The following is a 47,271-nucleotide window of genomic DNA, read 5'->3' as shown; positions in this document are numbered from 1 at the left end:
GCTATGTGAAAGTAGGTCATCGCCAGGCTCCAAATAAGAGAAAGCCCGATTCGAAAGAGTCGGGCTTTTTTGCGTTTTAGCTGTCAGCTGTCAGCTGTCAGCTATCAGCCATCAGCCATCAGCGGTCAGCCGTCAGCCGTCAGCTGAACTGTGGGGTTTTTTAGTACAGAGACTCCCTCAGCAACAACCCCCGTAGGAGGCACTTCAGTGCCGAATTCAGGCCATAAAAACACATTCACGGCTAAAGCCATTCCTACAAGTACACTTTGCCTAGAGCCTAGAGCCTAGAGCTTAGAACCTCCACCTATCGGCTAATCGCTGACGGCTGAAAGCTGATAGCTCTGTGATGTGTTTGTTTTCGCTCCGCTATACCCAACTACGCCATACCTTAAAACTTTCCCCTCGCTAACTTTCCCCTCGCTAACTCCCAACTTGTAACTCACGAACTTGCTCAGCTACTGTTCATTAAATTAACTTTGCTTTGTTTATGGCTTTGATTTAGGATCAAATCAGTTTAAAAGCAAGAACTAATGGCCTGTGTCTAGATTACTTATTTGTTTATTATTATTATTTTCGAGTGCTTCAACTTTCGCTGTTGAGGTGACTAATTTATATCAAGATACTCTTAAAGTTGCAGACAAATCACGTGATGCTCGTTTGGCAGCAAGCCGTGAAGCACTGCTAAATGTGCTGGTGAAAGTGAGTGGTGATACAAGCGCAGATCAAAACCCTGTTGCTAAACAGCGCACGCGTGACATTTCAGATTACATGCTCAAATTCGAATATGACGAAAAAGCTGATGGCAGTTTAAATCTGGTTGTTAAGTTTGAAGCCAATAAGATTAATGCATTAATCAAAGATCTTGGCTTGCCATTGTGGGGGACACGTCGTCCTTTAGTGGCTATCTGGTTAGGCATTGAAGATAACTGGCGCCGTGAACTGGTGACTCAAGAGTCTTATCCGCAGCTTGAACAGCTTATATACGACAAAGCAGGTCGTCGTGGTTTACCTGTGGTTGTGCCATTACTTGATTTACAAGACCGCGCTATTGTTGGCATACCAGAAGTATGGGGTAATTTCTCTGAACCCGTAGAGCGGGCATCGAGTCGTTATAGTGCAGAGCGCAGTATTACTGCAAGAATGTATCAACAAGCTGATTCAGAAACCTGGATCCTTGATTGGCGATTCACTAATGCAGAATTATTCGATACTAATCGCTTGATGGGTGATAAGCAGCAAATTGTTGCAGATATGATTGACAGTTTGGCGGGTGGTTTAGCAGCAGAATATGCCATTGATCCAACAATGATTGGCCAACTTGCAACAGCAACTTTCTATCTTAAAGGTATTAATAACTTTGTTGATATTGAATTTGCTAAACGCCGTTTAGAGAGCTTAAGTGTTGTTACTCGCGCTGTGATATCTGTACGTACGCCTGATACCGTACAATTTATAGTTAATCATACTGGCAGCATGAACGACTTTAGAAAAGCGTTAGAACTTGATAGTGCCTTTAAAGCCTATCAAGACCCGCGAGATTTTTATCAAGTGGTGAATAGCGACGAACTTGAATATCAGTGGCAGGGGCTTTAATCGCAGTGCAAGAACCAATGCAAATGGCATTGCCAGTTACTTTGCCTGATGATGAAACATTTACTTCTTATTTTGGTGGCGAAAACTCTCTTGAAGTGAGTCATCTTAAAGATGCGTTCACAAAGCTCAGTAATAAATTTCAATATACCTACTTATGCGGTTTAGGTGATTCTGGTAAATCCCACCTATTGTACGCGACCTGTATTCATGCCCAAGAGCGTGGTTTATCAACCATGTTACTTTCAATGCGTGAAGTGATTGATTATGGTCCTGTTGTGCTTGAAGGTCTGGAAAATCTTGATGTGTTATGTATCGATGACGTGCACTTAGTGGCAGGCAACGATGCATGGGAGAAAGGATTATTTAACTTTTTTAATCGCTTTAATGAGCCGGGTAAATACCTTGTGGTCACAGCTGATTTATTACCTGACATGCTGCATATCAATCTTCCTGATTTAGTATCGCGTTTGAAGTGGGGCACAACATTACAAATTCGCTCAATGAGCGATGATGATAAAGCGGAAGCCCTCGTACGCCGTGCTCATATGCGCGGCCTTGAACTAACTGATGAATGTGCGCGCTTTTTATTAACGCGATTAAGCCGCGATATGCGTGCATTATTAGACGTTTTAGACAAACTTGACCATGCCTCAATGGCTGCACAAAGAAAATTAACAATTCCTTTTATAAAATCAACGTTAAAGCTTTAGTAGGGCTAGAATCTAGTCCTTGCTTTCAGTTATCATTAGCTATTACAAAAATCCTTCTGTGAAAGACCAGGTACTCAATGAACTTAGAAAATATTTTAGCGCAAGCACTTGAGGCAGTTGCCAGTGCGAATGAAATCGCGCAACTAGAAGATATCAGGGTTAATTACCTTGGTAAAAAAGGTGAAATCACCAGCTTACTTAAAACGCTAGGCAAAATTGCCCCTGAAGAGCGTAAAGAAGCGGGTCAAGTGATTAACCAAGCAAAACAAGAAGTACAAACAGCCATTAACGAAAAGCGTGAGTTACTAGCAAGTAAGGCTCTTGAAGAGAAACTAGCTGCAGAAACGATCGACGTAACTTTACCGGGTCGTGTTATGCCAACAGGTGGCTTACACCCAGTAACTCGTACTATTGAACGTATTGAAAGCTTTTTTGGTGAGTTAGGTTTTGCGGTTAAATCAGGTCCTGAAGTTGAAGATGATTTTCATAACTTCGATGCGCTAAATATTCCTGAGCACCACCCAGCGCGAGCTGATCACGATACTTTCTATTTCAACCCTAAGCTTGTGTTACGTACACAAACTAGTGGCGTACAAATCCGTACTATGGAAACTGAGCAGCCACCACTACGTATCATTTCACCAGGTCGTGTTTATCGTAACGATTATGACCAAACACACACGCCAATGTTCCACCAAGTGGAAGGCTTAATGGTTGATACAGATGTAAGCTTCACTGAGTTAAAAGGTATTCTGCACGACTTCTTACGTAACTTCTTTGAAGAAGATATGGAAATTCGTTTCCGTCCTTCTTACTTCCCATTTACTGAACCATCAGCTGAGGTTGATGTTATGGGTAAAAACGGCAAGTGGTTAGAGGTATTAGGCTGTGGCATGGTTCACCCTAACGTTCTTAAATCAGTGGGTATTGATCCAGAAAAATACACAGGCTTCGCATTCGGTATGGGTGTAGAGCGCTTGACTATGTTGCGTTACGGCGTAAACGACTTACGTGCATTTTTCGAAAACGATTTAAAATTCCTAAACCAGTTCCGTTAAGAGTGAAGATATAAAATGAAATTTAGTGAAAAGTGGTTAAGAGAGTGGGTTAACCCAGCAATCGACACACAGGCTCTTTCGGAACAGTTATCAATGGCTGGTCTTGAAGTTGACGGTGTTGAGCCTGCAGCAGCAGAGTTCACCGGCGTTGTTGTTGGTGAAGTTGTTGAGTGTGGTCAACACCCAGATGCTGATAAATTACGTGTAACTAAAGTAAACGTAGGTGGTGATGAGCTACTTGATATCGTGTGTGGAGCACCTAACTGTCGTCAAGGTTTAAAAGTAGCTGTTGCGACAGTTGGCGCTGTATTACCTGGCGACTTCAAAATTAAAAAAGCCAAACTTCGTGGTCAACCTTCACACGGTATGCTGTGCGCATTCGTTGAGTTAGGTATCAGCGAAGAAGGTGATGGCATCATGGAATTACCAAGTGATGCACCAATCGGTACAGATTTACGTGAGTACTTAAGCCTAGACGACAACATTATTGATGTTGACTTAACACCTAACCGTGGTGATTGCCTAGGTATTAAAGGCCTAGCGCGTGAAGTAGGCGTACTTAACAGTGTTGATGTAAACACACTTGAAATCGCACCAGTTGCTGCAACGATTGATGACAAAGTATCGATTGAGCTTGTGAATGATGAAGCGTGTCCTCGTTATTTAGGCCGTGTAATTAAAGGTATTAACCTTGATGCAGAAACACCACTTTGGATGGTAGAGAAGCTTCGTCGCAGTGGTATTCGCTCAATCGACCCTGTTGTTGATGTAACAAACTATGTGTTATTAGAGCTAGGTCACCCAATGCACGCATTTGATTTAAATGCGATTGAAGGTGGTATTAAAGTACGTAGCGCAAATGCGGGTGAAGAGTTAGTTCTGTTAGATGGCAACACAGCTAAACTAAACGAGTCTACGCTTGTTATTGCTGATCACAACAAAGCGCTTGCTATTGCAGGTATTTTTGGTGGTGAAAAATCAGGTGTAACTGAAGCAACATCAGATATTTTATTAGAAAGTGCGTTCTTTAACCCTGTCGCTATTGCTGGTCAAGCACGTAGCTACGGTTTACACACTGATGCGTCACACCGTTACGAGCGTGGTGTCGATTTTGCACTGCAAAAAGATGCAATGGAACGTGCGACAGCATTACTTCTTGAGATTGTTGGCGGTGAAGCAGGCCCAGTTGTTGAAGCAGTCGCAACTGACAAATTACCAAAAGTAACAGAAGTACGTTTACGTCGAGAGCGTTTAGACCGTGTTATTGGCCACCACATTGATGATGCAAAAGTAACTGACATCCTAACGCGTTTAGGTTTAGACGTGAAAATTGTTGATGGTGTATGGAGTGCTGACGTACCTAGCTATCGCTTTGATATTCGTATCGAAGAAGATTTAATTGAAGAAGTTGCGCGTGTTTACGGCTATAACAGTATTCCTAACGTTGCACCAACTGCTAAATTAAAAATGACTAACCATGACGAGTCACATGTTGCGGTTACTAAATTCCGCAATACGCTTGTTACTCGTGGTTACCAAGAAGCAATTACTTACAGCTTCGTTGATCCAAAAGCACAAGCAATTTTACACCCGCAAAGTGATGCGCTTGTATTGCCACACCCAATTTCGGTTGAAATGTCGGCAATGCGCGTGAGCTTGATGCCGGGTCTATTAGCGTCTCTAGTTTATAATCAAAACCGTCAGCAACCACGTGTACGCTTATTTGAGCACGGCTTAAAATTCTTACGTGACGAAAATGCTGAAAACGGTGTAAACCAAGTTGCTGTCATTGGTGGTGTAATCTCAGGTCTTGCACACGGTGAACATTGGGTTCAAGAGAAGCGTAGCGTTGATTTCTATGATTTAAAAGGTGATGTTGAAGCACTTTTAGCGATTAGCAATGATTCATCACGTTTTGAGATAAAAGCAGAGCAGTCTGATGGCTTACACCCAGGCCAATCAGCCGTTATTTATGTTGATGGTAAAAAAGTAGGTTTCTTTGGTGCAGTGCACCCACAGGTGCAAAAGTCACTAGATATCAACAACACAGCATTTGTGTTTGAAATCGAAATGTCTGCACTAGAAAAAAGAAAATTACCAGAAGCAGTGGCAGTGTCGAAATTCCCGTCAAACCGCCGTGATATCGCGATTTTAGTGGAAGATCACGTAAAATCTGGCGATATTTTAAATGTCATAGAAAAAGTTGGCGGAAATCAATTGGTTGACCTAAACTTATTCGATGTGTATAAGGGCAAAGGTATTGAGCCAAATTATAAGAGTTTGGCGATTGCTCTAACACTGCAAGCGGTTGATAGAACGCTCGAAGAGAAAGATATCAATCAAGTAGTTGATAATGTGGTGGCCGCACTGGCCGAACAATTTAACGCATCGTTGAGGGACTAGATATGGCGCTTACTAAAGCCGACATAGCTGAACACCTATTTGAAAAACTCGGGATCAATAAAAAAGATGCCAAAGATTTAGTTGAAGCGTTTTTTGAAGAAATCCGCTCAGCGCTAGAAAAAGGCGAGCAGGTTAAGCTCTCTGGATTTGGTAACTTTGATCTTCGAGACAAGAAAGAACGTCCAGGCCGCAATCCGAAAACAGGTGAAGATATTCCTATTTCGGCGCGCAGAGTTGTGACTTTTAGACCAGGTCAAAAGCTAAAAACTCGTGTAGAAGTTGGCACAAGCAAAGCAAAATAAGAAAAGGCAGCGTTAGCTGCCTTTTTTATTTGTCTGAGCACTGCACATTAGCGAGTTGGAATTATCAAAACCCGCGTGGTGATACGAAGCTTCCTTCTTGGATACTGTCGTAGGTTTTTTGTGCTAAATCATCTAAGCTGTCTAGGCTTTTGCCTGCGGCAGCGAGTTGATGCTCAATAGGTAAAATATCGACATCTTCATACCCTGATAATTGTGCTACACGTGCAAAGGTGTAGGCATGTTTATACTTTTCGTGTTTGTAGAATAAGCTCACAAGAGTAGGGTAGATCTCAGGATTGGGTGCTTCACCTGCTTTATTTAACTCTAGCGTTTTGTAGAGCAAATCAATGGTTTTTTCATCATCAAACTTCACGTAGTAGCTTGCCAAGAAAAACTGCATTTCGGCATCTTCAGTCACCCGTTTATCTTGCTTTTCTTCCAGGGCGAGCAATTTAGTTAACGCAGATTGGTCGTTATTACGCGACCAATGGTAATACAATAAACCTGGGTGGTCAGTATTTTTGGTATCTTGAAAAATTCGAGTCATTTCTTTGATGCTTGTTAAATGACCTTCAACACGAGACGTGGTTTTTTCTTTTAGTTTTATGTGCTCAATCTTGGCGGCAAGCGACACACATTGATCGTATTTCTCAAAATCCTTTAATAATTGGTATTTGTTTTCGTCTGTTGGTGACTTATATTCAACATAACGTTGAATGATGACCTCGGCACGTTGCTCTTTGCAGTGACTGTCTTTATTTAAATCACTGCAGAAGCCAGGTGTTTCGTCGCACACTTTCGCTAGTGTAAGCGGATCTTCACAGCCTGCTAATGCCAATAAACCAAGCAACACGCTTGCTCTTAATAACATTCCTTAACCTCTACTTAATTTGTACTACTTTATTCTAGCGCAATGATTTGTTCTGTAACAGTGGAGAATCGTTCGAGTTTAAATTAGAATACCCCTGCCTGAGATGTGTTGCTCTCAAATCACAACACATTTTTTAAGGCTATCCGTTCAAAATTGTTTAATTAGGTAAAAAAAATGACCTCATCTCACGAGTTAGAATACACAAGCAGCTGGCAAGAACGTCAAGATTACGCAGAAAGTATGCAACCTATTATTGGTAGACTTTACCGTAATCGTGGTATCGAAATCGCTGTATATGGCCGTCCTCTCGTTAATGCCAGTACAATCGATATCATCAAAGCACACAAAACAGTTGCTCAGTTTGAAGGTACAAAACTACGTTTACGTGAAAGCTTCCCTTTCTTAGAAGCAATTAGCAAAATGGACTTAAACTCAGCACGTATCGATATTGGTAAACTAGCGTATGGTTATTTGTTTAACGATGCTGCGAAAGGTCGCTCAGTTGAAGAATACTTAACTGACGAACTAGCAGAAATCGCAAACTCAGAGCGCAAAGAGCCACGTGATGTTGTGTTATACGGTTTCGGTCGTATCGGTCGTTTATTAGCGCGTCTATTAATCGAAAAGTCAGGTCCTTATGCAGACCTACGTTTACGTGCAATCGTTGTACGTGGCGGTAAAGACGGCGACTTAGAAAAGCGTGCAAGCTTACTTCGCCGTGACTCTATCCACGGTCCATTCAATGGCTCAATCACAATTGATAAAGAGCGCAATGCAATTAAAGCTAACGGTAGCTACATTCAAGTTATCTATGCTAACTCTCCTAGCGAAGTTGATTACACAGCTTACGGCATCGAGAATGCACTTGTTGTTGATAACACAGGTATCTGGAAAGACGAAGCAGGCCTTGGCCAGCACTTAGAAGCAAAAGGCGCAGCAAAAGTATTATTAACTGCACCAGCTAAAGGTAACATCAAAAACATCGTATACGGTGTAAACAACCAAGATATCAAATCTGAAGATAAGATTGTCTGTGCAGCAAGCTGTACAACCAATGCTATTACCCCTACATTAAAAGCACTTAACGATAAGTTTGGTATCAAAAACGGTCACGTTGAAACAGTTCACTCTTACACAAATGACCAAAACTTAATTGATAACTACCACAAAGCTGAGCGTCGTGGCCGTGCTGCTGCACTTAACATGGTTATCACTTCAACAGGTGCTGCAAAAGCGGTTTCTAAAGCTTTACCTGAGCTTGAAGGTAAACTAACTGGTAACGCTATCCGTGTTCCTACGCCAAACGTATCAATGGCTATCTTGAACTTAAATCTTGAAAAAGGTACAACTGTTGAAGAACTAAATGCGTTCTTACGTGAAACAGCACTTCATTCAGACCTTCGTGATCAAATCGATTACACAGCGTCTACTGAAATCGTATCGACTGACTTAGTAGGTAGCCGTTACGCAGGTGTTGTTGATTCACAAGCGACAATCGTAGATGACAACCGCGTTGTACTTTACGTTTGGTACGATAATGAGTTTGGTTATAGCTGTCAGGTAGTACGCTGTATGCGTGATATGGCTGAAGTAACTTTCCCAAGCTTACCTCGCTAATACCTAAGTTATAAAGAATCTAGAAGCCAGCATTATGCTGGCTTTTTTAGTCGTGAAAGTTTTTGCAAATTTTCAGCATGTGATAGGCTGTTAAGGGTCTACACCATATTACTAACAAAACGTTCTAACTACAGAGCGTTGACTTAATTCTTAACTAACAAGCGAATAGCTAAGAATTATTTTTAACCAATAGGTTTATAGAATGAGAATCACCAGCAATTTTGACAGTGGTAATATCAAGGTTATTGAAGCCGTTGATCCACTGAATATTCAATTAGAAATCAATAAAGACAATCAGTCTGATTTTTTCCAGTGGTTTCACTTTCGTCTTGAAACAACTGCGTTTCAAAACCATAAATTACACATTAATAACCTAGAGAACTCAGCATACCCTGATGGCTGGGAAGGTTATCATGCGGTTGCATCATACGACCGTCAAACTTGGTTCCGTGTACCATCAGAGTACGCAAACGGCACACTATCATTTGAAGTAGAGCCTGAGTGTAGCAGCATGTACTTTGCTTACTTTGCGCCATACAGCTATGACCGTCACTTAGATTTACTTGCATGGGCACAAAGCCAGCATGCTTGTGAATTAGAAACATTAGGCGAAACCCTTGATGGTCGTGACATGAGTGTTTTACGAGTGGGTATTCCTAGCAGTGAGAAGAAAAAAATCTGGATCACGGCGCGCCAGCACCCAGGCGAAACTATGGCTGAGTGGTACGTTGAAGGTTTACTTCATAAATTACTTGATGATGAAGACCCACATGCAGCGGCACTATTATCTAGAGCGGTATTCTACATCGTGCCAAATATGAACCCAGATGGCAGTGTGCGTGGTCACCTACGTACTAACGCTAAAGGCGTTAACTTGAACCGTGAATGGCAAACACCGAGCATGGAAAATAGCCCTGAAGTTTTCTTAGTGCTTAACAAAATGCGTGAAACGGGCCTTGATATGCACTTAGATATTCATGGTGACGAGGCAATTCCTTATAACTTTGTTGCGGGTAGTGAAGGTATTCCAGGCTACGATGATCGCTTAAAAGAGTTAGAAGATAGCTTTAAAGCTGCGCTTTTAACTGTGACGCCTGAGTTCCAAGACGAACATGGTTATCCAAAAGATGAGCCGGGCCAGGCTAACTTAACTGTCGGTTCTTCTGCTGTCGCGCATGAATTTAATGCATTAGCTTACACGGTAGAGATGCCATTTAAAGATAACGATGATTTACCAGATCCAGATTACGGCTGGTCAGACCGTCGCTCGTATCAATTTGGTCAAGATACGTTAGCGGCTATTGTTAACGTGGTTGATAAATTAAGATAACGAACCTTACGGGCATCAGCAAAACTGATGCCCGTAATTGTATCTGTTGACTGAAAAATGACGGTGTAGAGCAGGATGCATCAAATGTTAACGAGGTAGGTACATTTAGCATATTGAAAATTAACTGTTAACAAACTTGGTGGGTTTAAGTTAATATTCAATATGTTCAGCTGTGAAGTAACAAAATCTCATTTTTATTTCTCACAGTCATCGTGTCGCGCATTCTCACAAGCTCACGCTGAGTATCGTAACTAACAATAAAAAATATAATCATAGAGGATATCCATGGAAGCTTTAGTAAGCGCCGTTAATGACATAATTTGGAGTAGTGCACTCATTTATTTATGTCTAGGTGCAGGTCTGTTTTATTCCGTTTTAACCCGATTCGCACAAGTTAGACATTTTAAAGAAATGTGTAAATTATTGCTTAGCTCTAATAATTCAGATACGGGTATTTCTTCGTTCCAAGCACTTGCTGTATCGTTATCAGGCCGTGTAGGTGTCGGTAATATTGCCGGGGTTGCTGCAGCAATCGGCTTTGGTGGTCCAGGGGCGATTTTTTGGATGTGGATAGTTGCGTTCCTTGGCGCAAGTACTGCGTATGCCGAGTCAACTCTTGGTCAGATTTATAAATCAGAAGAAGATGGTCAATATCGCGGTGGTCCAGCATTTTACTTCGACCGCTGCTTACAGCAAAAGTGGTTAGCCGTATTATTTGCAGTATCGGCGATTATTGCTTGTGGTGTGTTCCTTCCGGGCGTTCAAGCGAATGCGGTAGGTAATGCATTCACACAAGTTTTTGGTGAAGGCACATTGGTTAGCACCAGCTTTGGTGAAGTAGGTAGCTTTAAGCTTGTTGCTCTTGCAATCATCTTAATTGTGCTTGCATTTATCATCTTTGGTGGCATTAAACGTATCGCAAACTTCACACAAATCGTGGTGCCATTTATGGCACTAGGTTACATCGTGTTAGCTTTAATCGTGGTTTTCTTAAACCTAGATAAAGTGCCAGGTATCTTCTCAATGATCTTATCTGATGCATTCACCGCGCAAGCAGGCTTTGGTGCTGCTATTGGTTGGGGTGTTAAACGTGGTATTTACTCAAACGAAGCAGGTCAAGGTACGGGTCCACATGCAGCATCAGCTGCTGAAGTTGATCACCCAGCTCAACAAGGTTTAGTGCAAGCATTTTCTGTTTATGTTGATACCATTTTTGTTTGTACAGCAACGGCGTTAATGATTCTAATCACTAAACAATACAACATTGTGGGTGAGTTACCTGCAGGTCAATTCATTGTGCAAAACGTTGATGCTGCAACAGAAGTAGGCTCTGCTGCTTTCACACAAATGGCATTATTTAGCGTATTTGGTGGCTTTGGTGAAGCATTCGTTGGTATTGCTTTATTCTTCTTCGCATTTACCACAATTCTTGCTTATTACTATATTGCTGAAACGAACGTTGCTTACTTAAACCGTTATTTCAAAGGCAATATTCCACTGGTTATTGTTAAGCTAGTCATCATGTTTATGGTTGCTTACGGCATGGTAAACAGCTCTGGTTATATCTGGAATATTGGTGATATTGGCGTAGGCTTAATGGCCTGGATCAACATTGTCGGTATTTTGGCTATTTTCTTTGTCGCAAAACCTGCCCTTAACTGCTTACGTGATTACGAAGATCAAAAGAAAGCCGGTGGCGAAATCACTTTTGATCCAGTTAAATTAGGCATTAAAAATGCGACTTTCTGGGAAAAGCGTCTAGCTGAAAAGGCGAAACAGAAACAATAAATCAGGTTTTTGAGTTTTTGTAGTGAATTTAGTTGTGCAGGTTTTCGAATCTTCACAAATGAATGAAATTCAAATAAGACATCGACTCATAAAACAAGTACAATAAAGGGCGCCTAAAGGCGCCTTTTTTATGCGTAGTATGGAGAAAGATATGGCGATTATTAGTTGCCCGCAGTGTGCAAAATCAATATCTGACAAACATAAGCAATGCCCGCATTGTGAATGCCAAGTCACCGATCTAAGCAATGAGCAATTGCAGCAAATGCAAAAAGAAACGCGCATTCGTAGACAACAAAAGTTTATGAATCAGTCTTTCCTCGCACTGATTTTATTTTTAGGGGGCTTTTTCTGTTATTACTTTATGCACCCCGAAGCAAAGTCTCTTGAGTGGTATGCCTATACATCGGCAATGGCAGTAGGTTTTGTGTGGTATCTTGTAAGCCGCATCTATTTAGTTGTTTTAAAAAAGAAAAAGTAACATGAATATTGATCACATCGTTAAAAATATCACCCCAGAAGTATTTGAACGTCTTCAGTATGGTGCCTCAACGGGTAAGTGGCCTGACGGCACTCCTTTGTCTGAAGAACAAAAACAACAAACCGTTCAACTCGTGATGCTTTATCAAGCTAAAGTTTCGCAAAGCAATGAGCAGTTTACCATTGGCGCAAATGGTGAAATGGTGCAAAAGAGCAAAGCTCAATTGCAAAAAGAATTCGCATCAGAAAATGAAATAGCTAGGTTTAGTGAAAATGATCTTTAAACACCTGTTTACTCCAAAGTGGAAGCATCCTAAAAACCAAGTGCGTTTAGCTGCGGTAGAACGTCTTGATACAGAGCGTGACCTTAGCATCTTAAATAGCATTGCCCTTGAAGACAGCTCAGCTGAGATCCGCAAAAAAGCATTAAACAAAGTGAACGATATTGTTTTATGGTGGCAAGCATACAAGCAAGACCAAGCACTTAAAGACGTTGCAGAACAGCATATTAACCAAGCGGTTTTAAATACCGATAGCCAGCTAGATGCAAATATCAAAAATGAATTTATTGAGCGTTATGCACCAGTCAAAACTCTTGAGAAACTCGCCTTTGCAGAAAAAGAACTTCAAGTTCGCGTTAAGTTATTAAAGCGTTTAGCAAACCCAAGCTTAATTGATAAAGCTTTTAAAGAAGGCCGTGAAGAGCTGCAATTGCAACTTGTTGAGCTTGTGATTAATCATCAACTTGCTAAATCACTATTAAAGCATGCAAAAGGTGAGGCACACACACAACTGGCGACTCATCTTGACAATGAACGCTTAGCGATAGAAATGCCTGCCAAAGTAGAAGCTGATACACGTGTAGTATTAGCAAAGCTTAATGCGCTTCGTGATAAAAATGACTTTCAGTTAGTGTCGATGCAACATGCTGAGTTATTACAGCAGTGGCAAGCTATCGAACTAAAATGGCTGAGCGATGAGCAAGTAAGCACGTTAGATAAGAAATATTCAGCGATTACGCAAAAGCTTGAATCTCATATTGCAGTTTTAAGTAAAGAGCATGAAGCAACGCAGCAAGCGTTAGCTGAACAACAACGTCAGGTATTAGCACTGGCGAGTCTTGAAGCAATTGGCGAAGAAATTGAAAATGCATTGCAATTAGGCTTAGAAACGCCAGAGCAAATTCAGCAAGATTGGCTCGAGGCAAAAGTTGCAGAGGCAAAAGATGCGTTAGCAGAGGCGAACTTATCTGAGAACAAACATGTTAGTGATGTAAAACTGCACTTAACAAATTTATTTAACCAAGTCGAACAGTTACCGCAACTGGTTAGTGCTATTGCTGAGTTTAAAGGGGCATTTGATCAATTAAATATCGTTGCGACAACCGAAGACGAAAGCGAGTTTGACGGGCTAAAACAGCAGTTTGAGCAACAGCAAAAATTAGCACGCAAAAAGCTGGCAAGTATTCCTAGTCGTTTACAGGGTCGCTTTAAAGCCAATTTAGCTGAAGTAGTAAACAGCTGGCAGCAAGCGATGGCACCGCTGACGAATAAGTTTGAGAAAAATCAACAAACAGCGAAGCGTAAAGCTCGTGATGTAAAACGCTTAATTGACCAAGGTCGCTTTAATGTTGCCTTTGGTGTGTTTAAAGGTTTTGAAGAGCTATACGCAACACTTACAGACTATTACAAGCAGCCATTAAATAGCTTGAAAGCTGATTTAGAAACACAGTTAGCCGAAGCAAAAGATTGGCAAAAATACGCATCAGCGCCAAAGCGTGAGGCATTACTTGTTGAAGTAAATGAACTTGTTGCAACCGAGTGCACTGACCCTAAACAACGCGCAGAGCAAGTTAAACAGTTACGTCGTCGTTGGAATGAGTTAGGGCGTTTAGATACTGATGCAGAAAAGCAACAAGGTGAGTTATTCGATCAACAAATTGAATTACTGTTTGCGCCGTGTCGTGAGTATTTCGCAGAGCAAGAGCAACAACGTGAGCAAGCTAAAGCACAGCGCGTTGAAATAATCTCTCAAATGCAGCAGTTAACAGAGCTTGATACCTCTTCTGATGAGTTTGATTGGAAGCAGTTTGAAAGCAAGTTTAACCGTACCGCTAAAGCGTGGCGCTCTGCAGGTAACGTCGATCCTAAAACATATCGTGAACTACAAGCGCAATTTAAAGCTGTGCAATCACAAGTTCAAGGTCAACTTGCTGCATTTCATAAAGCAAATGCTGAGCAAAAAGCTGTACTTGTTGAGCAAGCAACACAGTTATCGCAAAGCGATGATTTAGCTGCTGCGTGCCAAGAGCTAAAAGCACTGCAACAAACATGGCAGACTATTGGCTTTGCTGGAATGAAAGCTGAAAACACTTTATGGCAGCAATTCAGACGAGTTAATGACGACACCTTTGCTAAGCGCAGTGCCGAGTTTGAACAGCAAAAGCAAGTTCAGCAACAAAATGACGAAGTTGCTGCAGAGCAATTAAGTGAGCTTGAGTCTGCACTTGAGACCGTGGTGCACCTTGCACAGCTTAAAGATTTAACAGTGAAGCTTGCAGAGCTTGAGTACTCAAAAGCATTATCGGCACGCGTGACTCAGTTAGAGACAGCGATTAGCGCAAAAACAGCGCAGATCAGTAAGCAAGCAGAGCAGTCTAAGTTAACGGCTTTATTTGCTGCTCTTGAGAGCGGCAGTGAACTGCCTTCACAGTTTCAAGCTTCATTAACAACTAAGCTAAACGCTGCGCAGCTGTTAACTCGTATCGAAATTCTGGCAGGCGTAGAATCGGCCGATAGTCAGTTACGTATGACAGAGCAAGTTGCGATGTTAGATGATAAACACCGTGGTGAGCACGCAGATGTTTATTATTACTTAAAGCAATTACTTGCAGTCAGTGAGGGTTCAGTTTCAGCTGACACACTAGCAAGACTTAAAGCAATATTTGCAATTTAACGAATAAAACCGCTTTTTAAAGCGGTTTTTTTCCGTGTGTTTTTGAGGAAAACAATGAGAATTTTATTACTACTTACCTGTTTATTTTTAGGGGCATGTAAAAGTACAGACCAAGGGATGTCTGTTTACTCGTTTACCAATTCTGAGATTGAAGCAGCACTTGCTAATCAATTACCAAAACTAAGTGAACAGATTAAGCTGATGGGCTTACCAGTTGATTTTGCAGTAAACGACCTGAGTGTCAATGTTGGCCCAGATAAGCGTGATGTGGTGGTTTTAGGAGCTGATTCTAGTGCTGTTATCAAAGCGTTTGCGCTTAAGTATCCAGTACGCTTAAAACTACAAATTGAAGGCAGCCCATTTTATGACAGCGAGAAAAAAGCGGTCTTTTTACGTAATGTAAAACTGGTTGATACAACAATCGACACCGCGGGTTTTAAGGGCAGCTTAAACTTATTAGATGACCAAGCAATGCAAGTGATTAACGGCTTTTTAGCGGTTAACCCTGTCTATAAGCTAAATATGAACGACCCTAAAGTCGCACTGTTGAGCAAACTACCATTAGATATGAAAGTATCTCAGGGTGAAATTATTTTAGTGCCCACACTGTAAAACTATTTGATATTTTAAAGCGGCTTCTAGCCGCTTTTTTTGTAATTGCTTGTTAAGCATGTTCAACCTTGTCATAATTGCTCGTGATATTTCGCGAATTGAGTGATAGCTATGATCAAGGAATTTTTAAACGACCCCACATTACTGCTAAATGCCGTAGGTGAAGGTATTTATGGCTTCGATTTATCGGGTAATGCAGTTTTTGTAAACCCTGCTGCGGAGCGCATGACAGGCTGGAAAGCAGACGAACTCCTTGGCAAAAAAATACATCAATATCATCATCACACTCGTAAAGATGGCTCACCATACCCGGCGGATGAATGCCAAATATATTGCACTATGTTCGATGGCAAACACCGTCATGTAAACGATGAAGTATTCTGGCGTAAAGATGGAAGCTATTTTGCTGTTGAGTATACTTCAACGCCAGTTTATAAAAATGGTGCCTTGATTGGGGCAGTCGCGATTTTTCGCGATGTATCCAAACAACAGCAAACAGAAGTGGCGTTGCGTGATGCCTTAGCACAAGTTCAGCACTTATCTGAGCAGCTACAAGCTGAAAATGCTTACCTGATTTCAGAGTTAAATGAAGATTGGCAAGACTCTGGCTTAGTTGGGCAAAGTCATTCATTTCAAAGTATGCTCGAGCAAATTACCTTGGTAAGCCAAACCAATAGTACGGTTTTGATTTTAGGTGAAAACGGCACGGGTAAAGAGCTGGTGGCACGAAACCTTCACCGCTTGAGCAATCGTGCTGAGCAACCTTTCATAAAAGTAAACTGCGCGGCGTTTTCCGCCAACTTAATTGAGTCTGAGTTATTTGGTCATGAGAAAGGGGCGTTTACTGGCGCTAATGAACGCAGAAAAGGGCGTTTTGAACTGGCTGATAAAGGCACTTTATTTTTAGATGAAGTGGCAGAGCTGCCATTAGAGGCGCAAAGTAAATTACTGCGGGTCCTACAAGAGCAAGAGTTTGAGCGTGTCGGTGGTAGTCAGACTTTAAAAGTCGATATCCGAGTGTTAGCTGCAACAAATCGTAACTTGTGGCAAATGGTTGAGCAGGGTAGCTTTCGAATGGACTTGTATTATCGCCTAAATGTGTTTCCTATTCGTGTGCCTGCGCTTCGTGAACGCAAGGAAGATATTCCACTACTTGCAGCAAATATTATTACGCAGTTAAACAAGCGCTTAGGTAAACAGTTAAAAGGGCTAAGCAAAGCAACACTCACTAAATTGGCTAATTATGATTGGCCAGGTAATATTCGTGAGCTACAAAATATCCTTGAGCGTGAAGCTATTTTGTCTAAGCAAGCTGTATTACAGCTGTCTGCACCTTTGAGTAACGAGCAATCAAATGAGCAGGTGGTTTCTCTTGATGCTGTACAAAAGCAGCATATTTGTGAGGTGCTAAAACGCTGTAACGGGCAAATATCAGGTGAAAATGGTGCTGCAACCTTGCTGGGCCTGCCAGAAAGTACCCTTAGATCAAAGATGAAAAAGCTAGCGATAAAGCGTTGATTCGTGATATACCGCGAGCATTCGCGATATATCGTGCTTTTGAATGTTCAAATATAAATTTAACCATTTAATATCAATGACTTACTTTTAATTTGTGTTGGCCTGATTGTTGCTCTGTCAGGTTATTACCGACACAAAAGTAAGTAGCAAAATGAAATTTGATATTAAAGAGCAAGACTTAATCATCAAGCCCTACAACCAAGAAGGGCCAATTTATATTCGTGAGCAAAAGGGGTATTTCCAACGTATCCGCCGTTACTTAGGCTGGGTGCTAATGCTGACGTTCATCGCCATTCCGTGGATCCCCTATGATGGCCGTCAAGCTGTTTTACTCGACGTAGCCAGCCAAAAATTTACTTTATTTGGCTTAACGCTATTACCACAAGATTTTATGATCTTAGCCATGTTATTTATGACAGGGGCGTTTGCTTTGTTTTTCGTCACTAACTGGTTAGGTCGTGTCTGGTGTGGTTACACTTGCCCACAAACAATTTGGATGCTGATGTTTACTTGGGTCGAACATAAAGTGGAAGGTAACCGTAATCAGCGTATTAAACTTGATAAAGTTGATTGGTCAGTGAGTAAATGGCAAAAGAAAATCACTAAGCATGCAGCTTGGCTGTTGATCTCTTTGCTTACATCTATGTCATTTATGGCTTATTTCATCCCTGCTAAGTCTCTATACATGAGCTTATTTACCTTAGAAATGTCTGGGATCGTCAGCTTTTGGGTATTCCTGTTTGCTTTTTGTACCTATGGCAATGCGGGATTCTTACGTGAAAAAATGTGTACTGTCGCATGCCCTTATTCACGTTTTCAATCAGTAATGTTTGATAAAGACACGTTAGTTGTTACCTACGATCAAGCGCGAGGGGAGTCTCGTGGTGCGCGTAAGCGTAAAGCCGATCCTAAAGAGTTAGGCTTAGGTGACTGCGTAGACTGTAACCTATGTGTTGAAGTATGCCCAGCCGGTATCGATATTCGTAATGGCTTGCAGTATGAATGCATAAACTGTGGCTTATGTATTGATGCGTGCGATAGCACGATGGAAAAATTCAACTATCAAAAAGGCCTGATCAGGTACGCCTCTGAAAAACAAATGGAAGGCAAAACGACCAATCCATTTAGGTTAAAACTGCTTGGCTATGGTGGTTTAACAGCGCTGTTTGTCGTTGGCATGGTTGTGTGGATGGCAATGCGTACACCTATTGAGGCTTCTGTCATTCGTGACCGTAATGCCCTGTACCGTGTAAATTTTGAAGGCTTAGTAGAAAACCCATATACCTTATCAATTATCAACAAAACACAGCATAGCTTGAGCTATTCAATTGGCATCAGTGGTATTGAAGAAGCAAGCTTACAAGTGCCTGAAACGATAACTGTTGAGGCAGGTCAGATGAAGCGTGTGCCTGTCACTGTGGTTGCAGATGGCTACGAGCTGAAATCAAAAGTAACGCCTATCAGTTTTCACATTCAAGCATTAGAAGATGCTGATATCGCAATAACTAAAGAAACTAAGTTTTACCGAGATTAACCTCAATCACGGCTCCAGAAACGAAAATGGCTTGTTTTTAACAAGCCATTTCTGCAAATTCGAGCTGCTTAAGCACATAAGCCTTAGCGCTGTCTAAATCATCAAATAAACAGTCCATTATTTGAATCGGTGATTGCGCTTGTGCAATGATGCGTTTCATCTGATTAAGCACAATAGACGAGCTAAACATATAAGCGGTGGCTATACAGTTAGTGCCTTGCAGAGCACGAAATAAATGCGTGAAACCACGTTCAGCATCAGGGGTGGTAGCAAGTAATTGGGTAGAATGACTAATATATGCCCACGGCTTTCCAGCTAAAGCAGAAATATGCTTTTTTAAATCGACTGCAAAGTCATTGACCAAACGTGCGTTAATATTACCAGAAAATTGCCCAATAATAATTGGGCCATCAGTGATGATACTGACACTGCCATAGTGATTCTTAAATTCCAATTTGCTTCCCTTTTGAATTAAAAAGAGCGCGAATTTTATACAATTCTATGTATGTGTCTAGTTATTTAGTATACAAATTTCAAAAAACATAACTTTTTCATTAAATTTATATATGTGTAAATTTTATCTAGTCGTTTAAGGTTGGGGTGGATAAATCATTCACCCCAGATTTAAAATATAACTAACTATTTGTTAACAATATAGTTCAAAGCACCGGTAATTGAGGCTACTTGTGCATCAATACAAATGTCGTCATTTGCCTGTGGGCTATCAGGGTAAACCTCTGTTGTTGTGACATATTCTGCATCGGTTAAGCCCATACATAACCCCAGTTTTTTCGCTTGGTAATTAATCACACCAAATTGAGTTTGTGGCACACCAATCAACTGGTTATTCTCATCACTTGGTGCGATGTGGGTTACTTTCTCAACTGATTTTATAATCGCTGTTTGAAATGCATCATGCGGACGCTCACTATCAGCGACAAGATAAAAGCCATCAGGAATGTTCCAGTTATCGTGGGTCGTTGCATCACGTGCTGCTAGAGCAGGGCGAAACTCACTATTATCAGTGTCTGTCGTTTCATGTAGGTCAATATGCACATAAGGTGCAATAGCGTTGTCGGCTAAATACTGCATAATTGCTGCAGACTCTTCAGCTGGGCTATCTGCATAGAATGAGCGATTTGGATCCGTGGCATTTGGATTCCAGCGGTTAATCGTTTCATAACCCCAAGGGCTGATACACGGAGCCACTAAAATATTAAAGTCAGCAAAGTAGTCTTTGGCACTTCTCTTAGCAAACGCTAAAGCACCATGCACACCACTTGTTTCATAACCATGAACACCACCGGTAACCAGCACAACCGGTTTATTAGCTTGCCATTGCTTGCTCTTTAAAATGTAAAGTGGGTATTTGTCTCTGTCGTAACTCAATGCGCCATATTGCTCAATATTGAAATCGCTTGATAAAGAGTTTAGTTGCGATACAACATCATCTAAATAGCTACGCTTTACTGACTGTAATTCAAACCATGCTTTCTTATCTGCGTCGTTCCACGGTTTACCTGGGGTTCCAATAGGGTAACTCATAAAATACCTTGTTGTGACTTGCTGCAAAACGCCAAGCTTATCTAAGCTGTTAAGCTGCTGCAACTAGATAAGCTCAGTAGTAAAGTTACCTTGCTCGTACAGCTTTGCATGATGATGCTTATGGGTCTCAAATAAGTATTTACGCAGTGCATCTTCACCCTGACACACTTTCACTATTTTTCCGGCAATCCCTTTACTGGTCGTTCGTATTAGCTTTACGCTAAGGATAACGTGTTCTTCACTAGGTAAATTAAATGCCAACAGTATCTCTTTATTAAGATCGGGTGATTGACGCTTCGGCTTGAGTAACACGCCCGTACTTGATAAAGACAATATTTGAAATTGTTCGGTGTGTATTTCAAGATCTGGCGTACGCCAGCTGCGTTCGATGCCTTTGGTATCTATTACTTCTGGTGCGCTAAGTACAGGGATCAGTTGGCCATTCTCGTCCTTGCTAAATTCAAGCGGAAACCACAACTGATAAATCCCTACTTCAGCCAGTAGTGTCAGTTTGGCATTGGTAAGTAAACCATTTAATTTATCAGGCAAATTAAGCCTAACAGACATTTTTGTATCGGTTGGATCGCTATCAGTCCGTTCAGCCTCGAATAAACGGTTGAAAAAAGAGAGTTCTTGTTCGGATAAATGTGCCATATAAAGCTCCTTTTAAAGCACGCTTACTTATATGTATCATAAATTGTTCAAATTATGCACGTATAATGAGCATTAATTGTGCCAGCTGCTTTGTGATTTCTTTTGCGGCGTATTTCACTTACACTGATAAAAAAACTAACAAGGATTTTATTTTGTCGAGCCTGACTGGTGTAAATAAAAGTTTAGTGATATTTGCTGCTTTAGTCGTTGTTTTAGCGGGTATTAAAGCCGCAAGTGTGATTGTTATCCCATTTGTGTTGGCAGCCTTTATTGCCATTATTTGTAATCCCTTAATTCGTTTCTTTGCCAAATACGGTATCCCTAAAGGGATTGCTGTTGTGTTTGTTATGTTGATGATTGTTGGAGTAGGGATAAGCCTTGCCGGATTGGTTGGGCAATCGATGACCGATTTCTCTGAAAAGCTGCCTGAGTACAAAGCACAACTAAAAGAAGAATTTGTCTGGGTGGTTAATGTTGCAGCGAGTTATAACATCCTGATTGATAAAGAACAGATTATTTCTTTATTCGATCCGGGCAAAATGATTGATGTTGCAACCAACATGCTCACAGGCCTCGGTGGCGTGATGGCTAACCTGTTTTTGATCATCCTAACCGTGGTGTTCATGTTGTTTGAAGGACCTATGCTGAGTAAAAAAGTGCATTTAGCACTGGATGATCCTGAAATGAAAATGCAGCAGGTTGACCGATTCTTAGATTCAATTAATTCTTATCTGGCTATTAAAACGCTGGTTAGCTTAGGCACAGGTATGCTTGCAGGCTTTATGCTTTGGGCACTTGATGTTGATTACTTTGTACTTTGGGGTGTAGTGGCGTTCATGCTTAATTATATCCCTAACATTGGCTCTATCATTGCTGCGGTGCCTCCTGTGTTACTTGCTTTGATCACTCAAGGCCCACTGGTTGCAGGGTTTATTGCTGGTGGTTATTTAGTTATAAACACGGTGATGGGTAATATCGTCGAGCCGCGTTTTATGGGTAAAGGGCTGGGTTTATCGACGCTGGTGGTGTTTTTATCCTTGATTTTTTGGGGCTGGCTGATGGGGACCGTGGGTATGCTGTTATCAGTTCCATTGACCATGATAGTTAAAATAGCCTTAGAGACTAGTCAAGAAGGGCGATGGCTTGCTACCTTGCTTGGCAATGGCGAAGAGCTAAAACTTGAAGATTAAAAAAGGCGCTTAAGCGCCTTTTTACTTTTCAATATGTTTATGTGTTATCACTTTAGAGGTCGCTGTAAAACCTGCACATGGTTTTTTAGGATCTCAATTTCACATTGCTTGTAGGCAATAGCGGCTTTCGTACCATTTGGCATTTTTTGTAAATAACGCCAACGACAGCTGTCTTCTAAATAACGTTCTTGGTTCTTGATGCTGCGATTAAAAATCGGTAGCAATTGGCTGTTACCGGTATCTTCTTTAATTTTCTCAAGATCCATAGTGAGCTTATTAATCCACATCTTTTGGTCACGCTGAATATCGGCGATAACTTGATCTAGACATTGAATATAGCGTTTTGTGTCATCGGTATTGTTGCTCGCAAGCTCACACGTTTGCTCTGCTTGAGCCTGCGATGCACTTGCAATTAAAGCTAAAAAGCTGCCTTTTACGAGTATTGATGTTTTATTTTTTATCATGGTAATTAAACTCTAATATAAACTCAGCACCGGCTAGTTTCTCTGCATCTTTAATGGTTAATGTGCCATTATACGAGTTGACTAAATCCGACACGATAGCCATGCCGACACCATGGCCGCTTTCGTAGGTATCGAGTCTGGTACCGCGAGTTAGTAATGATTCACGCTTGTGCTCAGGAACACCTGGGCCATCATCACTTATACTGAGCGTTAACTTTTTGTTCTGCTTAACCTTTATATCGACCTGTGAACGGCAAGCTTTACAGGCATTATCGATTAAATTACCAAGTAGTTCCATCAAATCTGTTTTATCACCCAAGAAATAGTCTTTTTCACTAACCTCTGAGGTAAATATAATATCTTTGTCGCGATAAACCTTGCTCATCGCGCTTAAAATTGAATCAATAACAGGCTTGATATGGGTTTGTTTCTTCCAGGTGTCAGACGCACCTGTTGCAGCGCGCTTTAACTGGTGTTCGATCATCACATTAATGCGGTCTAACTGCTCTTGTGCATCCGCATCATTGGCTAAAGGGCTTGATTTAAGCACTGCCAATGGCGTTTTTAATGCATGAGCAAGGTCGCTTAACGATGCACGATAACGCTCTTTTTGGCGCTGCTGCGATTCAAGTAATAAGTTTAAATCGGCTTTAATGGTTTGTAGTTCAACCGGGTAAAGACCTTTAATTTGTTGGTTATCACCCGACTCAATGGCTTTAATTTCTTTATCGAGTCGTTGCAGTGGCCTTGCGCTCCAAACAAAACCAATCGCCATAAGTGCTGCAATGGCCACACCCATCACATACATCCAATTTACGAGTGTTTGCTTAAAACCATCCATCAGCCTCAGTAGGGCATCATTACGCTTTAATAAAATAAAACGTGCATGCTCTGATTGGTCAATGTTCTCTAAAATAACAGTAAGCGTTAACTGCCAGTATACGGTATTGTTGTATTCAACACGGCGAAAATCAGCAGAGCCTGCAGGGGCTTCAAAGTTATCAGGAATAAAATTGATATTGGTCGCCGATTCAGAATACCAAACCGGTAAGTCACCGCGGTAAATCATCGCGTAGGTGTCTGAATTTAGTCGGTTTAGTTCTGGCGTTAAGATAGTACTTGGCATAACGATGCCGCGTTCAGTGAAATCAACTTCAGAAATTAATGAATATAAGTGAGCTTCGAGGGTTTTTTCGGTCGCTTCGACCAAAGAGGCGTAGTAAGCCTTACCAATTGAGAAAAACAGAATTGGTAGGGCGACTAATAAAACAAAGACAAGGATAAATCCTTGCCTTACTTTAAGCGGTATTTGCGATGCTACCACTGACTTTTTAGCCTATAACCACGGCCGCGTAATGTTTCAACTGGGTTTAGGGTACCATCAGGGTCAAGCTTCTTACGTAAACGCAATACGAAAACTTCAATTACGTTTGAATCAAGGTCGAAGTCTTGGTCGTAAATGTGCTCTGTTAGTTCAGATTTAGAAATTACCTTTTGTGGATTAACCATTAGGTACTCTAAAACTTTGTATTCGTACGCCGTTAAGCTAAGCTCTTTATCGTTAACCCATACTTGTTGTGAGCGAGTATGAATTTTAATTGGGCCAGCTGTCATTTCTGGGTTTGCTTTACCTGCGCTACGGCGGATAAGCGCATTACAGCGGGCAATTAGCTCTTCAACGTGGAAAGGTTTAGTTAGGTAGTCATCTGCACCTGCATCTAAGCCTTCTACTTTATCTTGCCAACGGTCACGTGCCGTTAAAATCAAAATAGGAATGGTAATACCTTGTGCACGTGCTTTGGTAATTAATTCAATACCATCTACTTTTGGTAAGCCTAAATCGACTACCGCCATATCTAGCGGGTATTCGGTAATATGGAATAAACCAGCTTCACCATCGTGACAAAGGTCAACGCTGTAACGCTCTTTTTCTAGGGCATTACGAAGGTTATCTGCTAAGTGTAAATCATCTTCAATTACTAAAATTCGCATTTTTAATCCTTTTTCACTTCGCCAGTCTTTTTGTTCACATGGACATCAACCACGTGGCCGTTCGTTTTTAAAATTCTTACGGTAAATACTTTATCTTGCTCTGTGATTTTTAGGGTTCGGCCGTCTTCAGATTTTTTGGCGATCGTTACAGCCTGCTTTTTAGTCACCTCTTGGGCTTGTTTCTTATTGGCATCAGCATGAAAGCTTGATAATGCAAATAAAAGACTAAAACTGAAGGCTAATAATATGCGCATGACGGGGAACTCCTAAACCAGACCCATTTAGTTTAATTAACCAATTAACTAAAATTCAAGTAATTACGTTAAATTCTGTAATTCAATAGCCAAATCTTAGTTAATAAGCCGTGAACAAACACTGAATTATTGATTCAGTTAAGTTCAGAGGTTAACCAAATACTTTTTTAAATGGTTTTACGACTGAGTTGTCGTAAACACCCGCCGCAATATACGGATCGTTTGCAGCCCATTCGCGTGCTGCTTCTAACGACTCAAACTCAGCAACCACTAATGAACCAGTAAAACCAGCGTCAGCCGGATCTTCACTATCAATGGCTGGCAATGGGCCTGCCGTAAATAAACGGTTTTGATCGTCTAATTCTTGAAGGCGTGCTAAGTGAGCAGGGCGTGCAGATTTGCGAGCTTCTAAACTATTTTCAACATCAGTTGAATAAATCATATACAGCATGGTGTGTTCTCAATGTTATTTTTAAAAAATAGTAGCATATTCTTAGCAATAGACGAGAGATTATTCGCGTAATAATCTTTACACAAACCCATATAACTTTAACTTATAAAGCTTGAAATACGCGGTGTAACACTGGTAGAGTCGCTGGGTTGAGAAAATAATAATAAGGTTTTTAAATGAGCGAAAAACGCGAGCATTTTAGCTCCCGCCTCGGTTTTATTTTAGCGGCAGCCGGTTCTGCTGTAGGTATCGGAAACTTAGTGGGTTTTCCTGTTTCAGCTACAAAAAACGGCGGTGGTGCTTTCCTTTTAGTCTATGCATTGTTTGTCATTTTCATCTGTTTGCCAGTGATGATGGCTGAAATGGCCATGGGTCGAAAAGCGCAAAAAGATCCACTTGGTTCATACAAATTTTTAGCGGGCAATGATCCAAAATGGAACTTTGCTGGCTTTTTAGCCGTATTAACGCCATTTATGATTGCTGTTTTTTATATGGTGATCACTGTATGGATTTTCGGTTATTTATCGCAAACCGCTTTTGGTAATCTAGATGCCTTGGCCCAGCCAGATAACTTTGGCACCTTTATCAATAGCTACACCGTGTTTGGTTATATGGCCGTGGTTGCCATCATCGTTAATTTGATTTTAGTGGGCGGTGTTAAAGAAGGTATTGAAAAAGCGGCTAAGTTTATGATGCCAGCTTTATTTGTACTACTCACCGCATTGGTTGTTTACGTACTAACTCTTGATAACGCAATGGCAGGTGTAAAGTACTATGTTGTGCCTGACTTTTCAAAAATGGATGCCAGCGTATTAAATGGTGCATTAGCTCAAGCGTTTTTCTCGTTGTCACTAGGTATGGGTATCTTAATGACCTATGCATCGTATATCTCTAAGAAAGACGATATTGTTGGTAGTGCAAAAATGGTTGCTGTCACTGATTCGATGGTGGCATTTATTGCTGGTCTAATGGTGCTTCCAGCTATTTTCAGTTTTAACCCAGATACTGACCCAAGTACTTTATCTGACTCGTCAGTATCGATGATTTTTGTCTACCTACCAAAAATTTTATTAGCGTTACAAGCTGATATTGGCTACGTGGGTGCATCAATTGTTGCGTTTGTATTCTTCTTACTTGTCTTTTTTGCTGCAATTACGTCACTTGTATCAATTGTAGAGGTGCCAACTGCAACATTAAGTGACCGCAAAGGTATCAGCCGTAAAAAAGCACTGGCTATCTTAACTTTATCTACAGGTGTATTGACTGTGCTATGTACCATGTCATTTGGTATGGTTGACTCGCTTACAAAGTTTGTTAGCTATGGCGGTGCAGATAAGAGCTTATTTGATATCGTTTATGATGTGTTTTACGACACAATTTTACCGCTTAATGGTTTAATGGTGTGTTTATTCGTTATGTATCGTTGGAAAAAAGCGAACTTATCAGCAGAGCTAAGCCAAGGCTGTGAAGGTTATATTGGCAGCTTCACAGAGAAGTATGTGAACTTCTCGCTATCAACGTTTATCCCTGCCATTTTATTACTAATCTTTGTAAATACGGTAGCCACTAAGTTTTTTGCATTTAGTATTTTCGGATTTTAAAAACCAGTTCAATACTTAGCCGCGCACTTTGCGCGGCTTTTTTATACCTATTACATTAAAAGGCCCCCGCATCAAGCACATCACCCAAACCTAGGGTAAACATCCACAGTCCCCATAAACTGTGTTCAATCACACACACGAAGGTTGAGCGGCTTTGCGCGTACGTATAAGAAAACAACAGCCCTCCTAAAAATGCCAACAGTACGGCCAATACATTTGCATAGACAATATGCGCTAACGCAAACACTGATGCGCTGACAATAATACGCACTGTTTTACTTGGCATAATGCGTTTATAACGATGGAAAAAATAGGTTCTAAAAATAAGCTCTTGCGGCATCACCGATAAAATGGGGTAGAGCAATAACAACATTAGCCAGTCGTTAAATGAGTTTCGTGGCAGTGAAAACCAGTTTTCTTGATTCATAATGCCGTAAAACATTCCAGAGAATAGCGCCCCTAAAAAGAAGAAACTAAATAAGCGACGTTTTACCGTACTAAATTGCCCAAGGCTTGTTAAACGAAAGCGTTTAAAATGGGGATCAGACAGAAGCAACATGCCGCACACGGCCATTAAAATAATAAGGGCAGGAATTAGCCAGTTAGCGAGGTAGGCACGAAGAAAGAAGCCTAATAGCGGCAGAGAAACAAATATGAGGGTAAATTCAAGCCAGCGGTATTGGTTAGCGTTCAATGTCGTCTCAGCGTGTTTTTTGTTTACGCTAACAAGCTAAGACGACAGATTTATGACATTAAGATTGCTTTGGATCTTTCTCTTCGTCATCTTCAGGTAAGTATTTGAATAGGGTGATGATCGTTGCTAACACGCAAACAAAGGTAATGCCCATTAAGCCAAACACTTTAAAGTTAACCCAAAAATCGAGCGAGAAGTTATAGGCAATGTAGATATTCAGCGCCGAGATACCTGCAGTCACCGCAACCCAAAATAGGTTAAGCTTATTCCAGAGCGCTTCAGGTACGTTGATTTCTTGTTTACTCTCAGAGGCATTTTCTAAAATCGAGCTAAGTGCTTTTTTCACTAGGTTTTTGCCAAGTACATAGCGACTTACTAATAAAGTAACACTGAAAATGGCATACACAATGGTGGCTTTCCATTTAACAAACTGCTCATCGTGGAACACTAAGGTGAGGGTACCCAACACCACCGCTATGGCAAAAAACACCCAGTGACGGGTCGGCACTTTACCATCTTTAAAATAACAGTAAGCAACTTGAATTAAGGTGGTTAGCATCAGCAAGGCTGTTGCCCAATAAATATCAACTAACTTGAAAACCGCAAAAAATAAAATCAGCGGGATGTATTCAATAATCGCATGCATAAATTTATAAATGCTCTAATTTAAAAAGATACTGGGTTGTATCAAGTTATCACGCAAGATACAAGGTTGACTTAACAGCCCTGAAAGCTTAGCCTCCCGAGCCAATCTGGCCTAAACCTGCGTTTAGGTTGTTTTACCTTATCTTTTTCCGCTTAACCTCAGATGATTAAGCGGCGTATTTTGGAGCACTTTTTATGAATAAAGCCGCGTTAGTATCGCAAATGGCTGCCCACAGTGAATTAACAAAAAAAGACACTCAAGCTGCCTTAACCAGCATGTTAAATGCTATCGAAAAGTCTCTTTCTGAGGGTGACCAAGTGCAAATTAATGGCTTTGGTACGTTTGCTCTAAGTTATTACCCAGCACGCAAAGGACGCAACCCACAAACCGGTAAAGAAATTGAAATAGAAGGCGCTAACAAGCCAGTTTTTAAACCTGCTAAAGCACTCAAAGACGGTTTATAAGCAGGATTTGCAAATCTGTTGTAGTATTTACAGAGCATAAATAGAACACCTGAAAATTTATTCAACATTTTCAATGCATTAAGTTTGGCATGTTGTCTGCTGTTAATCATTTAGGTTTACCTAAATAAGGAGATAACATGTCAAATTTAAATAGCCAACTGAATGGTAAAAAGATTGCCATTCTTGCAACCAATGGTTTTGAGCAAAGCGAACTATTGTCACCACGAAGCGCATTATTAGAAGCTGGTGCACTTGTCGAAGTTGTGTCACTTGAACGTGGCGATATCACCGCATGGGATGAAAACCAATGGGGTGAGCGAGTCAGTGTTGACCGTGTAGTCAGCGAAGCAGACTCTGCAGAGTATGACGCGTTACTTCTGCCTGGTGGCTTATTCAACCCAGATACGTTACGTCAAGATAGCGAAGCAAAAGCCTTTGTTGATGGTTTTTTCAGTGCCGGTAAAAACAAACCTATCGCCGCGATTTGCCACGGTCCATGGCTATTAGCTGAAATTAACAAACTACGGGAGCGCAAAGTAACCTCATACCCAAGTATCAAAACAGATTTGATCAATGCAGGAGCTAATTGGGTTGATCAAGAAGTATGTGTTGATGAGGGTATAGTCACAAGCCGAAGCCCAGCCGACCTGGAAGCCTTTAATCGAAAATTCATAGAAGAGATTAAAGAGGGTGTGCACCGCCATCATTAATCATAAATTGTTAAGTACAAAAAAGGGCCTTTATGGCCCTTTTTTAAGTAATAAAACAAACTTACTTTGTAGCTGCTTTCATACTAGCTACAAACTCTTTTAAACCAGTTAGCATTGCTGCTTGATCATCAAGATTTGCCTCGATGATTTTAACAACCGCAGAGCCTGAAATCGCACCAGCAGCTCCTGACTCAAGAGCTGATTTAACATCTTCTGGTGTTGATACACCAAAACCAAGTAATGCCGGTGCAGCATGGTAATCTTTTAGTTTTTTAACTAATGAATCTGCTGGCATTTGTGCCTTGGTTTCTGTGCCTGTTACACCTGCGCGTGAAAGAAGGTATGTGTAACCACGACCATATGACGCACACTCTCGTAAAGTGTCATCATCAGCATTCGGTGTAGCAATAAAAATTGGGTCGATGCCATTTTTCATTGCTGTTTGGCGAAATAGCTTTGATTCATGTAGCGGCACGTCAGCCACTAAAATTGAATCGACACCGGCCTCTTTAGCATCTTGATAAAACTTCTCAATGCCACGTTTAAACACTAAGTTTGAATACAATAACAGGCCAATTGGAATATCAGCATTATACTGGCGCACTTGTTTGATGATATCAAAGCAATCTTGGGTATTGATGTTTTCATCAAGTGCACGAATGTTGGCCGCTTGGATCACCGGGCCATCTGCAATCGGATCAGAAAATGGAATACCTAGCTCAAGGGCATCGGCGCCGCCATCAATTAAGCTTTTGATGATTTCTACGCTCAGTGCTTTATTAGGATCGCCAATCGTAACAAAGGGTACAAAAGCACCTTGGTTGGTTTCATTTAATGTGGCGAACAGTTGTCCGTAACGGTTAGTCTGGCTCATAGTGCGCCTCCTTCTGATAAAACACTGTGTACGTGAGCCAAATCTTTATCGCCTCGGCCGCTTAGGTTAACCACTAAAATAGTGTCTTCGGTTTGTTGCTCGGCATATTTAAGGGCATATGCTAGGGCATGGCTTGATTCAAGTGCTGGAATGATCCCTTCGTTCTTAGCCAGTAGTTGGAATGCTTCAAGCGCTTCATTATCGCTAATTCCAACGTACTCAGCACGGCCAGTCTCATGCAAGTGAGCATGTTGTGGGCCAACAGCAGGGTAATCAAGACCTGCTGATACAGAGTAAGACTCTTCAATTTGACCATCATCATCTTGCATAATGTAGGTATAGGTACCGTGTAAAATGCCTTTGGTGCCTTTACATAAGGTTGCACCATGCTGGTGGGTATCTAAGCCTTTACCAGCAGGCTCTACACCAATTAGTTTAACGCTTGGCTCATCAATAAAGTCTGTAAACATACCAATGGCGTTAGAACCACCACCTACACAAGCCAGCACCGCATCCGGTAAGCGACCTTCAGCTTTAAGCACTTGTTGTTTTGCTTCTTCACCAATCATTTTTTGGAACTCACGTACCATTGTAGGGAATGGGTGAGGGCCTGCTGCAGTGCCTAGTAAATAGTGAGCATCTTTGTAATTTGCTGACCAGTCACGCAGGGCTTCATTTACGGCATCTTTTAAGGTGCCAGAGCCTGCTGTGACAGGAATAACCTCTGCGCCCATTAGTTTCATACGAAATACATTTGGTTGCTGACGTTCAACATCTTTTGCACCCATGTAAACGCGGCATTTTAAGCCAAGTAGTGCACAGGCTAGGGCCGTTGCAACACCGTGTTGGCCGGCACCTGTTTCTGCAATGACTTCTTTTTTACCCATACGTTTGGTAAGGAGTGCTTGACCAAGTACTTGGTTGGTTTTGTGCGCACCACCATGGAGTAAATCTTCACGCTTTAAATACAGTTTTACCTTAGGGTTTTTAACTAAGTTACGTGTCAGTGTTAATGGTGTAGGGCGACCTGCGTATTCATTTAATAGTTTTTCAAACTCAGCCTGAAAAGCTGGATCGTTTTGTGATTTATTAAACTCTGCTTCTAGTTGCTTGAGAGCTGGCACAAGCAGCTGTGGTACAAACATACCACCGAATTCACCGAAATAAGCTGGATTTTGCATTCTAACCTCAATAATTTCTGATATGCGAAAACGCATTTTGTAATTTTGTTTGGCACTTTTTACCCGCTGACGCTTCAACGCCAGAATTTAGGTCAAGGCCGTTAGCACCGCGATAAAGCGCTGCATGGATATTTTCTGGGTTTAAACCCCCGGCTAACATAAACGGCACGGTTGCCGTCTCTAGCACTGACCAATCAAATGCTTCGCCTGTGCCGCCTTTTTGGCTTTTGCTGTAAGTATCGTATAAATGGCGATCAACCCCTTCAAGCGGTTTAGGTAATTCACCTTTAACGGCTTGGGCTTTCCAAATTTCACAGCCAAGCGGTAATTGCTTTCTGAGACTTTGAATATATTCGCTATTCTCATCGCCATGTAATTGCACTGCAGCTAATTTTAAGCTTTGTGCATAATCGACCACTTGTTCAAGCGGTGCATTGACAAACACACCCACATACGCGAGTGGGGCACTTTGCGTAACTTGCTTGGCACAGTCGATATCAACATAGCGCGGTGACTTAGGATAAAAAATTAAGCCACCATACACAGCTCCACTTGCGTAGGCTGCCATCGCATCTTGTGAACGGGTTAAACCGCACACTTTGTTCTCACCTAAAATGACTTTTCGGCATGCGGCCTCTAAGTCGCGCTCAGCCATCAGAGAGCTGCCAATTAAAAAGCCATCGCACAATGGTGCAAGGCGTTTTACATCTTTATGGGTATAAATGCCCGACTCTGAGATCACTACTTTGTCATTTGGGATAAGCTGACGTAAACGCTCTGTTGTTGCAAGGTCAGTACTTAAATCACGAAGGTCGCGGTTATTAATACCGATAAGGCTGGCATTCAGTGCAAGAGCACGACTGACTTCTTGCTCATTACTAACTTCAGTGAGTACCGACATATTTAAAGAATCAGCCACTTTGTGAAGCGCTAAATATTGCTCGTCATCAAGGACTGAGAGCATTAATAAAATGGCATCACCACCAGATAAGCGTGCTAAATAAACTTGGTACTCATCAATAAAGAAATCTTTACAAATAAGCGGCTGTTCAACTTGGCTGCGCACATACTCAAGGTACTGATAGCTGCCTTGGAAATATTTTTCATCCGTTAGTACGCTCATACAGGTTGCGTACTTTTTATAAACCGATGTAATTTCCTCTAAATTGAATGGTTCACGAATAAGCCCTTTTGACGGTGAGGCCTTTTTACATTCTAAAATAAACTGCGTGCCGGTTGCTGCTAATGCCGCTTCAAAGTCTCGCTTGGTTGGCACAACCTCGCTAATGAATGACTCAAGCGGGCGCTGTGCTTTTCTTTGTTCTAATTCAATACGTTTGTCGGCAACAATTTTGTCTAACACGTTAGCCATGACTTACCTCAATAATTGCGTTCAATGTGTCCATCGCTTTGCCTGATGCTAATAATTCGCTTACTTGGTCTGCGGCTACTTTTAAATCACTTGCTTTATCAGTTAAATAAAGAAGAGCGGCAACGTTGGCTATAATGGCTGCGTTATGCGCCATTTCACCTTGACCTTGTAAAATCGCTAAGCTTGCTTTTGCGTTATATTCTGGGCCTTGGCCTGCTAGTTGTTCAAGTGAATAGTTTGCAAGACCAAAATCGCTCGCTATTAGCGTGTATTCGCTCAGTTCACCGTTATTAAGTTCAACCACTTTGGTTGTCCCGTGTAAGGCAATTTCGTCAGTGCCTGCACCATGAACCACCATAGCGCGTTTTGTGCCAAGGGTTTTTAAGGTTTCGGCCATTGGTAAACACAGCGAAGGGTCATAAACACCAAGTAATTGCACCTCAGGGGCAGAAGGATTGGCCAGTGGCCCTAAAATATTAAAAATTGTGCGGCTTTTAAGGGCCGTACGCACGCCCATCGCATGGCGTACACCACTGTGATAATGCGGTGCAAATAAAAATGTAAAGCCAGTATTTTCTAAACAACGGGCAGCTTGCTCAGGGCTCATATCAATATTGATACCCAAGGCTTTTAGTAAATCCGCAGAGCCCGAATTACTCGACACACTGCGATTACCATGTTTGACCATGTTGATGCCCGCAGCGGCGGCAACAATAGCAGCCGTGGTACTAATATTAATTGTGTTTGAGCCATCGCCACCGGTACCACAGCTATCGGCAAGCAAGGTTTTGCTGGTTTGAAATGGCACTGCATTGGCGCGCATTGATGCTGCAGCACCGGCGATTTCATCACTTGTTTCGCCTTTTAGTTTTAGGGCGATAAGTGCTGCAGTTAATTCAATATCATTAAGCTTGCCATTCATGATGGCGTCAAACAATGCAGTTGCTTGCGAAAACGATAAATCTTGCTTTGCTAATAATTGGTTTAACTGGGTTTGAGTTGTTGCTTCCATGTTATTCCTCTACTGCACGCGTGCGGTTAAAAATTCAATGCTTTGCTGTAATAGCAATGCGCCATTTGGCGTTAAAATTGACTCAGGATGAAACTGATAGCCAAGGGCATTATCTTGTTGATGGTAAATTGCCATTGGAATATTTTCATAACAAGCAATTACTTCAACGTCATCAGGGACTTTGGTTGCCATTAATGAATGATAACGAGCAACCGGCATTTTATCGCCCATACCTGCAAATACAGGGTGCTCAGTCAACTCAATAATTGATGACTTGCCATGCACTGTTTCACCTGCATGACCAATAATCCCACCGTAGCTCTGTGTTAGTGCTTGCTGGCCTAAACAGATGCCCAGCATAGGGAAGCGGCCTTTACACAGCTCAATGAGTTCCATTAAACAACCCGCATCAGATGGTGCGCCAGGGCCGGGTGAAAGTACTAATAACACAGGTACGGTTTCTTGGCACATTTTGTCAAAGATGCTTTGTGCGCTGATGTTATTACGGTATACCACTAACTGGCACCCTAACATAGAAAGTTCATCGACTAAGTTATAACTAAATGAATCAAAGTTATCTAAAAAGTAGATTTTATAGGCTGATGTTGTCGTCATTATTGTGCCTCGTAAGTCGATTGAATCGCAGTGATCACAGCTTGTGCTTTAGCGCGGGTTTCATTGGCTTCTGATTGTGGGTCTGAATCAAACACTACACCTGCACCTGCTTGTACGTAGGCCGTGCCGTTTTTAACAAACGCAGAGCGAATAACAATACAGCTATCCATGGCGCCATCGCCCGTTAAATAACCCACTGCACCTCCATAGCTGCCGCGGCGTTTTTGTTCGGTTTGACGAACTAACTCAGCAGCGCGTACTTTAGGTGCACCCACTAAGGTGCCCATGTTCATACAAGCTTGGTAAGCATGCAGCGCATCGAGTTCAGGTTTTAAAGTACCCACCACGCGTGAAACTAAATGCATCACTTGTGAGTAGCGGTCTACTTTTAATAACTCTTTAGCGTGACGTGTGCCTGGTACGCTAATACGGGCTACATCATTTCGTGCTAAATCAACTAACATAAGGTGCTCGGCACGTTCTTTTTGGTCGTTGCGAAGTTCAAGCTCAATGCGGCTGTCTAGGTCTGGATTAATTTGCCCGTTAGCAAACTTGCCACGAGGGCGAGTACCAGCAATTGGGTATACCTCAACTTGTTTACTCTCTGCGCAATATTTGAGGGCTGACTCGGGTGATGCGCCGAATAACACAAATTCTTCATCACGCATGTAAAACATATATGGGCTTGGGTTTTGTTGTTTTAGTTGGCTGTAAGCATGAAGTGAGTCAGGGCAGGCGAGAGAAAAAGTACGTGATGGAACAACTTGGAAAATATCGCCATCAACGATGTTGTTTTTTAACTTGATGACATGTTCGCAGTATTGCTCGTCGCTAACATCAACAGAAATTGGGTTTGAGCCGGTTTGCTTTTGCCCTTGGTAGCTTTGTGCGTTGTCACATACGGCATTTAAACGCTCTAATTGTTGACCAACCTCAAAGCAATTAGCATGAACTTCAGGGCCGTTAAATACATTGCCAATTAGCTCGGTTGTTTTTGCTTGATGGTCGATGACAACTAACGTTTCGGCTAGGTAGAAAACATAATCTGGGCAGCTGTTTTCGCCGTCAGGCACATCAGAAAGAGTTTCGAAATTAGCAACCATATCGTAGGCAAATACACCGCCTAAGAACACAGAAAATGGGTTATCTGTGGTGCTTTTAATACTATTAATACAGCTACGTAGCGCGCTAAATGCGTTATCTGCTACTAATTTACTGGCTTCATCAATGTCGCTTGCGACTTCGTTGTAGGTTAACGTTAATGTGTCTTCTACAAGCTCAGCAGAGCAGTTTTGCACATGAGTTTGTAAATAAGGCAGTAATTGTTTGCCGTTATTTGACTGTGCAGTGAGTGTGACCTGTTTGCCTTGGCAAACAATACGTAGTGCTGAGTCAACCAAAATTAGACTTTTTACACTGTCTTTAGAATCAATTTCAGCAGACTCTAACAGCAGTGAATTAGGCTTATCGAGTAAACTGTATAACGCAAGTGGGCTACTGATGTAGTCGCGCACTTGAGTGATACTGGTTACTTCACCCGGTGTCGTTGTTATATGACTAAAAATCAAACCTCATTCTCCCTCATTCCCAAAAACTCTTTAAAAAACAAAACCCCGCGAAGCTATGCTTGGCGGGGTTCGTATAAAGATGCCTATAAATTAGATAGACCCTTACCGTCCCGCTAAGCCAGGCGCCACCACCAATGATGTGTAAGAGTTGCTATGTAATTCATAATAAAACCTTAAAATTTAGATATAAAAAAACCCGCTACATGAGCGGGTTTTGAAATCGTTAGACACGACAATTCGTCACCCGCTAGTTACGAGTGCCACCACCAAATTGTGATTTGAATTGTTTTGTTCATTGTTATTGCTTATTTAACGTGTCTGAAAGTGCATACAGTAAAGCGTACCTGAGCCGATACTGTCAAGCATTAATTTACATATTAGTACGAGTTCGGCATTTACCCCTCGCAATTGCCCATTTATGTGGGTATATATGTCTAACCTAAAAAGATAATCACGCCTTGGCACTAAATTTTTGTTATACTCACATCATTGATTCAAGAACTTACGTAAAGCAGTCTTTCCCTTTGATAAAATACGATTTACATAGCCACACCACATACTCAGATGGTCAGCTATCAGTCGAGCAATTGTTACACCGCGCGGTTGAGAAAAACATTGATGTGTTTGCAATTACCGATCACGACACATTAAATGCGATAAAACCAGCTCGCCAAGTCATTGCAGATGATAATTTACCGCTTAAATTAATTGCTGGCGTTGAAGTATCAACAAAATGGGAAAGCTTTGAAATTCATATTGTTGGTTTAAATGTTGATGATGAAAATGACGCACTGTTGTCATTGTTACAGGCGCAACAAGCCAAGCGTGAAGAGCGCGCTTTAGAGATCGGTCGTCGCCTTGCTAAAAATGGTTTTGAAGGCATTTACGACCAAGCAAAAACATTTGCTGAAAACGCACAGATCACACGAGCGCATTTTGCCCGAGCGCTGATTGAGCGTGGTGTTGCTAAAAACTTTCCTGGGGTATTTAAAAAGTACTTAGGGCGAGGAAAAACAGGCTATGTACCAAGTAGTTGGTGTGATATGCAAACCGCAATTGCTGCCATTCACCAAGCCGGTGGGGTTGCCGTTCTTGCTCATCCTGGGCGTTATCAAATGTCTAACAAGTGGCTACGTAAGTTAATTATTGAGTTTAAAGACGCAGGTGGCGATGCGATGGAAGTTGCACAACCACAGCAAGCACCCAGTGAGCGCCAGTTTTTAGGTGAACTGAGTCGTGAATATGGCTTACTTGCGTCACAAGGGTCAGATTTTCATTTTCCGACCAGTTGGTTGGAGTTAGGTAAAAATTTATACTTACCAAAAGATTGCCAAGGGGTTTGGCAAGCATGGGAAGGGCAATAGGAGCGTGTAATGAGTCAGTTTTTTCATATTCATCCAGATAATCCGCAACCACGCTTAATCAGCCAAGCGGTTGATATTATCAAGCAGGGCGGTGTTATCGTATACCCAACCGATTCGGGTTATGCACTTGGCTGTAACATTGGTAATAAGCAAGCAAAAGAGCGCATCGAACGTATTCGTGGTATTGAAAAACACCATAACTTTACTTTGGTCTGTCGTGACTTATCAGAGCTATCTACCTATGCTCGTGTTGATAATCAGTTATTTAGATTAATTAAAAATAACACCCCTGGGCCTTATACTTTCATCTTTAAAGGCACTAAAGAAGTACCAAAGCGTTTATTAAACGAAAAGAAAAAAACCATTGGTATTCGTGTTATCGAACACCCAATCACCTGTGCTTTATTGGCTGAATTAGGTGAGCCGTTAATGTCGTGCTCTTTAATTTTACCGGGTGAGCAATATACCGAGGCTGATCCTGATGAAATTCGCGATCGCATTGAAAAGCAAGTTGATTTAATTATTCATGGTGGTTATCTTCCTGAACAGGCAACCACAGTAATTGACTTGTCGGATGATGATATCGAAATCTTACGTGTGGGTTGTGGTGATACTAAACCATTTGAGTAGAGACTTCATTGACTAGCCCAGAGCTTGACGCGCCAGATAATTTACAAGAGCCAGTACAGCAAAAGCTGCCACTGGCTTTTTTGCATGGCAAAGCGGTGGTTGATAAACCTGAAGACTTATACATTCCACCCGATGCGTTAGAGATCATTTTAGAAACCTTTGAAGGTCCTCTCGATTTACTTCTGTATTTAATAAAAAAACATAAACTCGATGTATTAGAGCTCTCTATTTTTAGTATTACAGAGCAATACGTTAGTTATGTTGAAATGATGAGCGAGTTTCAGCTTGAACTGGCTGGTGAATACCTTGTGATGGCGGCGTTATTAGCACAAATTAAATCACGATTATTACTACCAAAACATGAAGAGCTTGAAGAGGAAGAAGACCCTCGAGCTGAGCTTGTAAGACGTTTACAAGAATACGAACAATTTAAAAAAGCCGCAGAAAATCTTGATGAGATCCCTCGCGAAGGCCGCGATATCTTTGTTGCTGAAGCACTTGTGCCAGAATTCAGTGAACGTGAGGTACTGTTACCTGACGTTGACATGAAAGACCTGTTAGTTGCGCTAAGCGACGTTATGGCCCGAGCCAAAACATTTGAACACCATCATATTACCGCAGAAGCCTTATCGACCCGTGAACGGATGAGCTTAATCTTAGATAAACTCTCAGAAGCTCAATCACAGCTACCTTTTAGTAGTCTTTTTACGGTAGAAGAGGGCAGAAGTGGTGTTGTCGTTAGCTTTATCGCCATGTTAGAGCTGGTGAAAGAAAACCTGATCAGCTGCTTTCAGGTAGATGCCAATAGCCAGATTTATGTTGGTTTGGTGGAAGAAGACGAATAGCTGGAAGTTTTAAAGGCAGTAGATCAATTATTAAAATTGGGTCATTACTAGTTGGGGGCCTGATAAATATATCAGGACGCCAGCAATTTGCGACTACCCAGTTCTTGTCGTTATGTTCCGACTCATTCTATAAGGATTTTTATGTCAAAAGTAACGTTGAAAGGGTTTATTTTAGTTCCTGAGTCTGACTTAGAGAACGTTAAATCTCAGTTGGTGACTCATAGGCGTCTTACCCTAGAAGAGCCTGGTTGCATTACTTTCAGTGTTACTGAACATACAGAAATCCCACTTCGCTTTGATGTATATGAAGAATTTATAGACAAATCGGCATTTGAATATCATCAGCAAAGAGTTAAAAACTCTTTATGGGGTAAAGTAACCACCTGTGTTGAGCGACATTACGAGATCTTTGAGTCATCACCAGTCAAGAGGTAGAACGTTACAAAAGTTTGCTTTTTATTCTAATAAAAACACTTAACTTACAGAGTGTTAAACAATTGCACCAAGTCTCAGTACCTGATAAGTTGGTTTTCCCCATTTTAGGGTAAGCCTACTATTAAGGAAAATATAATGAAAAAGTTAGGAATGGTACTGTTATCTCTCGCGGCATTTGGAGCCTCAGCTGCAGAAAGTTTGCAATTAGACCTTAATCTTTATTTGAATAATCAACTTGTAAAAACGCACGTTGTTAAAACTGAAGAAGACAAAACTCAAACAGTGACTGCAGATGATATTCTTAAATTTGATGTAACCCCTACGTTGAACGAGCAAACTGTGACACTAACATCAGCACTCTATAAATTTGAAAATGGCTCTTACAATAAATTTCAAGAACCTAAGTTAATGGTAAACCTTAATGAACCTGCAACGATTGAGGTTGGGACCGAGGGTGTTGAAGTGTATAAGATTGAAATAACAGCAAGTAAAATATAATTGCTAACTATCTACTCAGGTGTTTATTGAAAATACTAAACACCGAGTAGTGCAAGAAGTCATTAAAATGACTGGGCTAGAGGTTTTAACAAAGATTCTAGTTTAAGAGATTACTATGAAAGCTTTATCACTAATATTTTTATCTATAATGATTCTGCTGGCTGCAACTTACTTATATATTAATCGTGATCAACAGATTAGGGTTGATCTCATCCCTCCAGAGTTTGAGTTTTGTGAAACAATAATAACTGAGGGCGATCTTGCGTATGACGAGCTGAAAAAGATATTAGTCAAACACACGGATGGTTGGAAAACTTCTTACGCTAGTTTTGCCCCAGGGCGAACGTATGATTCACCAGTATTTAAAGTTAATGTTATAGGTAAGGGGGGAGTGATCGTATCCTACAAAACAGATGATGGTTATTCTCAGTTTACTAAATTTATAAAATATGATTGGTCAACTAGCTGTGATAAGTATCACAAGTAAACAGCTATAAAAACGATAGACTTATAACTATCTCAATTTTTTAAGGAAAGCAGATGCATAGTAAACACTCTACAATCAAAACCATGACCAAGAAGGAAGTCGAACTCATGATTGATTGGGCAGCAGCAGAAGGCTGGAATCCAGGCCTTAATGATGCAGAGTGTTACTTTGCAGCTGATCCTGAAGGGTTTCTTGTTGGTTTTCTTGACGATGAGCCTATCGCTACAATTTCTGCCATTAATTACCACGATGCTTTTGGCTTTATCGGCTTTTACATTGTTAAACCTGATTACCGTGGTAAAGGTTACGGAATGCAAATCTGGAATGCCGCATTAAAGCGTCTTGAAGGGTTGAATATTGGCCTTGATGGTGTGGTGGAACAGCAAGAGAACTACAAAAAGTCTGGTTTTAATCTGGCCTATCGCAATATCCGTTTTGCAGGAGTAGGTGGTGGTAGTTCACCACAAAATTCAGATATTGTTGATCTTAATGCCGTGCCATTCGAAATTATTGACGCATACGAACAGGCTTTTTTCCCTGCTAATAGAGCAAACTTTACTAAAGCATGGTTAAACCAACCCCAGAGCGACGCGTTGGGCGTAATGAGCAATGGGAAATTGGCAGGATACGGGGTAATTCGCAAATGTCAGAATGGCTTTAAAATTGGCCCTTTATTTGCCGACTCACCAGAATTGGCTGAATCTTTGTTCCTTGCTTTAAAATCTAAGGCGAGTGCATCCGACGCTATTTTCCTTGATACGCCAGAAATCAATCAAGCTGCTGTTGCTTTAGCACAGAAGTACAACATGCAGGTGTCATTTGAAACCGCCAGAATGTATACCAACGACTCTCCGAGTTTGCCATTAAACCGTATTTTCGGTGTTACTTCTTTTGAAATCGGCTGAGTTTATTGGGGTGAGCGATTAATCGGTTGTGAGAAAACTAAAAATTTATCACGTTAAGAATTAGACGCTTTTATCAACGAGTATTCATACTACTGCTAGCACCTAGCACCTAGCACCTAGCACCTAGCACCTAGCACCTAGCACCTAGCACCTAGCACCTAGCACCTTCTTTTTCCTTTCCCCTTACAAATTTCACCTTTCCCCTAAGATGTGCATATACGCACAGAAGCTGTTCGTTTTACGCTATTTTCATTATATAAGCCGTCATTTAAGATGTATCTAGTTTCACGATTCTCATGGGAAATGAGTATGTTAAAGAATTCAAAGTCAAGTTATGGCTGGGTGGCCATCTTAGTACACTGGTTAATGGCACTTGGGGTGTTTGGTTTGTTTGGCTTAGGCGTTTATATGGTTGAGCTAACCTATTACGACGCTTGGTATAAAGGCTCATTGGACTTACATAAAAGCGTGGGTATTACCTTAGCTGCATTATTGTTGTTTCGTTTTGGTTGGCGCTTATTAGGCACCCAACCTGAGCCTGTTGCAGGTAGTTCAAAAGCAATGAATCGAGTTGCACACTCAGTCCATAAACTAATTTATTTAGCTTTAATTGTCATTGTGACATCTGGCTATTTAATCTCTACGGCTGATGGCCGTGCAATTGAAGTATTTAATTTATTTGCTGTACCGGCATTACCCGAGTCGGTCGCAAACCAAGAAGATATTGCAGGTAAAATTCACTTTTATGCCGCGTATGGGCTAATAGCTGTGGTTGTTTTACATGCTTTAGGGGCACTAAAACATCATTTTATCGATAAAGATAAAACCTTAATTAGAATGATCAAACCATTGAAGGATGATTAACATGAAAAAATTACTATTAGGCACAGCACTCAGTGCTGCACTTTTCTCAACAGCAAACGCAAATGCAGCTGACTACGTTATTGATACAGACGGTGCACACGCATTTGTAACTTTTAAAATTAAGCACTTAGGTTACAGCTGGTTACATGGTCGTTTTAATACTTTCTCAGGTGATTTTAGCTATGACGATAAAGCGCCTAATGCATCTAAAATCAATGTAACGATTGATACTAAAAGCATCGACTCAAACCATGCTGAGCGTGACAAGCACTTACGCGGTAAAGACTTCTTAAATGTTGATAAATACCCAACTGCAACATTTAAAAGTACCTCAATCAAGTTTGATGAAGACGGTGACGAAGCAGATGTTACAGGTGAATTTACCTTAAATGGTGTAACCAAAACCATTACTTTTGAAATTGACAAAATTGGTGAAGGTAAAGATCCGTGGGGTGGTTACCGTGTTGGTTTTGAAGGCGAAACAAGTCTTAAATTGACTGACTATGGTATTGACTACAACCTTGGTCCGGCTTCAACCCATGTTGATATTGGTTTATTCATTGAAGGTGTACGTAAGTAAGCACCGTTAATACGACCGCCAATTCGCATAACTGTGGGTTGGTAAAATTAAAAGTGCCGCTTAATGAGCGGCACTTTCGTTTCTATCTTTTAATCTCTTTTCTAAAATGGGCTGCAAATTATCGGGTAGCCAGCGAACTAAAACATCATGAAAAGCATCTGTATGAGCGATTTTCTCAAGAGCTTCATCTAATAATTTTACCGTTACTTCACCTTGCTTGTTTTTAGTGCAGCCTATATAGCCAATGCTTAACGCCGGAGCTTCAGTAAGTGATAGTTGAGTTAAGTCATCTTCAAAGCCCATGGAATGAGCCAAGTAATAATGTTCGCTAGGGTAGCCAAGTAATATATCAATACGCTTTTTTTGTAGCATATAAGTTAGGCTTGCGAGGGTGTCTCTGCCGGGGCGTGAGATAATATTAGCGTCATGGCTTTCGTTAATCACTTTGTCGATATTTGCTCCAAAAGAGCGGCTCATAGAGACCCCTAAAGCAAGGCTTTCGGCTAGTAATGATTTAAGTGACACAGGTTTTGTTGAGTCTAGCTTAAGTTTTGTTGCTAACTCTTTACGTATTGCAATAGACGGCGACAAACCAACAGTTGATGAATGTTCAGTAAACTGAATATGCTGCTTGCGGTGCTCGCTTTGATATAACGACAGCATACAGTAATTATTTTGTGGGTTTGATAGTTCATGCACAGCACGACTGGCTGGCAATAAAGTGCGTTTAAATGAAACCTCAGGCAGTGCTTTTTCTAATAATTTGATCACACTTTCATCACGACCTGTGCCTTCATATTTATCATGCATGATGTAGTAGGGGGCAAAATCAACCATGATCCACTCAATGGCTTTAGGTTGCTTATTTGCATAAGCTGGCAAGCAAAAAAGTAATAGTAAAATAGACCACACACTACGCATAGTTACTACCTATTTAGGAACTAAAATATAAGTGTAGCAGGAATATAGGCTTATGTGGCTGGTGGTGAAAACTAAAACGCCAGCTTGTTGGCTGGCGTTTATCGGTAGGGTTTAGTTGGCTTTTAACCACTTCACAAATTGGCGTGCATCACTAGCCTTTTGGAAGATGGCATTTTTTAAGCCCTGCGTGTCACTAAAAATTACACGCTGTTTATTTACCGAGATTGATTGCACTGGATGTGCGATCTGGATCAAAGATCCGTTGTATTTATATGACATAATAAAACTCACTTTTTCTTTTGTCTGTGTCTGTAGAGCTTTAATAGGCATTTAAAAAATACAGACCGACATTTGTTGTCTTGCTAACAGTGTCGACTAAGTTTGTGACAGTTTGGTGATGATTTGAAAATTCATCAAAATGTCATTTAGTGAACAAGCTGCAAGTATTTATACGAATATGCGGGAATTACTGGATCAAGGTAAGGGGTTAACCGCGTGGTTTCTAAAAACCAGACAATCAGAGTACTGTAAGAATCAATTAAGCGCAAGGTTTATTTTTTAAACATCAAAAATAATCTCTGGATGTTTAACAGAAACAGGCGTATTGTGATTAGGCACAAAATAACAATAAGAAGTATGCTTATGAATTACCTTTTGGTATCAGATATATTCGGTAAAACAGCGCATTTATCGCTGCTTGCTCAGCAGCTTCGCGGTAAAGTGAGTCTTTGTGACCCCTACATGGGGGAAATTCAGCTCCCCATAAATGAGCAGTTTCAATATCAACATTTTATGACTCAATGCGGCCATGACAGTTATTTTGAGCTAGTACATTTAAAAATGGCTACTATTCGTCAGCCAACCACGATTATTGCATTTAGTGCAGGCGCAGCTGCCGTTTGGCGAGCTCAAGCAGAGTTAAAAAATTCATTTATTGAAAAAATTATTGCCTTTTATCCATCACAAGTTAGACATCACCTAGAGCTAGAGGCTAACGTTACTTGTCGATTTATTTTTCCTCACAGTGAAGAGCATTTTGATATTAAGCCAGTGATTGCTTCATTAAAAAGCAAAGCCAAGGTGAGCTGTGAAATAGCCGACTATGGTCATGGGTTTATGAACCCGCTATCTGAGAATTTTAATCAGCTCGGTTATCAGCAATTTACCGAACAGCTATTAAAAGAGTGTTGTAACTCAGAACTTGTCCCCAACGATTAAAAAACTGGTCTATAGTCATTACTAAACAACAATATAAGTAATGACTATGACGGACCAAACAAATTACAGCCACTTCTTATCTAACCCGGTTGCTAAACCACCTTGTCGAATGATCAACGCGCAAATGTATGGTTTTTTTGTGTCTGGCTGCGAGCAAAAAATGCAGTACTATGTTGATGCAACTTTAAATCTACTAGCAACCGAATCAACCTCGTTTAATGTGTTAGGGAGTACTTGTTTACTTACCTTCACTGATATCGAAAAAATTTCTTCATTAACGCCACCGTTTTCAGAGCATGGCTGGATGCAAGAAACCGATATTATTATTTGGCTGCCGGTAGCAAAAATGCAAGATGGTGATATTAGCCATTTATATTGGTATCCGGCATTTATTAGCGTCAATAATATTTATGCTTTGATTAATGGCCGAGAAGCCTGGGGCTACAATAAATACCTCTGTGAATATCAAATGCCTGCGACTGTGAGTGATGCGGGCGCCTTTAGTATTTCTTTAGAATGTTTTGATGTGTTTAACCCAGACTCTAAATTAGCAATGCATGAGCTATTAACCATTGAGCAAACACAGGCAAGTACCAAGGAAAACCTACTCGATAACTTATCGCATTTTTCTAAACACGTTACCGATTTGTTTGATGCACAAATTAAAGGCATTGATTTATCGCTTCTTAAACAATTGTTAGACGGGTTTATTCATCCGCAGATGGATCAGATTTTGTTTAAACAATTTCCCGATGGCCAAGGAGATAAAGCCGTTTATCAAAGCGTGGTTCACTCACCATCGTTAATCAAAAAAATTCACCAATTAAAACTTTTACACAATGATTTTAGTTTGGATGTAAAAGCTCTTGCGAGCTTTCCTTTGAATGACATGTTTGGTATCGCACTTGGCAAACAAGCAGTTCATTTACCTTTTTACGTCAATATGGATTTTGACCAGCTTGGCGCAACACAACTGTTACCAGCACAGGGGTAACCATGGAAAAAGAAAAAATCACCATTGTTGGTGGCGGTGTTGCAGCGATGACTGCGGCAGTGTATTTAACCGAGCAAGCTAATTGGCAAAGCCAGCGCGAAATTACCGTTTATCAACAGGGTTGGCGCCTTGGCGGTAAAGGGGCGAGTGGCCGAAACGCCCATTTTGGACAGCGCATCGAAGAGCATGGTTTACATGTTTGGTTTGGCGCCTATGTGAATAGCTTTCGCACCTTAGAAGGGGTGTATAACTCACTCAATCGACCTGCAAGTTGTTCATTAGCTACTTGGCAGCAGGCATTTAAACCACACAGTTTTATTGCCTTACAAGAGTTTATTGATAATGAATGGCAAACTTGGCCGATAGATTTTCCTATCGTTGAAGGCAACCCCGCTGATGGAAGCCTCGATATAACAGTGTGGGACTTTGTTACCATGACATTAGCATGGCTAAAAAAATGGACCGAAGGCATTGAGCATGTTTGTCAGCAGCAAGATGCTAAAACCATTTTAGTGACTAAAAAATCACGGGATCAATCGTTACTCAAACACATGTATCAAGAAATCAAAGCAGACATTGATACCCATTTAAATGGCGCAAAGCAGTTTATTGATGATATTGAAGCAGGTGCAACTGAAATTGCCTCGAACCCACGAACATTGATAATTCATTTGCTGCAGTTCACCGAAAAGCAGGCCACCCATACAGATAAGCAGGCCGATCGGCTGGTGATTTGGTACATCGTCAGAAAGTTAAAACGTTGGTTTAAAGACCAAGTTATTGATCTACTCGATGACAACCCAGAGCTGCGCAGACTTTATATTTGTGCTGATCTTGCGATTGCAATGCTTACAGGACTGATTAAAGACAAAGTATATCGCGACGGTTTTGGTGTCATTAATTGCTACGATTTTCGTCAGTGGCTCGAAAAAAATGGTGCGAATAAAACTTACAGCGTCGATTCAGCGCCAGTGCGCGGTTTTTATGATTTGGTGTTTGCTTACCCTAAAGGTGACTTTAGTAAACCCAATGTTGAAGCCGGCGTTGCCGCCCTTGCTATGCTACGTATAGGGCTTTGCTATAAAGGCGGCGTGATGTGGAAAATGCAAGCTGGCATGGGCGATGTCATTTTCGGTCCAATTTATGAGCTTTTAAAACAGCGCGGCGTTAAGTTTAAGTTTTTCCATCAGTTAACTTACTTATCTGCTGGGCAAACTGACCAAGGTGAGCCGCAGGTAAGTGAGATTGAGCTTTGCCAACAGGTGAGTTTAGTTGGCCAAGATTATCAACCGCTCATTGATGTAAAACAGCTGCCATGCTGGCCAAGTGAGCCACTGTATGAGCAAATCAGCCCTGAACAAGCGCACTTATTGCAAGAATATCAAATTAATTTAGAGTCATTTTGGAGCAATTGGCCAGAGGTGTATCAAGAACACTTTAGTACCCCATTGCCAACAGTGACGCTTCGCCATGGT

Annotated in this window: 50 protein-coding genes (1 of these 50 cut by a window edge); 30 read left to right on the top strand and 20 right to left on the bottom strand. The window is 41.2% G+C overall.

The window, feature by feature from the left end; all coding sequences use genetic code 11:
• Positions 1-125 precede the first annotated feature (125 nt).
• Positions 126-251 (bottom strand): hypothetical protein, encoded by a 126-nt coding sequence (locus tag AN394_RS22430; RefSeq protein ID WP_268795647.1) that lies wholly within the window; start codon positions 249-251, stop codon positions 126-128.
• 286 nt (positions 252-537) lie between these two features.
• Between AN394_RS22430 and AN394_RS07680 the strand changes: the two genes are divergently transcribed.
• From AN394_RS07680 to ihfA, 5 genes are all read left to right on the top strand, one after another.
• Positions 538-1,593: a DUF2066 domain-containing protein gene (locus AN394_RS07680; RefSeq protein WP_054561206.1), complete on the top strand. Its 1,056-nt coding sequence runs from the start codon at positions 538-540 to the stop codon at positions 1,591-1,593.
• Positions 1,593-2,303 carry a DnaA regulatory inactivator Hda gene (gene hda / locus AN394_RS07675; protein ID WP_171038282.1) on the top strand — a complete coding sequence of 237 codons (711 nt, stop codon included), beginning with the start codon at positions 1,593-1,595 and terminating at the stop codon, positions 2,301-2,303. Before AN394_RS07680 ends, hda begins: the two co-directional genes overlap by 1 nt.
• A 77-nt stretch (positions 2,304-2,380) precedes the next feature.
• Positions 2,381-3,361, top strand: coding sequence for a phenylalanine--tRNA ligase subunit alpha (gene pheS / locus AN394_RS07670; RefSeq protein WP_054552893.1), 981 nt, complete (start codon positions 2,381-2,383; stop codon positions 3,359-3,361).
• A 15-nt stretch (positions 3,362-3,376) separates the two neighbouring features.
• On the top strand, positions 3,377-5,764 hold the full coding sequence (pheT, locus tag AN394_RS07665; protein ID WP_055021159.1) for a phenylalanine--tRNA ligase subunit beta: 2,388 nt from the start codon (positions 3,377-3,379) through the stop codon (positions 5,762-5,764).
• Between the two features lie 2 nt (positions 5,765-5,766).
• Entirely contained in the window at positions 5,767-6,066 is a 300-nt protein-coding gene (gene ihfA, locus AN394_RS07660; protein WP_002960690.1) for an integration host factor subunit alpha, read from the top strand.
• A 64-nt stretch (positions 6,067-6,130) separates the two neighbouring features.
• Here the strand turns inward: ihfA and AN394_RS07655 are convergent, their stop codons facing one another.
• Positions 6,131-6,937: a DUF2989 domain-containing protein gene (locus AN394_RS07655; protein ID WP_055021158.1), complete on the bottom strand. Its 807-nt coding sequence runs from the start codon at positions 6,935-6,937 to the stop codon at positions 6,131-6,133.
• A gap of 174 nt (positions 6,938-7,111) precedes the next feature.
• Here AN394_RS07655 and AN394_RS07650 point away from each other — a divergent pair, with 174 nt between their 5' ends.
• From AN394_RS07650 to ccoG, 9 genes are all read left to right on the top strand, one after another.
• Positions 7,112-8,554 carry a glyceraldehyde-3-phosphate dehydrogenase gene (locus AN394_RS07650; protein ID WP_054561210.1) on the top strand — a complete coding sequence of 481 codons (1,443 nt, stop codon included), beginning with the start codon at positions 7,112-7,114 and terminating at the stop codon, positions 8,552-8,554.
• Between the two features lie 202 nt (positions 8,555-8,756).
• On the top strand, positions 8,757-9,884 hold the full coding sequence (locus AN394_RS07645; protein WP_055021157.1) for a M14-type cytosolic carboxypeptidase: 1,128 nt from the start codon (positions 8,757-8,759) through the stop codon (positions 9,882-9,884).
• 285 nt (positions 9,885-10,169) lie between these two features.
• On the top strand, positions 10,170-11,672 hold the full coding sequence (locus AN394_RS07640) for a sodium:alanine symporter family protein (protein WP_054561212.1): 1,503 nt from the start codon (positions 10,170-10,172) through the stop codon (positions 11,670-11,672).
• A gap of 151 nt (positions 11,673-11,823) precedes the next feature.
• The gene (locus tag AN394_RS07635; protein ID WP_054553080.1) at positions 11,824-12,150 is read left to right on the top strand and encodes a hypothetical protein; all 327 of its coding nucleotides are present in this window, start codon (positions 11,824-11,826) and stop codon (positions 12,148-12,150) included.
• 1 nt (position 12,151) lies between these two features.
• Positions 12,152-12,433, top strand: a complete 282-nt coding sequence (locus AN394_RS07630; RefSeq protein ID WP_054561213.1) for a YeaC family protein — start codon at positions 12,152-12,154, stop codon at positions 12,431-12,433.
• Positions 12,423-15,104: a DUF349 domain-containing protein gene (locus AN394_RS07625; protein WP_055021156.1), complete on the top strand. Its 2,682-nt coding sequence runs from the start codon at positions 12,423-12,425 to the stop codon at positions 15,102-15,104. The genes AN394_RS07630 and AN394_RS07625 overlap by 11 nt, the downstream gene beginning before the upstream one ends.
• Positions 15,105-15,158: 54 nt before the next feature.
• Positions 15,159-15,716, top strand: coding sequence for a DUF1439 domain-containing protein (locus tag AN394_RS07620; protein WP_054561215.1), 558 nt, complete (start codon positions 15,159-15,161; stop codon positions 15,714-15,716).
• A gap of 111 nt (positions 15,717-15,827) precedes the next feature.
• Positions 15,828-17,234 carry a sigma-54-dependent Fis family transcriptional regulator gene (locus tag AN394_RS07615; protein ID WP_054561216.1) on the top strand — a complete coding sequence of 469 codons (1,407 nt, stop codon included), beginning with the start codon at positions 15,828-15,830 and terminating at the stop codon, positions 17,232-17,234.
• A gap of 151 nt (positions 17,235-17,385) precedes the next feature.
• Positions 17,386-18,768: a cytochrome c oxidase accessory protein CcoG gene (gene ccoG, locus AN394_RS07610; protein WP_055021155.1), complete on the top strand. Its 1,383-nt coding sequence runs from the start codon at positions 17,386-17,388 to the stop codon at positions 18,766-18,768.
• A 37-nt stretch (positions 18,769-18,805) separates the two neighbouring features.
• Here the strand turns inward: ccoG and AN394_RS07605 are convergent, their stop codons facing one another.
• From AN394_RS07605 to AN394_RS07595, 3 genes are all read right to left on the bottom strand, one after another.
• Positions 18,806-19,222 carry a hypothetical protein gene (locus AN394_RS07605; protein WP_054561218.1) on the bottom strand — a complete coding sequence of 139 codons (417 nt, stop codon included), beginning with the start codon at positions 19,220-19,222 and terminating at the stop codon, positions 18,806-18,808.
• A 185-nt stretch (positions 19,223-19,407) separates the two neighbouring features.
• Entirely contained in the window at positions 19,408-20,313 is a 906-nt protein-coding gene (locus tag AN394_RS07600; RefSeq protein ID WP_054561982.1) for a M14 family metallocarboxypeptidase, read from the bottom strand.
• 63 nt (positions 20,314-20,376) lie between these two features.
• Positions 20,377-20,967, bottom strand: a complete 591-nt coding sequence (locus AN394_RS07595; RefSeq protein WP_054561219.1) for a hypothetical protein — start codon at positions 20,965-20,967, stop codon at positions 20,377-20,379.
• 152 nt (positions 20,968-21,119) lie between these two features.
• On the opposite strand from AN394_RS07595, the gene AN394_RS07590 reads away from it, so the two are divergent.
• The gene (locus tag AN394_RS07590) at positions 21,120-22,157 is read left to right on the top strand and encodes an AI-2E family transporter (RefSeq protein WP_054561983.1); all 1,038 of its coding nucleotides are present in this window, start codon (positions 21,120-21,122) and stop codon (positions 22,155-22,157) included.
• A gap of 47 nt (positions 22,158-22,204) precedes the next feature.
• Here AN394_RS07590 and AN394_RS07585 read toward each other — a convergent pair whose 3' ends face one another.
• From AN394_RS07585 to AN394_RS07565, 5 genes are all read right to left on the bottom strand, one after another.
• Positions 22,205-22,621, bottom strand: coding sequence for a hypothetical protein (locus AN394_RS07585; protein WP_054561220.1), 417 nt, complete (start codon positions 22,619-22,621; stop codon positions 22,205-22,207).
• The gene (locus AN394_RS07580) at positions 22,608-23,945 is read right to left on the bottom strand and encodes an ATP-binding protein (protein WP_054561221.1); all 1,338 of its coding nucleotides are present in this window, start codon (positions 23,943-23,945) and stop codon (positions 22,608-22,610) included. Before AN394_RS07580 ends, AN394_RS07585 begins: the two co-directional genes overlap by 14 nt.
• Entirely contained in the window at positions 23,939-24,613 is a 675-nt protein-coding gene (locus AN394_RS07575) for a response regulator transcription factor (protein WP_054552907.1), read from the bottom strand. Before AN394_RS07575 ends, AN394_RS07580 begins: the two co-directional genes overlap by 7 nt.
• Positions 24,614-24,615: 2 nt before the next feature.
• Complete coding sequence (locus tag AN394_RS07570) at positions 24,616-24,867, bottom strand: PepSY domain-containing protein (protein WP_054552908.1); 252 nt, start codon at positions 24,865-24,867, stop codon at positions 24,616-24,618.
• 151 nt (positions 24,868-25,018) lie between these two features.
• The gene (locus AN394_RS07565; RefSeq protein WP_054552909.1) at positions 25,019-25,318 is read right to left on the bottom strand and encodes a YciI family protein; all 300 of its coding nucleotides are present in this window, start codon (positions 25,316-25,318) and stop codon (positions 25,019-25,021) included.
• A gap of 176 nt (positions 25,319-25,494) precedes the next feature.
• Here AN394_RS07565 and AN394_RS07560 point away from each other — a divergent pair, with 176 nt between their 5' ends.
• Entirely contained in the window at positions 25,495-26,919 is a 1,425-nt protein-coding gene (locus AN394_RS07560) for a sodium-dependent transporter (protein WP_054561222.1), read from the top strand.
• A 55-nt stretch (positions 26,920-26,974) separates the two neighbouring features.
• On the opposite strand, the gene AN394_RS07555 is transcribed toward AN394_RS07560, so the two are convergent.
• Both AN394_RS07555 and AN394_RS07550 read right to left on the bottom strand, forming a co-directional pair.
• A complete protein-coding gene (locus tag AN394_RS07555) occupies positions 26,975-27,613 on the bottom strand; it encodes a type II CAAX prenyl endopeptidase Rce1 family protein (protein WP_054561223.1) in 639 nt (212 codons plus the stop codon).
• 58 nt (positions 27,614-27,671) lie between these two features.
• Complete coding sequence (locus AN394_RS07550) at positions 27,672-28,259, bottom strand: inner membrane-spanning protein YciB (protein WP_054561224.1); 588 nt, start codon at positions 28,257-28,259, stop codon at positions 27,672-27,674.
• A gap of 194 nt (positions 28,260-28,453) precedes the next feature.
• Here AN394_RS07550 and AN394_RS07545 point away from each other — a divergent pair, with 194 nt between their 5' ends.
• Together AN394_RS07545 and AN394_RS07540 are read left to right on the top strand one after the other, a co-directional pair.
• The gene (locus tag AN394_RS07545; RefSeq protein WP_055021154.1) at positions 28,454-28,723 is read left to right on the top strand and encodes an HU family DNA-binding protein; all 270 of its coding nucleotides are present in this window, start codon (positions 28,454-28,456) and stop codon (positions 28,721-28,723) included.
• 137 nt (positions 28,724-28,860) lie between these two features.
• Positions 28,861-29,433 (top strand): type 1 glutamine amidotransferase domain-containing protein, encoded by a 573-nt coding sequence (locus AN394_RS07540; RefSeq protein ID WP_054561226.1) that lies wholly within the window; start codon positions 28,861-28,863, stop codon positions 29,431-29,433.
• 61 nt (positions 29,434-29,494) lie between these two features.
• Here the strand turns inward: AN394_RS07540 and trpA are convergent, their stop codons facing one another.
• From trpA to AN394_RS07510, 6 genes are read right to left on the bottom strand one after another with little or no spacing between them, the layout of a single operon-like run.
• Positions 29,495-30,307 (bottom strand): tryptophan synthase subunit alpha, encoded by an 813-nt coding sequence (gene trpA, locus AN394_RS07535; protein ID WP_055021153.1) that lies wholly within the window; start codon positions 30,305-30,307, stop codon positions 29,495-29,497.
• Complete coding sequence (trpB, locus tag AN394_RS07530; RefSeq protein WP_054561984.1) at positions 30,304-31,488, bottom strand: tryptophan synthase subunit beta; 1,185 nt, start codon at positions 31,486-31,488, stop codon at positions 30,304-30,306. Before trpB ends, trpA begins: the two co-directional genes overlap by 4 nt.
• A gap of 7 nt (positions 31,489-31,495) precedes the next feature.
• Positions 31,496-32,860: a bifunctional indole-3-glycerol-phosphate synthase TrpC/phosphoribosylanthranilate isomerase TrpF gene (gene trpCF, locus AN394_RS07525; RefSeq protein ID WP_055021152.1), complete on the bottom strand. Its 1,365-nt coding sequence runs from the start codon at positions 32,858-32,860 to the stop codon at positions 31,496-31,498.
• A complete protein-coding gene (gene trpD / locus AN394_RS07520) occupies positions 32,853-33,872 on the bottom strand; it encodes an anthranilate phosphoribosyltransferase (protein WP_054561229.1) in 1,020 nt (339 codons plus the stop codon). The genes trpCF and trpD overlap by 8 nt, the downstream gene beginning before the upstream one ends.
• Before the next feature lie 9 nt (positions 33,873-33,881).
• Entirely contained in the window at positions 33,882-34,487 is a 606-nt protein-coding gene (locus AN394_RS07515; protein WP_054561230.1) for an aminodeoxychorismate/anthranilate synthase component II, read from the bottom strand.
• Complete coding sequence (locus tag AN394_RS07510) at positions 34,487-36,055, bottom strand: anthranilate synthase component 1 (RefSeq protein ID WP_055021151.1); 1,569 nt, start codon at positions 36,053-36,055, stop codon at positions 34,487-34,489. The genes AN394_RS07515 and AN394_RS07510 overlap by 1 nt, the downstream gene beginning before the upstream one ends.
• 524 nt (positions 36,056-36,579) lie before the next feature.
• On the opposite strand from AN394_RS07510, the gene rnm reads away from it, so the two are divergent.
• The 9 genes from rnm to AN394_RS07465 all read left to right on the top strand — a co-directional run bounded on the left by rnm (position 36,580) and on the right by AN394_RS07465 (position 42,663).
• On the top strand, positions 36,580-37,419 hold the full coding sequence (rnm, locus tag AN394_RS07505; protein ID WP_055021150.1) for an RNase RNM: 840 nt from the start codon (positions 36,580-36,582) through the stop codon (positions 37,417-37,419).
• Between the two features lie 9 nt (positions 37,420-37,428).
• Positions 37,429-38,049, top strand: a complete 621-nt coding sequence (locus AN394_RS07500) for an L-threonylcarbamoyladenylate synthase (RefSeq protein WP_055021149.1) — start codon at positions 37,429-37,431, stop codon at positions 38,047-38,049.
• An 8-nt stretch (positions 38,050-38,057) separates the two neighbouring features.
• Positions 38,058-38,894: a ScpA family protein gene (locus AN394_RS07495; protein WP_055021148.1), complete on the top strand. Its 837-nt coding sequence runs from the start codon at positions 38,058-38,060 to the stop codon at positions 38,892-38,894.
• 141 nt (positions 38,895-39,035) lie between these two features.
• Complete coding sequence (locus AN394_RS07490) at positions 39,036-39,329, top strand: putative quinol monooxygenase (protein WP_055021147.1); 294 nt, start codon at positions 39,036-39,038, stop codon at positions 39,327-39,329.
• A gap of 135 nt (positions 39,330-39,464) precedes the next feature.
• The gene (locus AN394_RS07485; RefSeq protein ID WP_055021146.1) at positions 39,465-39,827 is read left to right on the top strand and encodes a hypothetical protein; all 363 of its coding nucleotides are present in this window, start codon (positions 39,465-39,467) and stop codon (positions 39,825-39,827) included.
• Between the two features lie 115 nt (positions 39,828-39,942).
• On the top strand, positions 39,943-40,314 hold the full coding sequence (locus AN394_RS07480) for a hypothetical protein (RefSeq protein WP_055021145.1): 372 nt from the start codon (positions 39,943-39,945) through the stop codon (positions 40,312-40,314).
• Positions 40,315-40,367: 53 nt separating this feature from the next.
• On the top strand, positions 40,368-41,219 hold the full coding sequence (locus AN394_RS07475) for a GNAT family N-acetyltransferase (RefSeq protein WP_055021144.1): 852 nt from the start codon (positions 40,368-40,370) through the stop codon (positions 41,217-41,219).
• A gap of 309 nt (positions 41,220-41,528) precedes the next feature.
• On the top strand, positions 41,529-42,083 hold the full coding sequence (locus AN394_RS07470) for a cytochrome b (protein WP_054552924.1): 555 nt from the start codon (positions 41,529-41,531) through the stop codon (positions 42,081-42,083).
• A gap of 1 nt (position 42,084) precedes the next feature.
• Positions 42,085-42,663: a YceI family protein gene (locus AN394_RS07465; protein ID WP_054561236.1), complete on the top strand. Its 579-nt coding sequence runs from the start codon at positions 42,085-42,087 to the stop codon at positions 42,661-42,663.
• A 60-nt stretch (positions 42,664-42,723) separates the two neighbouring features.
• On the opposite strand, the gene AN394_RS07460 is transcribed toward AN394_RS07465, so the two are convergent.
• Both AN394_RS07460 and AN394_RS22155 read right to left on the bottom strand, forming a co-directional pair.
• Entirely contained in the window at positions 42,724-43,584 is an 861-nt protein-coding gene (locus tag AN394_RS07460; protein WP_055021143.1) for a TIGR02285 family protein, read from the bottom strand.
• A gap of 111 nt (positions 43,585-43,695) precedes the next feature.
• Positions 43,696-43,863, bottom strand: a complete 168-nt coding sequence (locus AN394_RS22155) for a hypothetical protein (RefSeq protein ID WP_165381452.1) — start codon at positions 43,861-43,863, stop codon at positions 43,696-43,698.
• 363 nt (positions 43,864-44,226) lie between these two features.
• On the opposite strand from AN394_RS22155, the gene AN394_RS07450 reads away from it, so the two are divergent.
• The 3 genes in view from AN394_RS07450 to AN394_RS07440 are tightly spaced (at most 46 nt apart) and all read left to right on the top strand, a layout consistent with a single transcriptional unit that may run on beyond the window.
• The gene (locus tag AN394_RS07450) at positions 44,227-44,802 is read left to right on the top strand and encodes a hypothetical protein (protein WP_055021142.1); all 576 of its coding nucleotides are present in this window, start codon (positions 44,227-44,229) and stop codon (positions 44,800-44,802) included.
• Positions 44,803-44,848: 46 nt separating this feature from the next.
• Positions 44,849-45,796 carry an acetoacetate decarboxylase gene (locus AN394_RS07445; RefSeq protein WP_152968920.1) on the top strand — a complete coding sequence of 316 codons (948 nt, stop codon included), beginning with the start codon at positions 44,849-44,851 and terminating at the stop codon, positions 45,794-45,796.
• Between the two features lie 2 nt (positions 45,797-45,798).
• Positions 45,799-47,271: the 5' portion of an NAD(P)-binding protein gene (locus AN394_RS07440; protein ID WP_055021140.1), read on the top strand. Its footprint extends 759 nt past the window's final position; only the first 1,473 of its 2,232 coding nucleotides appear in the window; the start codon lies at positions 45,799-45,801; the stop codon falls past the right edge of the window.

It is taken from the genome of Pseudoalteromonas sp. P1-26 (genome assembly GCF_001401795.1).
GTDB lineage: Bacteria > Pseudomonadota > Gammaproteobacteria > Enterobacterales > Alteromonadaceae > Pseudoalteromonas.
The sequence above is the reverse complement of the archived record's forward strand: the minus strand, read 5'-3'. Positions and strand labels throughout refer to the sequence as shown.

Bases quoted from the DNA above. Each gene is read 5' to 3' on its own strand.
- AN394_RS22430 (WP_268795647.1), bottom strand. From the start codon at position 251: ATGGCTTTAGCCGTGAATGTGTTTTTATGGCCTGAATTCGGCACTGAA.
- pheS (WP_054552893.1), top strand. From the start codon at position 2,381: ATGAACTTAGAAAATATTTTAGCGCAAGCACTTGAGGCAGTTGCCAGT.
- pheT (WP_055021159.1), top strand. From the start codon at position 3,377: ATGAAATTTAGTGAAAAGTGGTTAAGAGAGTGGGTTAACCCAGCAATC.
- ihfA (WP_002960690.1), top strand. From the start codon at position 5,767: ATGGCGCTTACTAAAGCCGACATAGCTGAACACCTATTTGAAAAACTC.
- AN394_RS07655 (WP_055021158.1), bottom strand. From the start codon at position 6,937: ATGTTATTAAGAGCAAGCGTGTTGCTTGGTTTATTGGCATTAGCAGGC.
- AN394_RS07650 (WP_054561210.1), top strand. From the start codon at position 7,112: ATGACCTCATCTCACGAGTTAGAATACACAAGCAGCTGGCAAGAACGT.
- AN394_RS07645 (WP_055021157.1), top strand. From the start codon at position 8,757: ATGAGAATCACCAGCAATTTTGACAGTGGTAATATCAAGGTTATTGAA.
- AN394_RS07640 (WP_054561212.1), top strand. From the start codon at position 10,170: ATGGAAGCTTTAGTAAGCGCCGTTAATGACATAATTTGGAGTAGTGCA.
- AN394_RS07635 (WP_054553080.1), top strand. From the start codon at position 11,824: ATGGCGATTATTAGTTGCCCGCAGTGTGCAAAATCAATATCTGACAAA.
- AN394_RS07630 (WP_054561213.1), top strand. From the start codon at position 12,152: ATGAATATTGATCACATCGTTAAAAATATCACCCCAGAAGTATTTGAA.
- AN394_RS07625 (WP_055021156.1), top strand. From the start codon at position 12,423: ATGATCTTTAAACACCTGTTTACTCCAAAGTGGAAGCATCCTAAAAAC.
- AN394_RS07620 (WP_054561215.1), top strand. From the start codon at position 15,159: ATGAGAATTTTATTACTACTTACCTGTTTATTTTTAGGGGCATGTAAA.
- AN394_RS07615 (WP_054561216.1), top strand. From the start codon at position 15,828: ATGATCAAGGAATTTTTAAACGACCCCACATTACTGCTAAATGCCGTA.
- ccoG (WP_055021155.1), top strand. From the start codon at position 17,386: ATGAAATTTGATATTAAAGAGCAAGACTTAATCATCAAGCCCTACAAC.
- AN394_RS07600 (WP_054561982.1), bottom strand. From the start codon at position 20,313: ATGAGTTACCCTATTGGAACCCCAGGTAAACCGTGGAACGACGCAGAT.
- AN394_RS07595 (WP_054561219.1), bottom strand. From the start codon at position 20,967: ATGGCACATTTATCCGAACAAGAACTCTCTTTTTTCAACCGTTTATTC.
- AN394_RS07585 (WP_054561220.1), bottom strand. From the start codon at position 22,621: ATGATAAAAAATAAAACATCAATACTCGTAAAAGGCAGCTTTTTAGCT.
- AN394_RS07575 (WP_054552907.1), bottom strand. From the start codon at position 24,613: ATGCGAATTTTAGTAATTGAAGATGATTTACACTTAGCAGATAACCTT.
- AN394_RS07570 (WP_054552908.1), bottom strand. From the start codon at position 24,867: ATGCGCATATTATTAGCCTTCAGTTTTAGTCTTTTATTTGCATTATCA.
- AN394_RS07565 (WP_054552909.1), bottom strand. From the start codon at position 25,318: ATGCTGTATATGATTTATTCAACTGATGTTGAAAATAGTTTAGAAGCT.
- AN394_RS07560 (WP_054561222.1), top strand. From the start codon at position 25,495: ATGAGCGAAAAACGCGAGCATTTTAGCTCCCGCCTCGGTTTTATTTTA.
- AN394_RS07550 (WP_054561224.1), bottom strand. From the start codon at position 28,259: ATGCATGCGATTATTGAATACATCCCGCTGATTTTATTTTTTGCGGTT.
- AN394_RS07545 (WP_055021154.1), top strand. From the start codon at position 28,454: ATGAATAAAGCCGCGTTAGTATCGCAAATGGCTGCCCACAGTGAATTA.
- AN394_RS07540 (WP_054561226.1), top strand. From the start codon at position 28,861: ATGTCAAATTTAAATAGCCAACTGAATGGTAAAAAGATTGCCATTCTT.
- trpA (WP_055021153.1), bottom strand. From the start codon at position 30,307: ATGAGCCAGACTAACCGTTACGGACAACTGTTCGCCACATTAAATGAA.
- trpB (WP_054561984.1), bottom strand. From the start codon at position 31,488: ATGCAAAATCCAGCTTATTTCGGTGAATTCGGTGGTATGTTTGTACCA.
- trpCF (WP_055021152.1), bottom strand. From the start codon at position 32,860: ATGGCTAACGTGTTAGACAAAATTGTTGCCGACAAACGTATTGAATTA.
- trpD (WP_054561229.1), bottom strand. From the start codon at position 33,872: ATGGAAGCAACAACTCAAACCCAGTTAAACCAATTATTAGCAAAGCAA.
- AN394_RS07515 (WP_054561230.1), bottom strand. From the start codon at position 34,487: ATGACGACAACATCAGCCTATAAAATCTACTTTTTAGATAACTTTGAT.
- AN394_RS07500 (WP_055021149.1), top strand. From the start codon at position 37,429: ATGAGTCAGTTTTTTCATATTCATCCAGATAATCCGCAACCACGCTTA.
- AN394_RS07490 (WP_055021147.1), top strand. From the start codon at position 39,036: ATGTCAAAAGTAACGTTGAAAGGGTTTATTTTAGTTCCTGAGTCTGAC.
- AN394_RS07485 (WP_055021146.1), top strand. From the start codon at position 39,465: ATGAAAAAGTTAGGAATGGTACTGTTATCTCTCGCGGCATTTGGAGCC.
- AN394_RS07480 (WP_055021145.1), top strand. From the start codon at position 39,943: ATGAAAGCTTTATCACTAATATTTTTATCTATAATGATTCTGCTGGCT.
- AN394_RS07475 (WP_055021144.1), top strand. From the start codon at position 40,368: ATGCATAGTAAACACTCTACAATCAAAACCATGACCAAGAAGGAAGTC.
- AN394_RS07470 (WP_054552924.1), top strand. From the start codon at position 41,529: ATGTTAAAGAATTCAAAGTCAAGTTATGGCTGGGTGGCCATCTTAGTA.
- AN394_RS07465 (WP_054561236.1), top strand. From the start codon at position 42,085: ATGAAAAAATTACTATTAGGCACAGCACTCAGTGCTGCACTTTTCTCA.
- AN394_RS07460 (WP_055021143.1), bottom strand. From the start codon at position 43,584: ATGCGTAGTGTGTGGTCTATTTTACTATTACTTTTTTGCTTGCCAGCT.
- AN394_RS22155 (WP_165381452.1), bottom strand. From the start codon at position 43,863: ATGTCATATAAATACAACGGATCTTTGATCCAGATCGCACATCCAGTG.
- AN394_RS07450 (WP_055021142.1), top strand. From the start codon at position 44,227: ATGAATTACCTTTTGGTATCAGATATATTCGGTAAAACAGCGCATTTA.
- AN394_RS07445 (WP_152968920.1), top strand. From the start codon at position 44,849: ATGACGGACCAAACAAATTACAGCCACTTCTTATCTAACCCGGTTGCT.